The organism is Sphingomonas sp. BRN-1R (assembly GCF_057748035.1).
Genome location: NZ_CM173236.1, coordinates 1,907,505 through 1,964,768, shown reverse-complemented (window position 1 = coordinate 1,964,768; position 57,264 = coordinate 1,907,505). Strand labels below are relative to the sequence as shown.

Sequence of the window (57,264 nt, the reverse complement as noted above, 5' to 3'; positions counted from 1 at the left end):
TCTCCGCGCTGGTCGAGGCGCAGGGCACGCTTGCGGTGGATGGCGACTATTACGACGGGCTGCGTGGCGCGGCGACGCGCCCGCTGGTCGCCGATCCGCAGAACGTCGCGCTCTATCTTGCGCGGCTTCAGTATCGCACGCAGCCGTTCACGCTCACCGCCGGCCGTCAGAAGATCACGCTCGATGACGAGCGATTCGTCGGCAACGCCAACTTTCGCGACAATGCCCAGACCTTCGACGCGGTGCGCGCCGAGATCGTGCCGGTGAAGGGGCTCAAGGCCGACATCACCTATGCGTGGAGCGTGCGGACGATCTGGGGGATCGACGGCACCGGCGCGCGCCAGCCGGCGATCGACGGCGACAACCTATTCGCCAACCTCGCCTATGCGACCCCGATCGGCACGCTGGCCGGCTTCGCGTATCTGGTCGATCAAGACGAGGCGGCGGTGCAAGGCTATCGTTTGTCGAGCCAGAGCTATGGCGGCCGTCTGGCGGGCGCACGAGCGCTGGCGAAGGCGGTGAAGCTCTCCTACCAGTTCAGCTACGCGCGCCAGTCCGACTATCACCGCAACCCGAACCGTTATGCCGCCAGCTATTATCTGGTGGACGCGACACTCGATCTGGCGGCGTGGAAACTCGGTGGCGGGTATGAGGTGCTCGGCGCGAGCAACGGTGTCGCGCTCACCAGTTTCCAGACGCCGCTCGCCACCGGCTTCAAGTTCCAGGGGTGGGACGACAAGTTCCTCACCACCCCGCCCAACGGCGTGCGCGACCTGTACGCAAGCGCGGGCTACGGGTGGAAGACGGTCGGCCGGATCGACGCGCTCACGGTGCAGGCGGCCTTTCACCGCTTCAACAGCGACCGGCTGGGCCAGCATTACGGCGACGAGATCGACCTGCTCGCCACCGCCAAGCTGCGCAGATACCTGCTCTCCGCCCGCTTTGCGCATTATCGCGCGGACGCGTTCGCCACCGATACCGACAAGCTGTGGCTCCAGCTCGACTGGACGTATTGAGCGTGATGAAGTGCTTGAACGCTCGGGCACTTCGCGCTAAAAGCTTTCCTGAGGGGCAACGCTGTCCCGATTACATTGTCGCGACGCTCCACGGACGGATCGTCGCGACGCTACCGATGGCAAAGCCGCCATCCAGATCCCGGTCTCGCGACCGGGCTCCGGATGGCGGCTTTTTTCGTTTTGGAGCTTGAAACATGCACTTGGACGAGCATCACGACCCGGCCGCGTTCGAGGCGGATGAGACGTTCGCACCCCCTGCCCCGCCGCACCTCGTCGTGATCGGCAATGGCATGGCGGGGTGCCGCGCGGTCGAGGAACTGATCGCGCGCGATGCGGGACGTTACCGCGTGACGATCTTCGGCGCGGAACGGCATGTGAACTACAATCGCATCATGCTCTCTCCGGTGCTGGCGGGGGAAAAGACCTTCGATGAGATCGTCATCAACGGCCATGACTGGTATGCCGACAACGCGATCGAGCTGATCGCGGGCGATCCGGTCGAGACGATTGACCGTGCGGCGAAGACGGTGACGGCACGCTCTGGCCGCACCGTGTCGTACGACAAGCTTCTGATCGCGACCGGTTCCGATCCGTTCATCATCCCGGTGCCGGGCAAGGATTTGCCCGGGGTGATCGGCTTTCGCGACATGAAGGATGTCGATCACATGCTCGCGGCGGCCTCGGGCGGCGGCGATGCGGTGGTGATCGGCGGTGGTCTGCTCGGGCTCGAGGCGGCGCATGGACTGACGCTGCGCGGCATGAAGGTGACGGTGATCCACCTGATGCCGACGCTGATGGAGCGCCAGTTGGACGAGGCGGCCGGCTGGCTGCTCAAGAGCGAACTCGAACGGCGCGGCCAGACCGTGCTGACCGGCGCCGACACCGCCGAGATCTTCGGTGACGGCAAGGTGGAGGGCGTGCGGCTGAAGGACGGTCGCGAGATCGCCGCCAGCCTCGTCGTGATGGCGGTCGGTATCCGCCCCTCGGTCGCCCTGGCGCGGGCGGCCGGGCTTGAGGTCGGGCGCGGCATCAAGGTCGACGATCATATGGTCACGAGCGACGCGGACGTGCTCGCGGTCGGCGAATGCGTCGAGCATGACGGCAATGTCTATGGCCTCGTCGCGCCGCTGTGGGAGATGTGCCGCAGCCTCGCCGACGCGCTGGTCGAACGGCACAGCGGCTATCGCGGTTCGGTCACCTCGACCAAGCTCAAGGTATCCGGCATCGACGTGTTTTCGGCGGGCGACTTTTCGGGCGGCGCGGGCTGCGAGGATATCGTGCTGCGCGACGCATCGCGCGGCATCTACAAGCGCGTGGTGGTGAAGGACGACCGCATCGTCGGCGCGGTGCTGTACGGCGACACTGCCGATGGCGGCTGGTATTTCGACCTGCTGAAGAAAGGCGAGGACGTCGCACCGATCCGCGACCTGCTGATCTTCGGCCAGGCGTTCGCCTCGGGAGGGGGGCAGACGGACCCTAAGGCGGCCGTTGCGGCGCTCTCGGACGATGCCGAGATCTGCGGCTGCAACGGCGTCTCCAAGGGTCAGGTGGTGGCGTGCATCGCCGGCGGCGCGAACAGCCTCGACGCGGTGCGCGCCGGCTGCAAGGCGTCGGCAAGCTGCGGATCGTGCACTGGGCTGGTCGAGACTTTGCTGGCGGTGACGCTCGGCGAAGATGCGGTGGCGAGCGGGCCGAAGACACTGTGCAAATGCACCAGCTTCGGCCATGACGACGTACGCCGCGAAATCGTCGCGCAAGCGATGCGCTCGATCCCGGAGGTGATGCAGCGGCTGCACTGGTCGACGCCCGACGGCTGCGCATCGTGCCGCCCCGCGCTCAACTACTATCTGCTGTGCGCGCTGCCGGGCGAGTATCAGGACGATCAGCAAAGCCGCTTCGTCAACGAACGGATGCACGCCAACATCCAGAAGGACGGCACCTATTCGGTGGTGCCGCGCATGTGGGGTGGCCTCACCTCCCCGCGCGAGCTGCGCGCGATTGCCGACGTGGTCGAGAAGTTCAACGCGCCGATGGTCAAGGTGACGGGCGGGCAGCGGCTCGATATCTTCGGTATCAAGAAGGATGATCTGCCCGCGGTGTGGGCGGATCTCAACGCGGCCGGCATGGTCTCGGGCCATGCCTACGGCAAGTCGCTCCGCACGGTGAAGACGTGCGTCGGCTCCGAATGGTGCCGGTTCGGCACGCAGGATTCGACCGGGCTGGGCGTGAAGATCGAGCGGATGACGTGGGGTAGTTGGATGCCGCACAAGTTCAAGATCGCCGTGTCGGGCTGCCCGCGCAACTGCGCCGAGGCGACGATCAAGGACTTCGGCATCGTCTGCGTCGATTCGGGGTACGAGCTTCACGTCGGCGGCAACGGCGGCATCAAGGTCCGCGCGACCGACCTGCTGTGCAAGGTGGAAACCGAGGCGGAGGCGATGGACTATTGCGCCGCCTTCATCCAGCTCTACCGCGAGGAGGCACGTTACCTCGAACGTACCGCGCCGTGGATCGAGCGGATCGGTCTGGAGCCGATCAAGGCGCGCATCGTCGACGACGATGCCGGTCGCGCGGCGCTGTGTGCGCGCTTCCACCTGTCGCAAAGCTTCAGCCAGGACGATCCGTGGGCGACACGCGTGGCCGGGGCGGAGCGCGAGCAGCACGCGCATCTCGGCGAGTTCCGCCCGCTTGCGCTGGAGATGGCACGATGATCGGCGACTGGCTCGATATCGGCACGCTTGACGCGATCCCGCCGCGCGGCGCGCGCACCGTCGCCGTCACCGGTGGCGAGGAGATCGCGGTGTTCCGCACCGGCGACGACCGGGTCTATGCGCTGGTCAACCGCTGCCCGCACAAGCACGGCCCGCTCAGCCAGGGGATCGTCCACGGCGACGCGGTGACGTGCCCGCTGCACAATTGGCGCATCTCGCTCGCCACCGGTGAGGCGCTCGGCGAGGATCGCGGCTGCGTGCCGACCATCCCGGTGAAGGTCGATGCCGGCCGTATCCTGATCTCGCGGATCGCACTGGTCGGCGCGGCGCTCGCGGCGTGAGCGGCGTCCGCACCACCTGCGCCTATTGCGGTGTCGGCTGCGGCATCGTCGCCACGCCCGACGGCGCGGGCGGCGCGACCATCGCGGGCGACCGCGACCACCCCGCCAACGCGGGCCGGCTGTGTTCGAAAGGCACCCACCTCGGCGAGACGCTGGGGCTCGACGGGCGACTGCTCCACCCGATGATCGGCCAGCGTCGGGCAAGCTGGGACAAGGCGCTCGATCTCGTCGCGCGCCGCTTCCGCGACACGATCGCGCAGCACGGGCCGGACAGCGTCGCCTTCTACGTCTCCGGCCAGTTGCTGACCGAAGACTATTACGTTGCCAACAAGCTGATGAAGGGCTTCATCGGCTCGGCCAACATCGACACCAATTCGCGGCTGTGCATGTCGAGCGCGGTGGCCGGGCACAGCCGTGCGTTCGGCGAGGATGTCGTGCCGGCGAGCTATTCAGATCTCGACGCCGCCGATCTCGTCGTGCTGGTCGGATCGAACACCGCATGGTGCCACCCGGTCGTCTATCAGCGCATCATGGCGGCGCGCGCGACCCGCGGCACCAAGGTGGTCGTGATCGACCCGCGCCGCACCGAGACGTGCGAGGATGCCGACCTCCACCTCGCGATCCGCCCCGGCAGTGACGTGGCACTGATGAACGGCCTGCTTGCGCATTGCCGTGACGCCGGGCTGATCGACGCGGAGTATCTCGCCGCCCATGTCGCGACGCCCGACGGGTTCTGGGACGCACTCGGCGAGGGATGCGACCTGTGGTCGACGGCCCGCATCTGCGAGGTCGCACCCGCCGACCTCAAGCGCTTTTACGATCTGTTCGCTGCGCACCCGCGCACCGTCACGTTGTTCAGCCAGGGCATCAACCAGTCGGTGCGCGGCACCGATCAGGTCAACGCGATCGTCAACCTTCACCTCGCCACCGGCCGCATCGGCAAGCCCGGCGCGGCGCCCTTCTCGATCACCGGCCAGCCCAATGCGATGGGCGGGCGCGAGGTCGGCGGGCTCGCCTCCACGCTCGCCGCGCATATGGATTTCGCGCCTGAGAACGTCGCGCGCGTCGGCCGCTTCTGGGCGGCGGCGCGGATGGCGACGAAGCCGGGGCTGAAGGCGGTCGACCTGTTCCGCGCGGTCGGCGACGGGCGGATCAAAGCTGTGTGGGTGATGGCGACCAACCCCGCCGTGTCGATGCCCGATGCCGCACGTGTGCGCGAGGCGCTCGCCGCCTGCCCGTTCGTCGTCGTCTCCGACGTGATTGCGACCACCGACACCAGCGTTCACGCCCACGTCCGCCTGCCCGCCGCCGCATGGGGCGAGAAGGACGGAACCGTCACCAACTCGGACCGCACGATCAGCCGTCAGCGCGCCTTCCTGCCGCTGCCGGGCGAGGCGAAGCCCGATTGGTGGATCGTCTCGCAGGTCGCGCGGCGGATGGGCTGGCGCACCGCGTTCGGCTATGATCGCCCGGCGGATATCTGGCGCGAACATGCCCGCCTTACCGCCTATCAGAATGACGGCGCGCGCGTGCTCAACCTGCGCGCGCACGCGGCGATCGGCAATGCCGCCTATGATGCGATGGCGCCATTCGCCTGGGGCGACACTCCGTTCGCTGACGGTCGCTTCTCCACGCCCGACGGCAAGGCGCGGCTCGTCGCGGTCGCGCAGCAGACGCTCCAGCCGCCGATCGCGGCATGGCCGATGACGCTCAACACCGGCCGCTACCGCGACCAGTGGCATACGATGACGCGGACCGGCCGTTCGCCACGCCTGTCGCGCCACCGCGAGGAGCCGCTGGTCGAGGTGCATCCCGCCGACGCCGAGGCGCTCGGGCTTGCCGATGGCGGGCTCGCGCGCGTCGCGACGCCGCAGGGCGACAGCCTGTTCCGGGTGAGCGTGAGCGAAGGCCAGCGGCGCGGCGAGCTGTTCACCCCGATCCACTGGACCGACCAGCAATCGACCGGGGGCCGCAGCGGCACGCTGACGCGCGACAAGGTCGACACCGTGTCGGGCCAGCCGGGCTTCAAGCTCGCACCTGCGCGGATCACGCCCCAGCCGGTCGCGTGGCGCGGTTTCCTCCTTACGCAGGGCGAAACGCCCGAGCCGCCGTGCTGCCTGTGGGCGACACGCGTGACGGTGCCGGGGGGCGCGCTGTGGGAGGTTGCGGGCAACGGCGATCCGCTGCGGCTCGACCGCGCGCTCCCGGCGGGCGAGCGGATCGAGGCGAGCGATCCCGCCCGGGGCAGCCGCCGCATCGCGGTGCTGCAAGGCGGGCGGCTCGTCGGGGCACTGTTCATCACCCGCGACGGTGAACTTCCCTCGCGCGACTGGCTGATCGCGCAACTGGGCGCGGAACACGGCCCGGCCGTACTCGCCGGGCGCGCGCCGGGCGCGCAGGTCGATCGTGGCGCGATCGTCTGCGTGTGCTTCGACATCGGCATCAGGACGATCGTCGCCGCGATCGCCGAGCAGCGGCTGGTCGATGTCGCGGCGATCGGCGCGGCGATCGGCGCGGGCACCGGCTGCGGATCGTGCCGCCCAGCGCTCGCCCGCATCCTCTCCACCGAAACACAGGCGTTGGGAGTCGCACAGTGACGCAGACCTTGGATTTCGCACCCGGCAGCGTGTGGCTGGTCGGCGCAGGGCCGGGTGATCCCGACCTGCTCACCCGCAAGGCCGAGCGGCTGATCGCGCGCGCCGAGGTGATCTTCTTCGATGCGCTGGTCGGCCCCGACATTCGCGCGCTTGGGCCGCGGGCGGAGTGGATCGGCGTCGGCAAGCGTTCGGGCCGCCACTCCAAGGATCAGCGCACGATCAACGATCTTCTGGTCGAGGCAGCGCTTGCCGGGCGGCGGGTGGTGCGGCTGAAGGGCGGCGATCCCGCGATGTTCGCGCGCGCGGCCGAGGAGCTGGAGGCGCTGCGTGCCGCCGGCATCACGGTGCGGATCTGCCCCGGCGTCACCGCCGCCAGCGCCGCCGCGGCCTCCGCCGGAGTGTCGCTGTCGCTGCGCGGATTTGCACGCGGCGTGCAGTTCGTCACCGCGCATACCCGCGCCGGTGAGCCGCTCGATCTCGACTGGCAGTCGCTCGCGAGCGGCGGCGCGACGCTCGCTTTCTACATGGGGCGCGGTGCCGCCGCCGAGATCAGCCAGCGCCTCATCGCAGCAGGCTTGCCGCGCACGACGCCGGTGTTGATCGCCTGCAACGTCAGTCTGCCCGAGGAACGGCTGCTGCACACGCGGCTCGATCTGCTGCCGCTCGCCACCGCCGCCTTCGCCGAGGATGCACCGACGCTGATCCTCGTCGGCGCGGCGGTGGCCGACACCGGCGCTACGCTGCGCGCCGCCTGCCATACCGGCGCGGCGATGGCCTGACGCTCAGCCCCGCAACTCGGCGAGCAGATCGTCCAGCGCGACATCGGCGAAGGCGGTGAAACTGTCGGCCACGCCGTACGGCAGCAGCAAACGGCGATCATGGACGATTCCGCCGCAACTATAGACGACGTTGGGGACATAGCCGTCACGCTCCTTGGGGCTGGGATGGACCAGCGGCAGCTTCATCCGGCCGAGCACCTTCGCGGGATTGTCGCGGTCGAGCAGCGCCGCGCCGATGCAGTAATTGCGCACCGATCCGACGCCGTGGGTCAGAACCAGCCACCCTTCGTCGATCTCGATCGGCGAGCCGCAGTTGCCGATCTGCACATATTCCCAGAAATATTCCGGCGTCAGAATGCGCTCCCCGCCCTCCCAATGTGTGAGATCGTCAGAGCGCAGCAACCACAGGTTTTCGTTATCCTGCCGCCCCAGCATCGCATATTGTCCGTCGATGCGGCGCGGAAACAGCGCCATACCCTTGCGCGAGGCCGCCTCGCCGGTCATCGCCTGCATCGTGCAGTTGCGCCAGTCGAACGCCTCCATCAGTTCGCAGCGCGCCTCCGATCCGCTGAACGCGGTGTAGGTGCCGAGATGCCGGATGCTGCCGTCGTCCTCGACGAACTGGACGAGCCGCATGTCCTCGATGCCGCGCTGCTGCGCCTTTGTAACGGGAAACAGCACCGTCTCGGACGGGTTCTGGCTGTCCTCGCACAGGATGCGCACCATGCCGTCGCTGTCGTCGTCGCCTTCCTCGATCTGCGGCGTCACGCCGAACTCGCTCGGCGGGTCGACGTGAAAGCCGCGCTTCGGGCACCAGTCACCGACGCGGAAGGTGACGGAGGACAGATGCCCCTCGCCGATACCGCGCAGCGACATGACGAAGCGGACACCGCCCTCGGGCGCTTCGCTCTGGTCCTCTGCCTTGATCATGCTCGGGTTGAACAGTGCCGCCGCCTCGAATGCATATTCCTCCAGGAAATATGCGCCGATCAGCCGTGCGCGGTCGGGGTCGACGCCCGCGCATCCTGCGGCAGCCTTGACGTCCTCGAACCGGCGGAGGACCGTTTTCTCGGGATCGCGGTGGCGCTCGGCGAGGCTGACCATCACACGCTCCAGCTCGGACTGAAGCCGCTCCGCATCCATGCCCAGCACACGCGCGGCGATCCGCTCCGGCCGGGTCCGGGTCTGATGGTCGAAGCCGGCGGGATCGCCCACGTCGAACGGCCGCAGCACCGTGCGCGCCGGGTCCGGCCGCAGGATCAGGTCGGAGTGATTCATGATGTCGGTGCCGTGCTTCAAGGCCGTTCTCCGTGATGGCAGAACCCGCGTAACGCGCGACCACGACGAAAGCGCCGCGGCTTTGTTGGCACGGACGACGGAACCGAATGCCGCCCCGCCGGGTCTTATCCCGCGACGACGGCAGGAGACGGACGATGGCGATTCATCTGAAGAAGGGCGACAAGGTTTCGTGGAAGAGCCACGGCGGCACCGCGCACGGGACAGTGGTGAAGAAGCAGACCTCCGAGACGCACATCAAGGGCCACAAGGTCGCCGCGAGCAAGGATGATCCGCAGTATATCGTCAAGACCGATGCGGGCAAAGAGGCCGCGCACAAGGAAGGCGCGCTGAAACGCGACTAGGCGGCGCGCTCGTACAGCGCCGTGGCGACCGCCTGTTCGACGATCCGGGCGGCGGTGCGGACCGCATTGGCGGCGAGCAACGGCCGCGCGGCCCGGGCATTCGCCGTCACTGTGGCAGGATCGAGGTCGCGAAAGCCCGCGCTGGTGAGACCGGGCTGGCGCGCGATCTCGGCGCACATGCTGCGGAAGCGCTGCATCACCATGCGGTTGGCGCGTTGCCGGTCGCGCGAGAGCATCTCGAAGCTGTGCGTGACGATCACGAACGGGTCCACGCCTCCCGCCGCATGGCGGAGCGCGGCGCGCATCTCCCACGCCGACAGCGCACAGATCTGCGCGGGGCGGAAGTGGCCCGGACGGTCGAACAGACCGGAGACCGGCACCTCCACCACATCGCCGAACGCGACCGGCATGTGCGTCTTGCGCGTGACCCGGCAGCTATCGTCGGGACAGCCGATGTTGACGCTGCTGTCCCAAGCAATCCCGACTCCCGCGAGCGCGACGATGGTGCGATCGTCCGCACCGTAATTGCCGGCGCGGAACGCGGTCGGGCGCGGCGCACCGGCGGCGACGAGCAGATCGCTGGCGAGCGACAGCAGTACCGCCTGATCCTCGGCTGCGAAATCGCCGATGTTGCGCCCGGTACGCCCGCCGACCGGCGAGTGCGTTACCCATTCGAGCCACTCGGTGTGGATGTGCAACTGCACCTCATGCCCGCGTGCGAGCAGCGGTGCGACCATAGGCTCCAGGAAATCCGGTCCGTGGACGAGCGCCGGCATCGGATCGACGAAGAACACGCCCTTCAGCCCGCAGCGTTCGAGTTCGTCCATCTGCCAGTCGACGCCGAATGCGCCATCCGCCGTCCGCCCCTCGATCGAGCAGCGCAGATTGTCGGCGAGGCTCATGCCCTGCCGGTGCCGCCCTGACGACAATTCGGTATCGACCGTGACGAGAACCTGAGCCATCCGCCTGCGCCTTTCGCGTTCGTGGCCGGCGTGCCAGCGGCGGGTTAACATCCGGTATGGTATCGCGTCCTTAACCCCTCGCCTGTACCGCTCGTCAGACCATGCAGATGATCGACCACCGCTACGGCACCTTCCGCGGCCTCGTCCGACTCGCGCTGACCCATGCAGAACTGGCGGCGAGCGATGGCGGCGTGCTGCTGCCCGACCCAAGCGCGATCCGGCGGCTGGTGTTCGTCTGCCACGGCAACATCTGCCGCAGCGCCTTCGCCGACGTGCTGGCGCGCAAGCATGGCCTCAACAGCGCCTCGTTCGGTCTGTCGACCGCCAACGGCAAGCCCGCGCATGGCCCGGTCGCGGATGCGGCGGCGGCGATGGGACATGACCTCGCCGATCATCGCTCGCTGCGGGTGCAGGATTACAAGCCCATCACCGGCGATCTGCTGCTGGCGATGGAGACACGCCACCTGCGCAAGCTCGCCGCCGATCCGATGCTGGCAGCGATACCGCGCACATTGCTCGGGCTCTACACACAGCCGAAGACGCCGCATCTGCACGACCCCTATCAGCTCAGCGCCGCCTATACCGAAGTCTGCCTCGCGCGGATCGCCACCGCGATCCCCGCGCTCGCCGCCGCTTTCTCTAACGCTTCAGCTTGCTGAAGATGCCCGCCACGTCGCGCAGCAGCGGCTTGGGATCGGACCACGACCACACATAATAGCCGGTGCGCGGATCGAGGAACTCGCCGACGTAAGCGGCAGCCTCCCGCGCGCGGCTGAACGGCGGTCTGCCTGCGCCGGCAATATCGGGATCGCGCAGGATCTGGACGAGCCGCTTGCTGTCCGGGATGGCATAGCGTGCCCGGCGCGCGCGGTAGCGCGGGTTCGGGTCGGCCGGCTCGCGCAACACGGCGTGGCGATACTGCTCCCAGGCGAAACACGCTCCTGCCTGGCTGGCGAGCGGCAGGCTGCCCCAGAAACGGCCGTTGATCTCCATCAGCCAGTAGCGCCCGGTCGCCGGATCGTGGCGATATTCGACCATCGCCAGTCCTTCCCAGCCGATCGCGGCGAGCAGCGCCTCGGATTTCGCCATCTGCTCGCGATGCAGATCGGCAGGCACGGTCGCGCAGAGTGTCGAGACGCCGCCGCTCGCCGGGAACTCGCGGACGCGGCGGTGCTGGAAACGCAGCCGCGCCTTGCCGTCCGCCATCATCAGCATCTGGCCGAAGCCGTAGCCGCTCACCCAAGTCTGCACGATCGGATAATCGCCGAGCGCTTGGTAGCGCGCCAGCCGCCGCAGCAACTCCTCCGGCCCCTGTGCATATTCCGCCTTTTCGAACGCGATCCCCGACGCATCGAGCCGCGCGAACATCGCGGGCGGATCGCTCCATTTCAGCACCACCGGATAGGCGAGTGTCGCCGCCCGCTCGGCGAGCGGTTCGCCGACGCGCGGCTGCCAGCTTTCAGGCGTGAGGATGCCGACCGCGCGCGCCGCCGCCAGCGTCTTGAGCTTGTCGAGCACCACGTCGAGCTTCTCGCGGCGCGGTGTAAGCAGGCGGCACGCACCGATCGTGTCGGGCAGCGCCGAGAGTTCGAGCAGATCGCCCTCGCTGATCGAGAACAGCGCGGCCGCCCCGGTCTCGGCGATCAGATCGGGCAGCCAGTCGGCGAGCGGCCGGTCCTTCGGCCGCAGCACGAAGCGCGTGCAGTAGCGCGACGCACCCCCGACCGAATAGGCCGAGCGCCCGATCGCGATCACCGGGACACCGTGGCGACCAAGCTCGCGCACGACGGTAAGCCCGATCGCGGTATCCACCCCCAGAACGATCGCGGGCGGGAGGGGATGCGGGCGGCTCATGTCCCCGAGCCTTGCCGCCGCCGCCCGCGCTTGGCAAGCGCGGGCGGCGGCGTAAACCACGTCTTCGCTTACCAGCTCACGCCGACGCGGCCATAGACGTAGCGGCCGTTGAACCCGAACGGCGAATAATACGGGAAGCCGACCAGCCCGGTGCTGTTGAGCACGGTGCCGCGCGACGAGGCGAGCTTCACGTAATCGGGATATTCGTCGAGCAAGTTGTTCGCGCCCACCGCTAGATTGACCTGCTTGAGAAGCTGGTAACGGAACTCGAGATCTAGCAACGTGTGGCGACCGGTGTGGATATCGTCTTCCGCGAAGCCGGTGCTGCTCGGCTGCGTGACGTCGCCATAATAGGATGCGCGCGCCGTCACCCCAAGCTTGTCGAGCGACCAGTCGATCGTGCCGATCACCTTTTGGCGCGGCGTGCCTTCCTCGAACGAGACGATGCGCTGGCGACTGAACACCGCAAGCGTCGTGCTGCCCGTCGACGAGGTGATCGTAACCGGCGACGGTGCCCTCGTCACGTCGACCTTGTTGAAGTTGGCGGCGGCAGTCAGGTCGAACGTGCCGAGATTGTCGGTCGGTGCGCGGTAATGCGCGACGATATCGACGCCCTTGGCGGTCGAGCGGATGCCGTTGAGGAAATAGCGTGCGGCAGTGACGCTGGTGATCCCCTCGTCGCGCAGCCGCTGGATCACGACCGCGCCGCTCAGGTTCTCGGACAGCGCGATCTGGTCGCGGATCTTGATGTAATAGCCATCGACCGACAGGTCGAACCCGCCCTTGCGGATGACGACGCCCGCCGAATAGTTGATCGCCTTTTCAGGCTCCAGCGCCTTGCCGCCAAGCGCCCGGCCGACCGCGCTGGTCGAGGGGAACAGCCCGGTCTCGACGATCGTGCCGACACCGTTGACCGTCGTCAGCACCGATGCGGTCGAGGTGTAATATTGCTGCTGGAGCGATGGCGCGCGGAACCCCGTCGAGACCGTGCCGCGCAGGGCGAACCACGGCGCGAAATCATAGCGGGCGGAGAGCTTGCCGTTCACCGTCGTCCCGAAATCCGAATAATGTTCGAGGCGGCCCGCCGCGCCGAGCGTCAACCCCTCGACCGGCTTGGCTTCGAGATCGAGATAGCCCGACACGTTGTCGCGGTGCTTGTTGACTTCGTTCGACGGCAGGAACCCGGGGAAGCCCTGCGCGCCCGACCCGAGGTTCGATGCCGCGCCGGGTGCGCGATCGTAGGAATCGTGGTCGCCCGCCTGAATCTGGAAGCCCTCGCGCCGGTATTCGCCACCGAACGCGACGTTGATCGTGCCGCTACCGAGCGGCAGCTCGCGCGCCACATCGAGACCGCTGACGAGCTGGTCGTAGGTGATCTCGCCATCGAAGAAGCTGGTGCGCGAGTTCGCGCCGTAGGTGGCGTTGCCCGAATCGCGCGTTTCGAAATTCAGCTTGTTCTGCCCGTAGGAGACGCTGAGATCGACCTTCCAGTCGGAGATGTCGCCGCGCAGACCGGCGGTGGCGGTGAGATCCTCCGAGCCGACCGCGATCAGCGGGGTGAAGCCGTCCGGGTACAAGCTGGCGAGCGCATCGGCGCTGGCATTGGCGTTCGCGCCGGTGCCGCCGACGATCCGGGGCGTCGCGGCGCTGATGCTGTCGCGGTGCTGGTAGCCGCCGAAGCCGTACAGGGTGAAGCCGCTGTCGCCGAGCGGTTTGCCGGCGTTGGCGTAGAAGCTGTACTGCTGCACGTCCGGATCGCCGAAGCGCGAGCGCACGCGGATCGGCGTCTTGCGCGGATCGTAATCACCGCGGCTGGTCGGGTTGCGATCGAGATATTCGCCCGACAGCGTCAGGAACCCGTCCGAACCCAGCCCGAAGCCCTGCCAGCCAGCAACAGTGACGGTCTCGCCATCATTCTCGTGGCGGTCGCCGCGCGCGGTCTTCACGTCGGTGATGTACTGGCCGTAGGTCGCGGTCGCGCCGCCGCCGCTGCGCGCCTCGCGCAGCCGCAGATTGACGACGCCCGCGATCGCGTCCGAGCCGTACTGCGCCGCCGCGCCGTCGCGCAGCACCTCCACCCGATCGAGCGCGACGCTCGGGATCGTGTTGAGATCGACCGCCGCCGAGCCGCGCCCGACCGAGCCGTTGGTGTTGAGCAGCGCGGAGGTATGCGCGCGCACGCCGTTGATGAGGACGAGGGTCTGGTCAGGCGAAAGGCCGCGCAGCGTGGCCGGGCGGATCGAGTCGGTGCCGTCCACCGCCGCCGAGCGCGGGAAGTCGATCGAGGGCACCACCGCCGACAGCGACGCGCCCAGTTCGGTCGTGCCCTGCCGTTGCAACGCTGCCGCGCTCAGCACGTCGACCGGCGAGACACTATCGAGCCGCGAGCGTCCCGTGGTGCGGCTGCCGGTGACGACGATATCGGTCTGTTCGGGCGCTGCCGCATCGGGTGCGGCCGGTTCGTTGGCGGGGGTGGTCTGCGCGCCCGCGCTGGCGGCATGGGCCAACGCCAGAGTCGACGCCGCAACGGCGAGCAACGGCCGGAAAGTCTTCATTAGAGGTCCCTTTTTGTGTCGTTAGTCTTATTTTGTTCTGTCGTATTACACCAAGCGCGGGCGCGTCGCAGCCAAGAAAAATTACCCGGCGGCAAAGCCACCGGGTTCGAGGTTACGCTTGGGAGCTTATACCAGGCGTGGCGTGACGGCACCATATCCCATCGCTTGAATAGGATATAATAGAATTGCTTCGCACCCGCCAAGAGCGTCTTGCGTGGCGCCGCTTCCCGGTCGGCGATCGCCCCCTTGAAGCGTGGCTGAGCGGCACCCACATCCCTGCTATCGTCAACAACGGAAAGGAGGTGGTCCAATGTCTCATTGTCATATGCCGGCCACGGCAGAATTCATGAGCTCGACCTCCGCCATGGGGGTCCGGCTCGTCTGAGCTGACCGTGTTCGGTGGACAATGGAAAGGCCGTTCCGAAAGGGGCGGCCTTTCGCTTTTCCATCCCGTTCCGCCGCGCGGCGGGATGGACCCGTTTTTCGAAGGACTCGCGCATGAAGTACCGCACATTGGGCCACGGCCTCAAAGTTTCGGCGATCGGCGTCGGCTGCATGCCGATGATCCGCGACGGCAATATCACCTACGGCAAGGCCGACGACGCGGTATCGACCCGCACCATCCATGAGGCGATCGACCTCGGCATCACCTTCTTCGACACCGCCGAAATGTACGGCCCGTTCCGCAACGAGGAACTGGTCGGCGCGGCGATCAAGGGCAAGCGCGACGGTCTCGTCATCGCCACCAAGTTCGCGATGCGCTGGGATGACGACACGCCGACCGGCGTGGACGGCAGCCCGGCAAATGCCCGGCGTGCGTGCGAAGGATCGCTGAAGCGGCTGGGCGTGGACACGATCGACCTGTTCTACCAGCACCGCGTCGACCCCAACGTACCGATTGAGGAAACGATCGGCGGCATGGCCGAACTGGTGACGGAGGGGAAGGTCCGCTTCCTGGGCCTGTCCGAAGCGGCCGCCGCAACCGTTCGCCGCGCAGCAAAGGTCCACCCGATCGCGGCGCTGCAAAGCGAATATTCGGTATGGGAGCGCGACGTCGAGGGCGACATCCTCGCCGCCTGCCGCGAAAACGGCATCGGCTTCGTGCCGTACAGCCCGCTGGGTCGCGGCTTCCTTGCCGGCGGCATCCGCAGCATCGACGATCTTCCCGCAGACGACTGGCGCCGCAACGACCCCCGCTATTCGCCGCAGAACATGCCTGCCAATCTCGCGATCGTCGATGCGATCGCGGCGGTTGCCGCGCGCCACGGTGCATCGAGCGCGCAGATCGCGCTCGCCTGGCTGCTCGCACAGGGTGAGGACATCGTGCCGATCCCGGGCTTCAAACGCAGCGAGACGCTGCGCGACAGCGCGGGCGCACCCGACGTGACGCTGACCACGGACGATCTCGCCGAGATCGACGCCGCCGCGCCCAACGGTGGCACCGCCGGGCCGCGCTATGCCGAGGCGGGCATGGCGCGCGTGAAGCTGTAACCGTTCGAGGTCGGCCTGGGTCCGGCGCCGCGTGACGACGAACCGGCACAGGTTTTTCTGGTTTACACGCCATAAACCTCGTCTGGATACCCATTCCGGGCGTGGCGTCGTTACGGTCCCGGCAGCGCTGATGCGGAGGGCATCGGCGCAAGAATGGGGCACCGATGTTCGATCTTCGCAACGACAAGGCGCTGACCGTCATTTCACTGTCGGAGGACATGCCGCAGGCGCCCGAGCGCCGTGAGCACGCGCGCAACCTCTCGATCCTGAAAAGCGCGATCCTGCGCACCGCGTTCGGCGAGGAGCTTTGCCTCGTCCGCAACATCTCGCGTTCGGGCCTGATGGCGCATGTCTTCTCCGATCTCGAGGTGGGGCACGCGGTGAAGATCGCCTTCCGCTCCTCGACGGTCGTGCGCGGCCGCGTCGTCTGGCGGCAGCCGGAGCTGATGGGCGTCAAGTTCAGCCGCCTGATCGACGTCGGCGATGTGCTGGCGGAGCCGGTGGCACAGGCGGATCATGTCGTCCGCCCCATTCGCATCAACGTCAGCGCACCCGCGCAGGTGCGCTCGGGCGCGCGCACGCAGACCGCCGCCTTGTGCAACATCTCGCAAGGTGGCGCCCGCATCCGCCTCCACGAACCCGACCGGCTCGGCGAGGAGGCAATCCTTTCGATCAACGGCCTGCCCAAGCTGGCCGGCACGGTGCGCTGGCGCGTCGACGATTTCGCCGGCATCGCCTTTCACGATCTGGTCGGTTTCGAGGACGTCGGCCGCTGGGTGGCCGGCCACACGGCCGGTGCCCGTCTCGGCATCAGGTGACGGCCTGCTCCCGATAGCGGGTTAAGAAGGTGAAGCGCATCTTCACGACGCGCCGCCACTATATCTTGATGGCCGAAGCATAGGCCGATGTTGATGCCATGCGTTGGAGGGTCCGCTGCTACAACTGCAAAACATCATCCTCGAGATGATCGCCAAAGGTGAGACGCTGAGCCGTACGGCGGAGCGGCTCTGCCGCGAGGTGGAGCGGCTGATGCCGGAGGTGATCTGCTCGGTCCTGACCGTCGATGCCGCCGGGGAGATCCACCCGCTGGCAGGACCCCGGCTGCCCGACGCCTATTCGCATGCGCTGGAAGGCATGGCGATCGGCCCCAGGGCAGGATCGTGCGGCACCGCCGCCTATCTTCGCGAGCCGGTGGCCGCGACTGACATCGCGAGCGATCCGCGCTGGGCCGAATACAGGCATCTTGCCCTGCCGCTTGGCTTGCGGGCGTGCTGGTCGACGCCGGTGTTCGCCGCGAATGGCAGCCTCGTCGGCACCTTCGCGCTGTACTACAAGCAGCCGCGCGGCCCCTCCCCGTCCGAGCGCGAGATGGTGGGGCATTGCGTCAACCTCTGCGCCATCGCGCTCGACCGGCATCACCGGATGATCGAGCAGGAACGGCGCGCCTTCTCGGACGAGTTGACCGGGCTGCCCAACCGCGCCGCGTTCAACGCCGCGCTCGCCAAGCTCGACTGCGCGACGCCGGGCGCGTGGGCGCTGTTCGTGGTCGATCTCGACAACCTGAAGGTCACCAACGACACGTTCGGCCACCATGCCGGCGATTGCCTGCTTCAGATCGCCAGCCGCCGCATCGCCGCCGAGGCAGCACCGGAGCGCGTGTTCCGCGTCGGCGGCGACGAGTTCGCGATCCTCCTCCAGTCCGCCGGGTCGCTGCACGACCTGGAGGGCGCGGCGGAACGGATGCTGAGCGCGCTGGATGAGCCGGTCGATTGCGGCGGCCATATCGTCGCCCCGCGTGCGACGATCGGCGGCGCGATCGTCGCGGCGGGCGACACGAACGCCGAGCGCGTCCGCCAGAATGCCGATTTCGCGCTGTACCACGCCAAGGAGACCGGGCGCGGCGGCTTCGTCCGCTACTGGCCGGGCATCGGCACCAACATCACCCGCCGACTCGGCGTGATCCGCGACGTCGACGCCGCACTTCGCGAGGACCGGATCGACGCCTTCTACCAGCCGGTGGTGGACCTCGACACGCGCGCGATCGTCGGGTTCGAGGCGTTGTGCCGGATGCGGGTCGGCAATGCCTATGTCTCGGCCGGGCAGTTCCACGAGGCGACCAAGGACGTGCATGTCGCCACAGCGCTCACCGCGCGGATGGTGTCGCTGGTCGCCGCCGACGTGCGCGCGTGGCTCGATCGCGGCATCGCCTTCCAGCACGTCGGCATCAACGTCTCCTCCGCCGACATCCACAGCGGCACCGTCGACCGGGTGCTGACCACCGCGTTCGAGCAGCAGGACGTTCCGCTCACCCATGTCATCCTCGAAGTGACCGAGGCGGTGTATATGGGCGATGGCGACCGCGCGGTGCAGAAAGCGGTCGAGGCGCTGCGCACCAAGGGGATGCGCGTCGCGCTCGACGATTTCGGCACGGGCTTCGCCTCGCTCACCCATCTGCTCACCGTACCGGTCGATATCATCAAGATCGACAAGAGCTTCATTGACCGGCTCGCGCCCGGCGACGCCGGGCTGGTGATCGTCGAAGGGCTGCTCCAGATCGCCCGCAAGCTCGACATCCGCGTGATCGCGGAGGGGATCGAGACGGAGGAACAGGCGCAACAGCTCCGCGCGATCGGCTGCACGTTCGCGCAGGGCTATCTGTTCTCGCCGGCGGTTCATCGTGACGCGGCGACCGCGCTGCTGATGAAGACCGCGCCATCCTCAACCTCCAGCGGCGTGGCCGCCTGAACCCCGCACGGCGCGGTTGTGATCCTGGCCCGAACCCGCCATCACCGCGCACTGAGGGAGTTTGGCAAACGTGGTGGCAGAAACATCGGGCGACTGGAACGGCGCGAGCGTCCGCACATGGCTGGAACGCCGCATCGCAGCCGCGCGCGCCGATCAGGTGGTCGCCGAGCAGGGCGGTTACCAGTTGCAGGACGATTGCGACAAGGCGGCGGCGGAGGAGATGGTCTGCGCGCTGCTGAAGGGCAAGAAAGCGATCGACGATCAGGCCGGCTTCGCGGGCGAAATCCGCGCGCTGCTCGACCGCGACGAGTATATCTGGCGCGGCGTGTATAACGACACCAAATTCGACCGGCATGCCCGAACCTATCTGCGCAAGCTGGCCAAGATGACCAAGCTCAACAGCGGGTTCGGCAACACCACGCACTATCAGTAAGTCGGGCTACCCGCCCAGCCGGACCGTCTCGAAGAACCCCTCGCCACCCATCTGCCCGCCCTTGAGCACCAGTTCGAGTCCGTCGATCGCAGGATCGGCGGCGTGCGCCCGGACCAAAGGCGCGCCGCGCTCGATCGGTGCGGCCCAGGTCAGCGCGTCGATGCCGAGTTGCGCGACACCGTGGCTGGATGTGTCTCCGCCCGCGAACAGCACGCGGCGCAAGCCCGTGCGCAGCACCGCCGCGCGCGTGACCCGGCCGAGCGCGGCGCCGAGCCGGTCGCCCGCAGCCGGCGCGGTCTCGCCGAGCGGGCCCTCGGCGGAGTGAATGACGCTTCGGCCACCCGCCCCTAGCGTCGCGACCGCGGCCGCGACGAGGCGCTCCTCCTCCGCGCTCTCACCCCGCAGCAGCGCGCCCACGTCCGCGCGCACGGGCGCATAGCCGTCCGCCACGCCGCGCGCGATCTGGCGCGCGGTGACCGGCGAGCAACTACCGCTGACGACGAGCAAACGGTCGTGCGCTGCGGCGCGGATCGCTGGCGGGGCTGCGTCGATCAACCCGGCGGCCGTCCATGCCAGCACCAGCGCGCGCGTCACGCCCGAACTCCCAACGGCGAAGCGCACCTCGCGCGTGAGCAGCACGTCGCCGGTCGCGGCGAGATCGCGCATCGACACGCCGTCGAACAGCACCGCCGGCGCATCGGCAGCGTCAAAGGCCCTGCCCGCCTCACCCGCCTCGATCCGGTCGAGCGGCACCAGCGCCACGGCCGCGTCGGTCTGCGCGGCGAGGTGGCGGATCAGATCGGCCTCGTGCATCGGCGTGACCGGGTGGCGCGCCATCGTCGGGTGACGGTCGATCCGGTACACCTCGGCCCCGGCGGCGGCGAACAGATTGCCGAACGCGACGTAGCGGCGAAGGTGCGGCGCGCCGACGACGATCGCCGCTGGGCCACCGAACGCGGCCAGCCCGATCTCCAGCGCGCGGCCGATCGAGCCGGTATGCGGGCTGCTGTCGAAGGTCGAGCAGGTTTTATAATGCACGACCGGTGCGTCGCGGAGCGCACCGTAGATGCCGGGCAGATGCTCCGCCATCCATTCGGGCGAGCGGCTGCGGCTGTCTCCGGCGATGCCGATCGCCTGCACCCCGGCGAAACGCCTGCGCAGGGCCGCGTCGGGTGCGCGCAGGAACAGCACGGCGGGTACGCCACCTTCGGCGAGCTGTTCGAGCACGTCGGTCGATCCGGTGAAATCGTCACCGTAGAAGGCGTAGCGCAGCGTCATCGTCTTACAAGCCGTTCCCCGGCGCAGGCTTGGGTCCAGTTACGGAACGACCGTGAACTGGCGGCGCGCTCCGTAACAGCAACCTTCCCAGCTGGACCCCGGCCTTCGCCGGGGAACGGGATTCCGCCCAACGCAAGCTCACCCGCCGAACGCCCCCAGCGCCGCTGCGAGTTCGGGCGCGTTTTTCGCCGCCTGCTCCACCGGCACGCCCGCCACCGCCGCCTCCCAAGCGAGCATTAGCGCGCGCACGCCCGCCGCCGGGCCGCCCGGATGCGCCATGATGCCACCGCCCGCCGCGAACATGCAGTCGACCGAGCCGAGCGCGGCGAACGTCGGCGCCGCCTGCCGCGCGGACTGGCCCGAGGAGAACACCGGCATGATCTCGCACCCCGGAGCGGGCGCATCGAACATCGGCGTCAGGCACTCGCGCGCCGAGGCGATGACGCTGTCGTTGGTCTCGCAAAACTTGTTGTCGATGCCGTTGACGTGGGTGTGGTCGATCCCCGCCAGCCGCCACAGCTTCTGGTACGCGATGAAGCTCATGCCGATCGCGGGCGAGCGGCCGAGCATTCCCCAGCCGTTGCGGTGGCCGTGGATCGGCAGTTGCGAGTGCGCGCGCAGCACCTTCATCGCGGGCAGGCCGATCGAGTTCATGCTCGCCATGATGCAGGTGCCACCCTGCGCCAAAACATGATCGTGCCGGGCGAGCATCTCGTCGATCTCGCCGGTCAGGTTGGCGGCGAACATCACCTTCTTGCCGGTCTTGTCGGCATGGTCGTTGATGACGCGCATCACCGCCGAGATGCGCGCGTCGAACGGGCAATGCGGCCCGTCCGACTGCAACTCGTCGTCCTTGATGAAGTCCACTCCGGCCTCGACCAGCACGCGGACCTGCTCCGCCGTCGCTTGCGGAGAGAGGCCGACGCTCGGCTTGATGATCGTGCCGATGATCGGGCGATCGTACACGCCGGCCAGCCGCCGCGTGCCGGCGACGCCGAACTGCGGGCCCTGATAGCGCTCCAGGAACACCGGGGGCAGCTTGAGGTCGGTCAGCTTGAGGCCCGAAAACGCCTTCAGCTCGGACAGGTTGCCCGCCACCGCCGCGAGCAGATTGGGCAGCGACGGCCCGAAGTTCGCGATCGGCCACGACAGCACCACCCGCGCTGCGCGCCGCGTCGCGTCGCCCGACTTCGGCAGCCCCGAGCCCGGGAGCGACGGCGCCGCGACCTCGCCGAGATCGGTCAGTTCCTCCACTCGCGCGGCGTGCGCCTCGCGCAGTTCGTCGGTTTCGCCGGGCACGCGCACGAAGGTGCCGGTCGATTGCTCGCCCGCCATCGTGGCGGCGGCCTGTTCGAGCGGGAATGCGGTTTCGATCCAATAGGTGGCGTAGATGCGTTGGTCGGTCATCATGCGATCTTGAAATAGGTGGTCGAGGTCTCGGTATCGACGGTGTAATAGGGCACGAACACGAGGTTCCGCCCGCCGACGTCGGTGCGATATGCCTGATTGGCATCGGGCACCGGCTCCAGCGCCTGCGGCAGCGCGATCGGCTGCGTCTCGATGCCCGCCCACGGATTGATGCCGACGTACATCACCGGCCCGCGCATCACGGCGGCGAGGTTCGGGTGCTTGTCGTCGATCGGCAGCGTGCGCAGCGGCTGCGGTATGGTGAGATCGACCGTGTCGCCCGCCTTCCACGCCCGCGTCACCGCCGCCAGCGTACCCGGCGTCACCGCCTGCGCCTTGCCGTTGACCTTGAGCGTCGCACCTTCCGTCCATGCCGGGATGCGCAGCTTCATGCCGAACCGGCCGTCGCCGGCCTTGCGCACGGTCAGCCGCACCGTGTCGGCGGAAGGGTATGCGGTCTCCTGCACCAGCTCGACCGTGCCGCCGGGCCGTTCCCAGCGCAGTTCGGACGGCGTGTAGAGGTTGACCAGCACGTTGGCGTCGTCATGGAAATAGGCGTTGAGCACATAGTCCGAAACGCCCTGCACCAGCGTGCCCGAGCAGCACGGCCATTTCTGCTGGTAATAGCGCTTCTGCCCGGCCGGCCCGTGATCCGAATAATACGGATAGCCGCCGTCGCTGTCGGGCATCCGCGCCGCCAGCATCGTGTTGTAGAGCGTCCGCTCCAGCCCATCGCCGTAGCGCGCCTCGCCGGTGAAGCGGATCAGGTAGCGCGCGAGTTTCAGGTCGGCGAAGCTGCCGCATGGCGTCTCGAAATGCGCCTTGGAGCTGGTCAGGCTGGCGGCGAGCTTGCCCTGATGGAGCGGGACGAACTGCTCCTCGGGCCCCCAACCGCCGCTGGCGAAGCGCTGCGGCTCCATGAAGGCATAAGCGTTGACGAGCGCCTTGCGATATTTGTCGTCGCCGAGGTGGAGATACGCCTGCGCGCCCGAGGCGAGCGCGATCGTGTGGCTATAGGCGTGTTTGCCCGGCAGCACGTCCTGCCCCGCCGCGAGCGGATCGAACCACTCCTTGTCGAGCATGTAATGCCTGGCGAGCTGGCGGTATGTGTCGTCGCCGGTGATGTCGGCGACGAGGAACAGGTTTTCCGACAGGACGTAGGTTTCGTCATAGGGCGGATCGAGCTTGCCGATGCGGTCGCGCGAGACCGGCGAGATATACGGCAAGCACTTCTTGATGACGATCGGCAGCAGCGTCTTGGCCTGCTCGACGCCGCTGAGCCGGTAAGCGTCGATCAGGCCGACCACATATTTGTCCATCACATAAGCGGCCCACTGTGCCTGCGCCTTGGGGCCGACATAGGGGTTCCTGGCGGTGACGAACGCCTTGCCGAAGCCGTCGACCAGCGCCGCCACCTTGGCATGGCACGCCTTGTCGCCGGTCGCCGCGCCGATCCGCGCGAGGCCGGAGATATATTGGCCCAGCGTCAGCCCCGGCACGAAGCCGTCGCGATCGTACCAGCCGCCCATGTCGGGGCCGGGCGCGGGCATGCCGGCATTCTCGCGAAACGCCTTGAGCAGCCGGTCGTTGTCGAGCGCGAGGTAATGCGCGTGGATGCGGTCGTATTGCGCCTTGAGCGGCCCGCCGGTCAGCGTCACCGCGCCATAGGGAAACTCGTGCATCGCCTCCTTGCCCACCGCCGGCGCGGGCACCGCCGCCCAGGCCGCAGGGGTCGCGGCGAGCGCGGTGCCTGCGGTCGCACAGATGCTGCACTCCATCATCGCGCGGCGCGACAGCGCCAGATCGAGCATTCCCCTCACCATGTCATCCTCTTTGCGTACCCGCTTGTGTCGGCTTCGCATGGGAATAGCGATCCGACGATATGAAAGCAATCGAAAGCCAATCGAAATCAAAGCCAAATCGCAAGGCGGACCGGCAAAGGCGATCATATCGTCCCACCCTGCTCTGGATCATCGTGATTTCGGGTGACGTGGGCGGGCCACGGCCGTACCGCTAGGCCATGACCGGCCTGCGCCTCGCCTTGCACGACCGCCGCACGTTCGCCCTGGCGATCGTGCTGCTGGCGCTGCTCGCGCGCATGCTGATCCCGACCGGCTATATGCCCGTCGTGCAAGGTGGCGGGCTGGTGATGGCGCTCTGCCCGGATCAGGGACCGATGCCAACGGGAATGGATCACGGGATGTTCGGGATGGATCACGCGCATGCCGCGCCGACCCACGGCGACCACGATCCGTCCGGCCACATGAAAGACGGGCCGTGCGCCTTCGCCGGCGTCGCGCTCGCCGCGACCGCGACGGCCGATCCGGCGCTGCTCGCGCTCGCCATCCTGTTCATCGTCACCACGACGTTCCGCCGCCCGCAGCGCGCCCGCGCCGCCGAGCCGCGCTTCCGCTGGCCGCCGCGAACCGGTCCGCCCCTGCACGCCTGACACCGCGACGGCCGACGCAGCGCCGCCGGTCGACTTTTGGCGTCCGTCGGCGAAAGCGCCGGCGCTTACGAACAGGGTTTCCATGTCCAGATATCTGCTTGCCGCGAGCGCCTCGCTCGCGGTCCTTGCCACGCCGTCTTTCGCGGCCGATGCTCCACCCGTACCCCGTGACATCGTCGTCACGGGCAAGCTCGACACGCCCGATCTCGACCAGCCGACCGATACCGCCAGTCGGCTCGGCCTGACCATGCGTGAGACCTCCGCTTCAATCGAGGTGCTCACCCAGCAGGATCTGCAAATCCGCGGCCTGCGCACCTCGAAGGAGGCGTTCAACGATGTGGTCGGCGCGATCGCGGGCAACGTGCCGGGCAATCCGGCGGTGGTCAGCCTGCGCGGCTTTTCGGGGGCGGCGGTGTCGATCCTCCAGGACGGCGTGCGCATCTCCACCTCGACCGTGGTCACTCGTGATATCAACACGTGGCATTACGACCGGATCGAGGTGCTGAAAGGCCCCGCCTCGGTGCTGTACGGCGAGGGAGCGCTCGCCGGCGTCATCAACAAGGTGACGCGCAAGCCGGTGTTCGACGGCAACCACATGGACGGCCTGCTCAGCTTTGGCAGCTTCAACACGCTGGAGGCGGCGGCCGGCGTGAACTACAAACTCTTCGAAACGCTCGCGGTGCGCGCCGATGCAAGCTACCAGCGCAGCGACAGCCTGTATGACGTAAAGGACAATGACACCCGCTCCTCGGGCCTGACCGCCTCGGCGCTGTGGAAGCCGAGCTCCGATCTGTCGGTGCTGGTCGGCGTCGACCACTTCGAGGATCGCTACGATTCGAGCTATCAGGGTGCGCCGCTGGTCGCGCTGGCGACGGCGCGCGACCCGAGCGACGCGGTCCGCACCGCCAACGGCCTCGTGCTCGACCGGACGATGCGGCGCGAGAATTACAACCCGCTCGGCGCTTATTCGGGCGCGAACGAGACGACATTGCGCGCACGGATCGACTGGAAGCTGGGCGGCGGCTGGTCACTCGCCAACGATGCGCAATATTACTGGGCGAAGCGCGATTTCGTGCTGAGCGGCGACCAGAACTACACCGCCCCCACCGCCGCGTTTCCGAACGGCAGCCTCGCGAGATCGGTGCAGCGCATCTTCCACGACCAGCGGTTCTGGACCGACCGGCTCGCGCTCGCCAACGACAGCGTGATCGGAGCCTTACGCAATCGTTTCACTCTGGGCGGCGAGTATGACCACACCTGGTTCGTCAACCCCCGCCAGCAGAGCCCGGTCGGCGCGAGCGCCCCGGTCGATCCCTATGCGCCGGTGGTCGGCAGCTTTCCGATGTCCGCCGTCTATACCACCACCAACGTCGTCTATCGCTCGCGGCTCGATCAGGCATCGGTGTTCGCGGAGGATGCGCTCAACCTCACCCCGCGCTGGCTGATCGTCGGCGGGGCGCGTTACGATCATATCGATCTCGATCGCACCATCACCGATCTCAACGCAGGCGGCAGGCTGACGCAGGCGCATCCGTCATACGATCCGTTCTCGTGGCGGGTCGGCACGACATGGGATGCGACCAAGGCCATTACGTTCTACGGGGAATATACCACGGCGGTAGTGCCGGTCTCGTCGATCCTGCTCCAGTCGATCGTCAACACCAGCTACAAGCTCACCACCGGGCGCAGCGCCGAGGGCGGCGTCAAGGCGTCGCTGTGGGGCGACCGGGTGACGGTGACTGGGGCGGGCTATTGGATCGAGCAGACCAACATCCTCACCCGTGACCCCAACAACTCAGCGCAGACCGTGCAAGGCGGCAAGCAGTCCTCGCGCGGCGGCGAAGTGACCGTCAACGCCAACCTCACCCCGCAATTCCAGCTCTCGGGCGGCGCGTCCTACGTGAAGGCGAAGTACGACGAACTGATCGAACTGGTCGGCACCACCCGCTTCGATCGCGCGGGCAAACGGCCGATCAACATTCCGTCGACCACGTTCAACGCTACAACGCTCTACACGCCCAAGGGCACGCCGGTCACGCTCGGCGCGTTCGTTCGGCATGCGTCGGGCTTCTACACCGACACTGCCAACACGATCCTCGTGCGCGGGCACACCACGTTCGACGCGTCGATCGCCTATCGGCTCGCACAGGAAATATCGCTGACGGTGCGGGGCCGAAACCTGACGAACGCGTTCTACGGGGAATATTCGGGCTATCCCGCCACCAACATCTATGTCGCCGCACCGCGCAGCGTCGACGTGACGCTCTCGACGCACTTCTGAGGAGGACGACGGACATGACCACGCCCCCCTCACCACTCTATCGGGCGATCTGGCGCTGGCATTTCTACGCCGGGCTGATCGTCGCGCCGTTTCTACTGATCCTCGCGGTTACCGGTTCGATCTACCTGTTCAACGACGAGATCAACGACGCGCTCTACCCGACGCAGCGTTTCGTCGCGCCGCATGCGACCAGCGTGCCGGTGTCGACGATGCTCCACGCCGCGCTGGCCGCACATCCGGGCGGCGCATCGCGGATCGACATGCCGACCGCGCCCAACCGGCCGGCGGTGGTGTTCGTCACCCCAACGCACGGCGCGCCGCTGCGGGTGTCGGTCGATCCGGGCAGCGGGCGCGTGCTCGGCAGCCTCGTGTACGAACGCACGCTCGTCGGCTTCGCGGACACGATGCACGGGTCGCTCACCATCGGCACGCTCGGCGACCGGATCGTCGAGCTGGCGGCGTGCTGGGCGCTGCTGCTGATCGCCTCGGGCGCCTATCTGTGGTGGCCGCGTGGGCGCACTGCGGGCGTGTTCAAACCGCGTTTGCAGGCGCGGGGACGCATGTTCTGGCGCGATCTCCACGCCGTGACGGGCGCGTGGACGGTGGCGTTCATCGCCTTCATGGTGCTGACCGGACTGCCCTGGGCGGGAATCGAGGGCGACCTGATCCAGCGCGTCAGCGCGGCGGCGGGCGTCGGTTATCCGCCCACGCACTTCACGCACAATCCGCCGCAAAGCCAGCCGATGAAGCAGGCGCTCGGCGCCGCACCATGGACGCTCGAAGCCATGCCAATGCCGATGTCGAGCACCGAACATGCCGGCCATGCCGGACACGACATGGGCATGGCCGCCTCGGACGCGACCACGATCGATGGTGCGGACCGCGCCGCCGCCGTGCTGCGCGCGCGCGGGCTGTCGGGCTACCGGCTGTTCCTGCCGTCCGGCCCGACCGGGGTCTATACGGCCTACACCTATCCCGATCAGCCGCAGGGCCAGCGCACGCTCTATGTCGATCGCTGGAGCGGCAAACTGATCCGCGAGGTCGATTTCGCGGACTATGGCATCGTCGGCAAGGCAGTGGAGATGGGCGTGCAGCTTCACATGGGCAATTACTTCGGGCTCGCCAACCAGATCGCGATGCTGATCCCTTGCCTCGCGATCATCACGCTCGTCGTCAGCGGCCTCGCGATGTGGTGGAAGCGGCGTCCGGCCGGCCGCCTCGCCGCGCCGCCGCGTGTCGAAGGTGCGCCGATCGGCGGGCTGATCGCGATCGTCGTGGCGGCGGGGGTGGTGATGCCGCTGCTGGGTGCGTCGCTGATCGCGGTGGTGCTGATCGACCGCGCGGTCGTCTGGACTGCCGGGCGCCGCGCGTTGACCGGCGGCGCGGTTCGGCTAGGTAGGTGACGATGCCGCCGCTCCTGCGTGTCAGCCATGTCGCCAAGTCCGTGCCGGGTGGCCGACGCCTGTTCGCCGAGCTCGATCTGGAAGTCGGGCGTGGCGAACTGGTTGCGATCCTCGGCGATTCGGGGGTGGGCAAGTCGACGTTGCTCAACATGCTCGCCGGGCTCGACAGCGTCGATAGTGGCGAGATCGCGGTCGAGGGCACAGTGCTCGGCGGGCTCGACGAGGCGGCGCTGACCCGGCTGCGGCGCGAGCGGATCGGCTTCGTGTTCCAAGCCTTCCACATCCTGCCCTATCTCAGCCTGCGCCAGAACGTCGCGCTGCCGCTGGCCCTCGTCTCGGCCGATCGTGCGGCGGTGACGGAGCGCGCGCAGGCGATGCTCGAACGCGTGGGGCTGGGTGCGCGCGGCGACGGCTATGCGCGCGATCTGTCGGGCGGCGAGTTGCAGCGCGTGGCGATCGCGCGCGCGCTCGTCCACCGCCCGGCGATGATCCTCGCCGACGAGCCGACCGGCAACCTCGATCCCGAGACGGCCGAGCGCATCCTCGCGCTGTTCGCGGATGCGGTGCGCGAAGGCGGCGCGGCCGCGATCCTCGTCACCCATTCGCACGCCGCCGCCGCGATCGCCGACCGAACGCTGACCCTCACCGCCGGCGGACTGATCGCGCGCGATGCCGGCTGACACCGGCTTTCTGCGCGCCCGGCTCGCGCTCGGCTGGTTGATCCTTGGCGAGTGGCGCACGCATCCGGCGCGCTGGGCGCTGACGGCGGTGGCGATCGCGATCGGGGTGGCGCTGGGCTTCGCGGTGCATCTCGTCAACGGCTCCGCGCTCGCCTCGTTCCAGGGCGCGCTCAACAGCGTCAACGGCGCTGCGGATCTGTCGGTGAACGCGCGCACGCCGCTCGGTTTCGACGAAACGCTGTACCCGCGCCTGCTTGGGACGGCCGGGGTGGCGGATGCAAGCCCGGTCGTGAAGCTCGACGCGCATGTCGGCGCGGTGCGGCTGACGTTGCTCGGGCTCGACGCAATCCGCGCGGCGCAGGTGACGCCATCGCTGATCGGCATCGGCGCGGAGCCCGGCGCTGCGTTCGCGGAGGATGCGCTGTTCCTCTCCGATGCGGCACGGCGCGCGCTGAAGGTGCGGACCGGCGACCGCATTTCGGTTGCCGCCAATGGTCGCTCGGTGCCGCTGCGTGTCGCCGGTACGCTGCCGGGCGTGGCGGACGGACAGGCGATCGGCGTGATCGATATCGCCGCCGCGCAGTGGCGGTTCGGGCGGTTGGGGCGGCTCGACCGCATCGATCTCAAGCGTGCCAGCGGTGCCGAACTCGCGCCCGCTTTGCCCGCCGACGCGGTGCTCGGCAGCGCCAACAGCGACGCCAGCCGCACTGATGCCTTGTCGCGCGCCTATCGCGTAAACCTCGATATGCTGGCGCTGGTCGCGCTGCTGACGGGCGGGTTCCTGGTGTTCTCCGCGCAGTCGCTGTCGGTGGCGCGGCGGCTGCGCGCGTTTGCCTTGGTGCGCACGCTCGGACTGCCGGGCGGCGGGATCGTCGCCACGGTCGCGGCCGAGGGTCTGGCGATCGGGCTGGTCGGCGCGGGTGCGGGGCTGGCGATCGGCTATGCACTGGCTTGGGGCGCGCTGTCGCTGCTCGGCGGGGATCTCGGCGCGGGCTATTTCAGCGGCGGTGGGGCGCATCTCGTGTTCGCGCCGTGGGCGGCGGCGGGGTTCTTCGCGCTCGGACTGGTCGCGGCGGTCGGCGGCAGCGTGATGCCCGCGCGCCTTGCTGCGCGCGCCGCCCCTGCCGCTGCGTTGCGCAACACCGGCGACATGATCGACCCCCGTGCGGGCGTCCCTTGGGTGCCGGCCCTGGTGCTGATCGTCGTCGGCGGCGGCGCGGCGTTGCTGCCGGCGGTGGGCGGGTTGCCGCTGTTCGGCTTCGTGGCGATGGCGCTGATCCTCGCCGGCGGCATCGCGGGCATGCCGTGGCTCGCCCGCGCGCTGCTGACGCCGCTTGCGCGTGGTAGCGGGCGCAACGTGCCGCTCGGCCTTGCGCTACGCCATCTCCACGGCGCACCGGGCCAGGCGGCGACCGCGCTGTGCGGCATCGTCGCCAGTACCGCGCTGATGATCGCGATGGCGATGATGGTGTTCAGCTTTCGCGGCGCGGTCGACACCTGGCTCGGGCAAGTGCTGTCGGCCGATCTGTATCTGCGCACCGAGGGCGGCACGCCGCTCGACCCGGCGGCGCAGGCGCGGCTGGCGCATATTCCGGGCATCGCCCGCGTCGCGTTCAGCCGGCAGATCCCGCTCTCGCTCGCCGCCGATCGCCCGCCGGTGGTGCTGATCGCACGGCCGGTGGCGGCCGGGGCCGCCGACCCGAGCCTCGTACTGATCGCCGGCACGACCGATGCCACGCCCGGCGCGGTGTCGGTGTGGGTGTCGGAACCGGCGGCGCGGCTGTACCGCTGGCACGTCGGCGACATGGTGGCGTTGCCGTTCCGCGCCCGCTTCCGCATCGCGGGCGTGTGGCGCGACTATGCACGGCAGCAGGGTGCGATCGTGATGCGCGATGGCGACTATGCGCGGCTGACCGGCGACACCGTGCGCGACGAGGCCGCGATCATGCTGCGCCCCGGCGCGCGCGCGGATGGCGTCAGCGCCGCCTTGCGCGCCGCCGCGCCGGGCGTGTCGATTACCCAGCCCGCCGTGCTGCGCCGCTTCGCGTTGCAACTGTTCGATCGCAGCTTCGCCGTCACCTATCTGCTCGAGGCGATCGCGATCCTCGTCGGGCTCGCGGGGGTCGCCGCCACCATGTCGGCACAGACGATCGCGCGCACCCGCGAATTCGGGATGCTGCGCCATATCGGCGTCTCGCGCGCGCAGATCACCGCAATGCTGGCGAGCGAGGGTGCGTTGCTTGGGCTTATCGGCGGCATCGCCGGCATCGGGCTCGGCGCGGTGCTCGCGCAGGTGCTCATTCAGGTCATCAACCCGCAGTCGTTCAACTGGACGATGGCGACATTGGTGCCGTGGGGCACGATTTTGTCGGTCGCGCTGGCGCTGGTCGTGGCGGCATCGGTGACGGCGATCCTCGCCGGGCGGCGCGCCACCGCGATCGACGCGGTGCGCGCGGTGCGGGAGGATTGGTGATGCGCCTCGCCGCCCTCGCACTCGCCGCCGCCGCGACCGTGGCGACACCGGCCGCCGCACCCTATCCAGTCGTGCGGCCCGGACGCACGTTCGCCTTCCCCGCCGACCACGGCGCGCACCCGCAGTTCCGCACCGAATGGTGGTACGTCACCGGCTGGCTGCACACAAAGGCAGGCAAGGATCTCGGCTTTCAGGTCACGTTCTTCCGCACCCGCCCCGGCGTGGGCGAGAGCAACCCGAGCCGGTTCGCGCCGCGCCAGATCCTGTTCGCGCACGCCGCCTTGTCCGATCCGGCGACTGGCCATCTGCTCCACGGCGAACGCGCCGCGCGTGCCGGCTTCGGCGTGGCGCAGGCGCGTATCGGCGATACCGACGTGGCCTTGCGCGACTGGCTGATCGTGCGGCGACCCAACGGCCATTTCGCCACCACCGTCACGACGCCCGACTTTACCCTGACGCTCGATCTCGCACCGCGCGAGCCGGTGATGCTGCAAGGCGACCGGGGCTATAGCCAGAAGGGGCCTAAGCCCGGGCAGGCGAGCTATTACTACTCGCTCCCCCACCTCGCCGCCTCCGGGCAGCTCACCAGCGGCGGCGCGGCCGAGGCGGTGACTGGCGAAGCGTGGCTCGATCGTGAATGGTCGTCGGACTATCTCGGCGGCAGCGCGACCGGCTGGGACTGGACCGGGCTCAACCTCGACGACGGCGCTGCGCTGATGGCGTTCCGCATCCGCCGTGCCGATGGCGGAACATTGTGGGCGGGCGGTTCGCTGCGGCGGCGCGACGGCACCCTTACCCGCTTCGCGCCCGGCGACGTGCGGCTCACGCCCGTCGCCCGCTGGCGCTCGCCACGGACGGGCGCGGTCTATCCGGTCGCGCAGCGACTGACCGTGCGGCTGCCCGAAGGCGCGCGCAGCTTCACGCTGCGGCCGCTGTTCGCCGATCAGGAACTCGACGCGCGGCGCAGCGGCATGCCGGTCTATTGGGAGGGCGCGGTCCGCACGGACGGCGGGCGAGGATATCTCGAACTGACCGGCTATGCGGATCGGTTACGAATGTGAGCGATCAGCGCGTCATCAGATCGGCGAAGGTCAGCACGTAGAGGAAACTTGCCCACGTCAGCCCGCAGATCGCCGCGATCCGCACGATCCCGCTCGCCCCCTTCAACTGCATGAACAGCAGCGCGATCAACAGCGCCTTGGCGAGTGCGATACCGAGCCCCGCCTCGGTCTTGAACGGCAAGCCGGGCACGAACGCATACAGGATCGTCAGCACCAGCAGCGCCATCAGCGCCGCCCAGATGCACAGCGGCTTGACGAGGACGTGGTGGCGCTCTTGCCCTGTCATCGCCCGGCCAGGTACAGGAGCGGATAGAGGAACACCCACACCACGTCGACGAGGTGCCAGTACAGTGCCGTCCCCTCCGCCGTCGTCCAGCGCGCGGCGAGCGTCGCGCGCGGGATGAGCAGCATGCGCGTGATAAGGCCGAGGCCGATCGTGAGGTGGATCGCATGGACGACCGTGACCGTCCAGTAGAACGCCCAGAACGCGCTCGCCCCGGTCTGCGCGACCGGGAAGTCGCGGCCGGGGAGCAGATGCTCGCTCACGTCCTTCCAGTATTCGAACCCTTTCACCACGACGAAGCACAGCCCCAGCGCGATCGTAGCGAGGTACATCGCACGCGCCAGCGGCACCGCGCCGACCCGCACCGCACGCTCGGCGATCGCCATTGTCAGGCTGCTGGTGAGCAATACGACCGTATTGATGCTGCCGAACCATACGTCGGTGTGCCGCGCCCCGGCAAGGAAGCCGGCGGGATGCTCCCACCGCGACACGGTGTAGAACAGGAAGATCGCGCCGAAGAACAACGTCTCGGTGGCGAGGAACGCCCACACGCCGAACTGCGTCGCGACACGCTGGCGCTCGGCGTCCTTCCACGGCTGGCGAAGCGCGGTGTCGGTCACGGCGTCTGCGCCTGTTCGGTCGGCGCGGTCGAATGCGGCGCGAAGCCCGGCGCGTGATAGCCGTAGGGGGCCTCGGTCACGACCGGCGAGACGGCGAAGTTTTCGGTCGGCGGCGGCGATGCGGTCTGCCATTCGAGACCGGTCGCGTCATAGGGATTGTCGCTCGCGCGCGGGCCTTTGAACAGGCTCCACGTCAGATAGAACAGCGGCCAGACATAGGCGAAGGCGAGCACCACAGCGCCGGTCGAGCTCATCACCTGCCACGGCTGAAACTCGGGCGGATATTCGTGGTAGCGGCGCGGCATGCCCATGTAGCCGAGGATGAACTGCGGGAAGAAGGTGAAGTTGAACCCGAAGAACATGCTCACCGCCGCGAACCGCCCCAGCGTTTCGGAATACATCCGCCCGGTGATCTTCGGCCACCAGAAGTGCAGCCCGGCGAAGAACGCCGACACCGACCCGCCGACCATGATGTAGTGAAAGTGCGCGGTGACGAAGTACGTGTCGGTCAGCTCGACGTCGACCGGCAGGCTGGCGAGGAACAGACCTGTAAGCCCGCCAAGCGTGAACAATCCGACGAAGCCCAGCGCATACAGCATCGGCGTAGAGAAGCGGATCTGCCCGCGGTACAGAGTGCCGGTCCAGTTGAACACCTTGATCGCGCTCGGCACCGCGACGACGAACGACAGCGCGGAGAAGACGAGGCTCGCGAACGGCGATTGCCCGCTGACGAACATGTGATGGCCCCACACCATGAAGCCGATTAGCGCGATCATCAGCATCGCATAGACCATGAACTCATAGCCGAACACGCGCCGCCGCGCCTCGCAGGCGATCACCTCGCTCACCACGCCCATCGCCGGCAGGACCATGATATAAACCGCCGGGTGGCTGTAGAACCAGAACAGATGCTGGAACAGGATCGGGTCGCCGCCGGAGCGCGGATCGAAGATCGGCATGCCGAACGCGCGTTCGGCAAAGACGAGCAGCAACGCCATCGCCAGTACCGGCGTCGCCAGCACCATGACGATGCTGGTGGTGTACATCGACCAGGCGAACAGCGGCAGCCGCATCCACGTCATGCCCTTGGCGCGGAGCAGGTGGATGGTGGCGAGGAAGTTGATGCCGGTTACGATCGACGAGAAGCCCGCGACGAACACCCCCGCCGCCGCCAGCAGTACATGGCTGTTCGAATAGAGCGTCGAGAATGGCGTGTAGAAGGTCCAGCCGGTATCGACCCCGCCGGCGAGCAAGGCGAACAGCGTCAGCAGCCCGCCGGCCAGCCACAGATACCAGCTGAACAGGTTGAGCTTCGGATACGCGACCTCGTCCGCGCCGATCATCAGCGGCAGCAGGAAGTTGCCGAGCGTAGTGGGGATCGACGGCACCAGGAAGAACCACACCATGATGACGCCGTGGAGCGTGAAGGTGCGGTTATACATGTCCGCGCTAAGCAGATCGCCCTTGGGCGTGACGAGTTCCGCGCGGATCAACGTCGCCGCCGCCCCGCCGAGGAAGAAGAAGAAGGTGATGCCCGCCGCATAGAGCAAGGCGATGCGCTTGTGATCGGTGGTGAGCAGCCACGAGCGCACGGTGGTGCCGTTGGTCAGGTAATTGCGCTCGCCCGGTTCGCGCGCGAGCAGGCCAGCTTCGGGAATGTCGGTCATGCGGGCACCCGGACGCACCGCTCGTCCCGCGCGAAGTCGAGCGATCGGCCGGAAGCGCGGGCGTCTCGACTGCGCGCGATGTGAAGGGTTCCGGTCATCACTTCATTTTCCCGGATTTGAGGTACGCCACCAGCTTCACCACATCGTCCTCGCTTGCCGTACCCTCGTACGCCGGCATCACTGGCGCATACCCCGCCACCACCTGTTTCTGCGGCAACAGGATGGAATCGCGCAGATACCCCTCGTCCGCAATCACGAAACCGCCGCCTTCGATCGGGACCGGCCGTCCGTACAGCCCGACAAGCGAGGGCGCCCGCACCACCGCCGATCCGCCGTGGCAGCCGGAGCAGCCCATCTGCACGAACAGCTTGGCACCCTGATCGGCAAGGCTGTCGCCTTGTGGCTGCGCGCTCGACCAGCGCGCGTAATCCGCCCGCGACTGCACGATGATGCCGCCGATCATGCGGCTGTGATCGGTCCCGCAATATTCGGTGCAGAACAGATGATAGGTGCCGACCTTCGACGCTTCGAACCACGCTTCGACATAGCGGCCGGGCAGCACGTCCTGCTTGATGCGGAAGGCGGGTACGAAGAAGCTGTGGATCACGTCCTGGCTCGTCATCACCAGCCGCACCGGCACGCCGACCGGTACGTGCAACGCGTTGATCTCGCGTGCGCCGTTGGGATGTTCCAGCTTCCACATCCACTGCTTGGCGACGACGTGGATCTCCATCGCGTTCTTGGGAATGTGGAACTGGCGGGTGTCGAGCGCGGCTGTGAACCAGAACAGGAAGACGAACACGAACAACGTCGCCGCCGTCCAGCCGATCTCGATCTCGCCCGACAGTTTCTCGGGCACCGGGCCGCGGGGCACGTTGGTGCCGCGCCGGTAGCGGAAGCTGAACAGCAGCACCAGCGCGCCGACCAGCGCCATGATCGCGACCGAGATGCCGGTCAGCATCCAGAAGATGCGATCGACCTGCGGCGCGAGCGTGGAGGCCTGTTCCATCATGCCCGCGCCCTCCGCCGGAACAGGAACACGCCGAGCGCGGCGAGCAGCAGCACCGACAGCGCCTGCATCGTCACGACGATGGCACGCGCATACGGGCCATGCGCGGCGGCGAGGCCGTAGCAGAGATGTGCGACCCGTTCGGCGAAGCTCGGCGCGCCCGTGCCCTGCAAGGCGGCTCGCATCGCGTCGGGGGTGAGCGCCATCTCGGGCAACAGTGCGCGCAACCGGCCATCCGCGCCGAACACATAGACGGAGGCATCGTGCGCGAACTGATCGCCGTCGGCATCATAGACATAGCCGTAGCCGAGCGCGCGTGCGGCGGCGGGTGTCGCACGCGCATCGCCGAGCAGCAACGTGGTCGCGCGGGTGACGCGCGGATCGATCGCCATCTTCTCGCCCATCGCGCGCGCTTGCGGAGCGCCGTCCTTCGGATCGAGCCCGACCACCGCGACGCGGTAGTCGCTGCCCGCCTCCAGACCGGTCTGCGCCAACGCATTCTGGGTGAGCCGCAGCCCCGGCGCGCAGATGTGCGTGCAGGTATAATCCGCGAAGATCAGCACGAGCGGCCGTCCGCCCGCGACTGTACCGAGCGTCACGCGCCGGCCGTCCGGATCGGCGAAGCGTAGCGCAGCAGGCAGCGCCACGCCCGCCGCAGGCTTCGCCACCGCGCGGGCAAGCTGATCGGGCGTCAACGCTGCCGATGCCGGAGCGGCGGCGAGCAGCAGCAGCCAGAGCCAGCGCACGATCATCGCGGCCACCCCTGCGCGACGACCGCGCGCTTTGCCGCCTCGATCGACGCGTCACGCTGCGGCTTGGGCGCGGGCCGCACCGGATCGTGCCCGCCGTCATGCACATAGCTCTCGACCCCCGGTGCGGGCAGCGGCACGATCGGGCGCCGATCGGGCGCAAGATCGCGCTGGTAGAACCAGCCTGCGCTGGCCACCACGAGCAGCAACGTCAGCGGCGCGGCAGCTGCGAAGATCATCGCCGGGCGCTGCGGCACGCGCCAGCCTTCGGGCGTATCGTCAGCCATGCGCGCGGCTCCGCCAGCCCACCACCGCGACGATCCCGGCGAGCCCGGCCGCCGCCGCGAGCCAAGCTGCCACGCCGCCACCGACCCACCAGCCGTTCGCCACGAACAGCGCGAGCAAGGCCGAGGCGCCAGCGACCCGCTCGCCGCCGCGTCCCGGTCGCAGCGTCAGCGCCGCGATCGGTGCCGCCAGCCCCGCCACCAGCGCGCTCCACACCGCCACCGCGCCCGCAGGCGTGCTGCGCGCCACATAGAAGCCGACGCGAGACGGCAGATTGCCGAACCAGAGGATCACGTAATCCATGAACATCAGATAGCCTAAGGCCAACGCGGCGGCGACCATCAGCTTCGCCATGTCCGCGCGGAACCGCGCGTCACCGCGCCCGAGCAGCAGCACGATCGCGCAGGCGCCGGCGATCTCCTCGACGAACAGCATCATCCCCGCCGACGATACGCTGTGCCCCGGCACCTGTCCGAGCAGCCAGTCCATCGCTACCGGCGTGACCAGCGCCGCATACAGCGCGAGCGCGATGCCCGCGAAGGTCAGCGACGCGCCCGCCACCAGCCGAGCACCGACAAAGGCGAGCAGCCCGACCGCAAGCACCGCACGCACGCCGACCAGCAGCGGGCTCATCCACACCGCCAAATGCGGCGGGGCTGGCGTCGCCAGTTGCGCCACGCCGATCAGCGCCGCCGCCGAAATCGCCAGCCGCATCGCCAGCGGCGGCAGCAGCGCCGCCTCCCAGCGCGCGCCCGTCACTCGCCCGATCGCGGCGAGCAGCACCCCGCCGATCACCGGCGCGCTCGCGGTGAGGAACAGCAGCCGCCATGCATCGGCGAGGATCGCCGCCACGTTCATCGCGCGTCCACGCGTTGCAGCGCCTTCACATAGGCCGCGATGGCCCAGCGGTCGCGGGGCTCCACCCGGTCGGCGTAGGAGTACATGACGCCGTGGCCCTTGGTGATGACGCCGACGATATAGGCAGGCGGTGCCGCCACCAGCCGCGCAGCGTGGAAGTCGGGCGGCTGCGGGAAGCCGCGCTTCACCACCATACCGTCGCCGCGCCCACGCGCGCCGTGGCACACCGCACAGAAGATACCGTAGCGCTCCTGCCCGCGATCGAGCAGCGCGGGCGTCAGCGGTGGCGGGGTCGCCAGTGCGGCGTCGCGCGCGGCCTGATCGGTCGCGATCGTCCCCTCGGGCGCCGCGCCGCGCGAGGGACCGCCCGGCCAGAGCGTATCGCTGGATTGCGCCTTGCCCTTCGCCTGATGCTGCATCGACAGATCGCAGCCGCCGACCAGCAGCGGGAGGAGGAACAGCGCCGCCTTCATGACGTCATCAGCCGACTGTGGGTCGCGCCCGCACGCGCCATCACGCCCAGCACCGCATTGGCGTCCGCCGCGTCGCAGGCGATCGCGAGAACGAACGCGCCCTGGCTCGCGCGCAGCATCTCGTCCATGTCGAAGGCATGATGGTGCAGGTGGGTCAGCCGGGCGTTGCGGAACAGCATCACCATGCCGCCGACGGCGCCCGCCAGCGCCCCGAACTCGACAGGCGCGAGGATGAACGCCGGCCAACTGAACAGCGGCCGCCCGCCCGCGTTGAACGGATAGGCCCACACCGCGCTCCACACCGTCAGCGCGAACAAGGCGAACGCGCCGAGCAGCCCGACCACGATCACCGCCCCCCGCACGCCGCGCCGCCCGGGCCCGTCGCCGAGCGACTCGATCGCGTAGGGCAACCACTCGCCGACGATCCGCCGCCCGTCCGCGACCAGCCGCACGCGCGCGCGCAGATACGGCCCCTCATCCTCGAAACAGGCAAGCGCGAGCGCAGTCATCGCCGCTCTTCCGCCACCAGCTTGCGCATCTCGTGCATGGAAACGACCGGCAACACCCGCGCGAACACCAGCAGCAGCATCACGAACGCCGCGATCGTCCCGCCGAGGATCAGGAAGTCGACCAGCGTCGGCGCATAGGTCCGCCAGAAGCTCGGCTCATATCCGATCGACAGCGTGCTGAGGATGATGAGAATGCGTTCCAACCACATCCCCACCAGCACCGCCACCGCGACGCCGACCAGCACCGGCACCGACGTGCGCCAGCGCTTTACCCAAAAAGCTTGCGGCGCGATCACGTTGCCCGCCAGCATGGCCGCATATAGCGGCCAATAATCGCCGGTGAACTCGTAGCGCACCACCCGCAGATCCGCCGCCTCGCCGCCCCACCACGCGCCGAACCACTCGGCGGCATAGCTCGCCCCCATCACGATCCCGGCGGCGAGGATGATGCGCGCCATCGCGTCGAAATGCGCCGGGAGGATCACCGCCTCCAGCCCCATCGCGTGACGGATCACCAATGCGATCAGCACCACCATCGCGAACCCCGAGAACAATGCGCCGACGACGAAGTAAGGCGGGAACACGCTCTCGGTCCAACCGGGCATCAGACTGGCCGCGAAATCGAGCCCGACGATGGAATGAACCGAACACACCAACGGCACTGCCACCGCCGCAAGCGTGCGATGCAGCCGCTCCTGCGCGCGCCACTGGATCGGCGTGCCCTGCCAGCCCATCGCGAGGAACCCGTAGAACCGCTGCCAGCCGCGCCGCCCCGGTCGATCGCGCAGCGTGGCGAGATCGGGCACCAGCCCGACGTAGAAGAACAGCACCGAGAACAGCAGATAACTGACGATCGCCCAGAAATCCCACACCAAGGCTGATCGCCACTGCGGCCAGAGCGCCATCGTGTTGGGGTATGGCGCGAGCCAGTAGAAGTACATCGGCCGGCCGAGGTGGAGGATCGGGAACAGCCCCGCCATCGACACGGCGAACAGCGTCATCGCCTCGGCGAATCGGTTGATCGATCCGCGCCATTTCTGCCGCGTCAGCAGCAGCAGCGACGAGATCAAGGTGCCGGCGTTACCGATGCCGATCCACCACACGTAATTGGCGATCGGAAAGCCCCACACGACCGCCGAATTGTTACCCCACAGCCCTGGCCCGTAGGCGAAGCTGAACCCGACCGCGAGCGCGCCGATACCAGTGCCGATCACGCAGACCAGCATCGCGATCCACCACGCGCGACCCGGCGCGCGGTCCATCAACGGTGCGGCGACAACCTCGGTGACATCCTCCAGCGTGTGGAGCGAGGGCAAGGTCCAGCGACGGCCGCTGGGGAGCGTGTGCGCTTCCATCAGCCGTTCTTCCGCTTGGCAAGATAGGTGGTGCGCGGGCGGGTGCCGAGTTCCTCCAGCAGCGCATAGTGGCGCGGGTCGGCGCGCGCGGTGCGGATGCTGGCGTCGCCAAGCGTGCCGAAGGTGATCGCCTGTGTCGGGCACGCCGCCTGACACGCCGTCACCACCGTGGCCGGCGCGCCGCCGGCATCGGCCTCGTGCGTGGTCACCGCGATGCGCTGCACGCAATACGTGCATTTCTCCATCACCCCACGCGCGCGGACGGTCACGTCGGGGTTGCGCTGCGCCGTCACCGACGCATCCTCGGCATCGCCCCACAAAGACGCACCGGCATAGTCGAGGAAGTTGAAGCGCCGCACCTTGTAGGGGCAATTCGCCTGACAGGTCCGCGTGCCGACGCAACGGTTATACACCTGCACGTTGAGCCCCTGCGCATCATGGACCGACGCTTCGACCGGGCAGACCGGCTCGCAGGGAGCCGCCTCGCACTGCATGCACGGCACCGGCTGGAACCCGCCGCCGTTCGCGGTTTCGTAATGGTCGACGCGCAGCCAGTGCATGTCGCGCCCCACCGCCATCTCGGCCGGGCCGATCGCGGGCACGTTGTTTTCGGCCTGACACGCGACCACGCAGGCGTTGCAGCCGATGCAGGTGTCGGTATCGATCGCCATCGCATATTGCGGCGGCGCATTGTCCTTCGCAGGCGAATTCGGCAGCAGCGAGGCGTGTGGTTGGGGCGCCGGCATCGCCGCGCCGGGGGCGAGCACGGGGAACAGCTTTTCCAACTCGCCCGCCAGTGCGAACTGGTGCTGCGTCGTCACCACCGGCGCGCGGCCTTCGGCCTTGCTGATCCTGAGCGGCGCATCCGCATCGAGCACGAAGGCGTTCGCGCCCATTCCGTCCGCCACCGCGCCGGTGCCGTCGCGGCCATAGCCCGTGAGCAAGGTGGTCACGCCGCGCGCCTGCCCGGGCACCCCGCGCACGGGCAGCGTCACCGTACCTCCCTGCGCGATCCGGACCATGTCGCCATCGGCGAGGCCGAGTGCTGCCATATCGTGCGGGTGCATCCGCGCGCTCGATCCCCACACCTCCTTGGTAAGCGGCTCGGGACATTCCTGCGCCCATGCATTGGCGGAGAGGCGACCGTCGAACAGCGTCGGCGATCGCGCGATGGCAAGGCTCGGCCCGGCCGCCGGTAGTGCTGGCAGCACCAGTCTCGCCGTGCCGACCGCCACCGGCGTGGCGCGCGTATCGGCGACCACGCCCGCTGCCACCGCCTTGCGCCAGCCGTCAGCGCCGAGGCTCGTCCATGTCTCGCCCACCCGTTTGTAGCTTTGCGGGGCGGCGGCGGGATCGAGGATCAGATCGACGATGTCACTCGGCATCCGCGTATCCCACAGCGGGCGGACCAGCGGCTGCGCGATGCTGATGGTGCCATCGGCAGCCCGCGCGTCGTCCCACCCCTCCAGCGGATGCGACAGCGGCAATTGCCACGTCGCACGCGCGCTCGTCTCGTCGGGGATGCGTACCGCCGCGACCGTGAGCGGCACCCTCGCCATCGCCTCGGCAAAACGCAAGGCAGGCGGCGCGGCGTAGCAGGGGTTGGCGTCGATAGTAACGAGCGTGTCGATCCGCCCCGCATGCATGTCGCGCGCGAGCGCGGCCAACCCGGCGCGGTGCGGGGTCAGGTCGGGATCGACCGGGGCGATATAGTCGACCGGCGCGCCGATGCGGGCGTTGAGCCATGCGGCGAAGGCGTGGACCTCGCCCGGCTGACGCGCGCCCGCCAGCACCAGCGGCTTGCCGCCCGCGCGCAGCATCGCGACAGCGGCGATCAGCGTGCGCGCGAGGTCTGCCGGCACTTCGGGACGCGGTGAATCGGTGAGCGCGGCATGAAGATACTGGCACGCCAGCGCGATCTCACGTGGGCCGGCGGCAAAGCGCAGGTCCGCCATGGCCCCGCTCGCGCTCGGCGAGGCTTCGAGCGCGATCATGCGCGGCATCGGCATCCGCCGCCGCCGCTCCGCCCAGCCCCGCGCGAGCGCGATCTGCTCCGGCCCGGGCCCGAGCGGATCGGCGTCGAGCAACAGGATCGCATCCGCCTCGTCCAGCCGCGGACGCGCAGTCAGCCGCCGCCCGAACGCGGCTTGCGTACCGGCCAGCGCCGCATCGTCGTCGAACGGTTCCCACCGGACATGCCGCGTTCCCGGCAGCGCCGCTTTGAGCGCAGCGATCCGCGCGAGCATCGTCGGCGAGGTGACGCGCCCGGTCAGCAGCGCCAGCCCTTCGCCACGCCGATGCGCCATGCGCGCGTAGATCGCCCGCGCCGCCGCCGGCCAGCTCGACGGACCCGGCGGGCCAGTCACCGCCTTCAGCCGCTGCGGATCGTAGAGATCGAGGATCGCGCATTCGGTGAACACGTCGGTCGCGCCAAGGCTGGCGGGGTGCGCCGCCAGCCCCTCGAGCTTGATCGGCCGCTCGTTGACGACCAGCCCGGTCACCCCGCGCGCATAGCCGGCCAGCGTCAGCGCGGTGGCGTAGCGGCGCACCTGCCCCGGCAGTGTGCCGTCCGGCTGATCGACCAGCGGGTGGATCGTCTCGTCGGGCTTGCTGCACGCCGCCACGCTCGCCGCCGCGCCCGCTGCGAGCAGCTTGAGCAGCGCACGCCGCCCGATCGGATCGCGACCTAGCGGTGACATGTCGAGCAATCCGTCAGGTTGCGCCCCGAATGGACGATCCGCAGCATCGTCCGGCGCGCCGCGCTGCGATCGGCGCCGGTGCGCTGGTCATAGGGTGCGGACTGGAAGCGGCGATCCTTGGCGACGATCCGGTCCTCAGGAGCGCGATGGCAGTCCAGGCACCATTCCATCGTCATCGGCGCGGCCTTGCGCGTCAGCGGCATGCGGCGCACGTCGCCGTGACAGGCGGCGCAGGGCACCCCGTTGTTCACATGCGCGTGATGATCGAAATAGACGTAATCGGGCACTTTATTGACACGCTGCCACGCCAGCGGCTTCCCGCTCGCGAGGCTCTCGCGCACGGGGGCAAGCATCTCGGCGTTGGTCCAGAGCTGCGAATGGCAGGTCATGCAGGTGTGCGTCGGCGGCACGCCCGCAACCGCGCCTTTCTCCACGCCGGTATGGCAATAGCGGCAGTCGATGCCGAGTTCGCCGGCGTGATGCTGGTGGCTGAACGGCACAGGCTGTTCGATGAACGCGCCCTCGCTCGTGCCCGCGTCCGTGCGCGCCACTACCGCGCCGATCAGCAGCAACAGCGCCGGCACGACCATGATCGCGGCAAGCGCGATCCGTGCCAGCGTGTTGGCGCCGGGTCGGAACAATTGCGGCATCGGCCCCCTTCTGCATGCCAGCGCATCATGGCGGGACGCGCCAGCGCGAAAGTTGTTCCGCCTCTGGTACTTACTGCGGATGAATGATGCGGAAATGATACGGTGCGGTGGCGAACAGCGTCGCAGCCGTCACCGGCTGATCGAACTGGACCGTGGTATCACCCCACCAGTCTTGCGCGGGCACGGCGTCGCCGCGCTCGATCAGCGCCGCCGCCGCCTTGACCAGCACCGCGCACTCGATCCGCACCTCGCCGGCCACGCGGGTGAAAGCGATGACGTGCCCATTCCTCGCGCCGCTGACGGCAGCCGGGCGATAGTCGCCATCGGCGAACAGCGACGGATTTTCCCGACGTGCGTGGAGCAGCCGCGCGATCAGCGGCAGCTTCGCCAGCGCATCGTCGCTGTCCAGCGCGGCGTCGCATGCGGCGTAATCCACCGGGCGGCGATTGTCGGGATCGACGAGACTGAAGTCCGCCAGCTCGCTGCCCTGGTAGCAATCGGGCACGCCTGGCACCGTGTTGCGCAGCATTGCAAGCGCCAACCGGTTCGCGGTCGTAGCGGGTGCGGTGCGGGCGACGAAGGCGTCCAAATCAGCGCCGAACTCCGCGCTCTCGATCAACGCTTCGGCCAGCGCGTTGCAACGCTCCTCGTAAGATTCGTCAGGCGTTTCCCACGACGATCGCAGTTTCGCCTCGCGCAATGCCTTGGTCTGCCACGCCTTGGCGCGCTCGGCGTCGATCGGCCACGCGCCGTACAGCGTCTGGAACAGCACATAGCGGTCGCCCGGATCGATGCCGGCGCCGAGCATATCGGCAAGCGTGCTCCATACCGTCACCCGCTCGTGCCACAGTTCGGGCACCGCGCTCAGTACCGCGAGGCGGGCGCGGACATCCTCGCCACGCTTGTGATCGTGGGTGGCGGTGGCGAGCATCGCATGCGGGAAGTCGCGCGCACGCGCGGCCATTGCGGCATGGAACGACGCCACGTCGAGCGCGAACTGCTCGGGCGCGAAGCCGACGTCGTTGGTGGAGATCAGCACGCCGTGACGATAGAAAGCGGTATCCTCCACCGCCTTGGCGGCGATCGGCGCGGATAGCTGCTGGAAGCGACGCACCGCCTCGGCCGCGAGCGCGGTATCGCCAGGGCCGCGCCCGGCGAGCCATTCGACGATGTACCGCGCGATCTCGCCCTCGCCCGGCGGACAGAAGGCTGCGCTGTCTTCCAGCACCCGATCGAGCACGACGGCATCGCTGGCCGGCCCATGATTGCCGAGGCCATAGCTGCGATAGACCGGAAGCACCCACAACAGCCGCTCGATCGCGCGGCGCAGCATCGCAGGCGTGACTGCTTCGAACGCCGGATGGCTCACGCTCGCCGATCGCGCGAGCGCCGCAAAGGCCGCGACGCAGGCGTCGGTCTGGCCGGCAAACTGCCACGTGAGCATCTGCTGGCGCGCGAGCAGCGCCTCCTCGTCGAAATCGGCGGGGCGGCCGCTGATCTCCTCCCACAGCGTGCCGAGCGGCTGCGCGCCCTCCGGCGCGTGCAGAACGCCGGTGACTTCGCGCATGAAATCGTAACCGCTGGTGCCGTCGGTCTGCCAGTCGCGTGCGAGCGGCTCATCGGCGGCGAGGATCTTCTCGATCACGATATACGCGCGGCGATCCCCGCCGATCGCATCGAAACGCTCACGCAGCCGGCGGCAATAGCCGGCGGGATCGGCAAGGCCGTCGACATGGTCGACGCGCACGCCGTCGATAAGCCCCTGCTCGAACAGCACGAAATACAGCGCGTGCGTGGCTTCGAACACATCGGGGTCTTCGATCCGCACGCCGGCGAGATCGTTGACGGTGAAGAAGCGCCGCCAGTTGAGTTCGTCGTTCGCCACCCGCCACGACGCAAGTCGGTAGTGCTGCGCCTCGACCAGCGTGCGCAGATCGCCCTCGGCAGGCACGTCGGGGCGCAGCGGCGGGCCATCGGCGCCGTAGAGTTGCAGCTTGCCATCGACCAGCTTGAGATCGCCCGATGCGATCACCTCGCCGAGCGGTGCGCCGAGGATCGGCAGCAGCAGCGGCGCGCGCCAGTCGATGTCGAACCAAGGCGCGTACCGGCTGGTTGCGCCATTCCGCAGCACATCGTTCCAATAGGCGTTCTCACCGCCCGCGACGCCCATGTGATTGGGCACGATGTCGATGATGACGCCCATGCCGCGCGCGTGCAGCGCCGCGACGAGGCTGCGGAACCCATCCTCGCCGCCCAGTTCGGGATTGATCCGCGTCGGATCGGTGACGTCATAGCCATGCGGCGAACCCGACACCGCCGTCGTGATCGGCGAAGCATAGACGTGGCTGATGCCGAGCCGTTCGAGATACGGCACGATCGCCTCGCCCGCAGCAAAGGGGAAATCCCGGTTGAATTGCAGCCGGTAGGTCGCGCGCGGTGGAAAATCGGTCATGCGGCGTCCTCAATCCAGACGGCGACGCTTGCCGGCGCGCCAGGGGTGCCGATCGCGTAGAGCGGTGCATCCCCGCGCACCGCCACCGCCGCATCGCCGAGATTGATCGCGATCGTCAGCGTGCTGCCGTCGCCAAGCGTCCACGCCGCCTCGACCGCACCGTCGCCGAGCACGCACGCGCCGCGCGTCTCGCTGCCGCGCAGCCGCGGCACGATCGCCGATGCGCGCAACGCCAGCAGTTCGCGGTAAAGCGCGCGCCATTGTTCGGCATCCTCACCCGGCTGCGCGCGAGACGCCTCGAAGGTTTGCAGCGCGTTCGGATCGGGGATCTGCTCGCGCGCGCCTTCCGAGGAAAAAGCGGCGAAATGCGCGAACTCCTTGCGACGACCCTCACGCACCACGTCGGCGAGTTCGTCGTGGAAATCGGTGAAGAAGTAGAATGGCGTGGTCGAGCCGACCTCATCACCCATGAACAACAGCGGGATCTGCGGGCACAGCAGCAGCAGCCCGGTCGCCGCCATCAGCCGATTGCGCGCGACCAGCGTCGTCAGCCGCTCGCCGAGCGCACGGTTGCCGATCTGGTCGTGGTTCTGGAGGAACGAGACGAACGCGGTCGGCGACAGATGGCCGCTCGGCTTACCGCGCGGCTTGCCATCGTGGGTGGGCATCGCCTCGCCCTGATAGATGAACCCCTCGCCCAGACAGCGCGCGAGCTTCTCCGTCGGGGCATCGGCAAAGGCCGCGTAATAGCCTTCGGTCTCTCCGGTCAGCAGGACGTGGAGGACGTTGTGGAAATCGTCGTTCCACTGAGCATCGAACTTCTCGTCGCCTTCGAGGCGCGGCGCATCGTTCTCCTCGTTTTCGAGGACGAGGTGAACCGGCCGGTCCGTCACTGCCGCGCGAATGTCCGCCGCGAGTCCGTCGAGGAACTCGGGGTTTCCGATCGCATGCACGGCATCGAAGCGCAGCCCGTCGAAGCCGTAATCGGCGATCCACATCAGCGCATTCTCGCGGTAATATGCCGCGACCTCGTCCCGGTCGACCGCCACCGCGCCGCCCCACGGCGTATCCCGCTCGTGGAAGAAGTCACCCGCGAACGCGCCAAGATAATTCCCGTCCGGCCCGAAGTGGTTGTACACTACGTCGAGCAGGATCATCATGCCGAAATCATGCGCCCGATCGACCAGTGCGCGCAGCTCGTGCGGCGAGCCATAGGCCTCGGCGGGCGCGAACGGCAGCACGCCGTCATAGCCCCAGTTGCGGGTGCCCGCGAACGCCCCGATCGGCATCAGTTCGATCGCGGTGATGCCGAGGTCCGCGAGCGCCGGCAGCGCGTCCGCCACGCCGGCGAACCCGCCGAGCGCACCGACATGCACCTCCTGGATGATCGCCTCTTCCCACGGTCGCCCGCGCCAGCCGGTGCGCGGCTCGGTGGCGGGCGCCACCACCACGCTCCAGCCATGCACTCCGCCCGACTGAAGCCGCGAGGCGGGATCGGGAACCGCGAGGTCGTCGTCGAGCCGGAAGCGATAGCGGGTGCCGGCCGAAGCCTCCGCCCGCACCTCGAACCAGTCGCCGTCGCGCGCCATCGCGACCGGCTCCCGATCGGCGATCTCCAGCGTCACCGCGTCGCGGTCAGGTGCCCATAACCGGAAGCGCGTTTGCCCGTCCGCCTCGACCTGCGGGCCCCACAACGTCATTCGCCGTCCTTCTGCGCATGCCAGCGGATCAGCACGGCGGCATGCGGCTGCACCTCGTAGGTGTCGCCGATCGCGACCGGTTCGAGATCGGGCTGAGCGCTGTCGATCAGCACCTCGCGTTCCGCCGAAGGTGCGGGCAACGTGAAGGTGATCGCGTCGTCGCTGGCGTTCATCAACATGGTGATCGCCTCGATCTCGCCGTTCTCCAGCGCGATCGCCCGCCGCATCGCGAGCGCGCGGCCATCGGGGTTGTTCCAATCCTCCGACGAGATCTCCTCGCCGCGCTCGTCGCGCCATTCGATGTCGTTGACGCCGTTGCCGGGCGAGTTCTCCCCGTAGAGGAAGTTTGCCGAGCGCAACACCTCATGCTGCTTGCGCAGCGCGATCAGCCGCGAGGTGAAGCTGTAGAGCGACTGGCCCTCCGGGCTCTCGGCTTGCGCCCAGTCGATCCAGCTGATCTCGTTGTCCTGGCAATAGGCGTTGTTGTTGCCGCCCTGCGTGCGCCCGAACTCGTCACCCGCGACGATCATCGGCGTGCCGAGTGCTGCGAACAACGTCACCAGCATCGAACGCGCGACGGTCGCACGCGTGTTGCGAATGCCCTCGTCGTCGGTCGGCCCCTCCACGCCCCAATTGCGCGAGATGTTGTTGTCGTGGCCGTCGTTGTTGTTCTCGCCATTGGCCTCGTTGTGGCGCTCCTCATAGGCAACCAGATCGGCGAGCGTGAAGCCGTCGTGGCTGGTGAGGAAGTTGACGCTCGCCCACGGCCGCCGCGCGCGGCGATCGAACAGGTCGCCCGACCCTGAGAGACGCGCCGCAAGGTCGGCACGCTTGCTGGGGTCGCCGCGCCAGTATCCGCGCACGGTATCGCGATACTTGTCGTTCCATTCGGCAAAACCCGGCGGGAAGTTGCCGAGCTGATAGCCGCCCATGCCGACGTCCCACGGCTCGGTGATGAGCTTCAATCGGCCGAGGATCGGGTCCTGCCGCAGCACGTCGAAGAAGCCGGCATCGGGGTTGAAGCCCGTATCGGTCCGCCCCAACGTCAGCCCGAGATCGAAACGGAAGCCGTCAATCCCGAACGAGGTCGCCCAGTAGCGGAGCGAATCCGCGACCATCTGGATGACGCGGGCGTGCGTCAGCTTGAAGGTGTTGCCGGTGCCGGTATCGTTGACGCAGTAACGCGGCTGATCGGGCACGAGCCGGTAGTAGGTCGCATTGTCGAGGCCCCGCCACGACAGCGTCGGCCCAAGCTCGCTGCCCTCGCAACTGTGGTTATAGACCACGTCGAGGATCACTTCGATCCCGGCATTGTGCAAGCGCCGCACCGCCACGCGCAGTTCATCATGCGTGTCGCTGGAGAAATAGCTCTGCTCGGGCGCGAAGAAGCCGAGCGTGTTGTAGCCCCAATAGTTGCGCAAGCCACGCTCTTGCAGGAAGCGATCCTGCGTGAAGGCATGGATCGGCAACAGTTCGAGCGCGGTGACGCCGAGCCGCTTGAGATGGTCGATCACGCGCGGATGCGCGAGTGCCGCGAACGTGCCGCGTTCGCGCGGAGGCACGAGTTCCAGCAGCTTGGTGAGGCCCTTCGCATGCGCCTCGTAGATCACGGTCTCGGACCATGGCGTGTTGGGTCGCCGGTCCTGCGACCAGTCGAAGACGTCGTGCGTCACGACCGCCTTGGGCATCGCCGGCGCGCTGTCGCGCTTGTCGAAGGCCAGATCGGCACGTCGCCCACGTACCGGATAACCGTGCAGCACATCGCTCCACTTGATGTTGCCCGACAGCCGCCGTGCGTAAGGGTCGAGCAACAGCTTGTTGGGGTTGAAGCGATGCCCCTCCTCCGGCGCATAGCGGCCGTACGCGCGGTAGCCGTAGAGAAGGCCCGGGCGCGCGTCCGGCAGATAGCCGTGCCACACCTCGTCGGTCCATTCGGGCAAAGTGTACCGCGCGATCTCGCGCTTGCCGGTAGGTTCAAACACGCAAAGCTCGATCTTCTCCGCATGAGCCGAGAAGATCGCGAAATTGACGCCAAGCCCGTCGAAGCTGGCGCCAAGCGGATAGGGCGAACCGCCTTCGAGGCGGTCGGGGTATGGGCGCAAAGGAGGCTCCCTCATTCAGTGGGATAGGCAGGCGATCAGAGCCCCCGCCAGCGCAGGGGCGACGCTTGGGTAAGGCGTTAGGGCTTTGTCTTGCGCCGCGCCGGCTTGCGGGCAGCCGGCGCCTTCACCGGTTCCACAATCGCCGCGACGACGGGCGGCTCAGGCGCGGGATCCGCATTTTCGAATTCCGGAGCCGCATTGAACGCTGGCGTCGTTTCGGGCGCGCCGGCGGCGTGATCGCTTGTGGACGCGGCATCGCCGCCAGTCGCCGAGGGGCTCGGCGCGGAAGCCCCGTCTTCGGGGAACTCGGTCTCGGCGCGGCTCCAGTGCTGTTCGGCCTGCCCTTCGGGCATGCCTTCTTCCAACCAGATCGCATGCGCGCGCTGGCGGACCTGCGATTCGCGATCCTGTGCCATGTGCCTTCCCCCTTCTTCAGCCAATACGGTTCGACGGTAGCAATGCGCAAAGCATCAGAAGGATGCGTGTCTTAACCTGTGCAATGCTGATTTTTCTGCTGTTGCCATCGCCGGGGCAGGTATCGATAGACGCGGTGACGATGAAGGACGGGTGCGGCGATGGAGTATGACGTAGCGATCGTCGGTGCCGGTGCGGCGGCGATCGCGGCGGCCCGCACCCTCGTCGCGCACCATCGCTCGGTGATCCTGCTCGAAGCCAGCACGCGGGTCGGCGGGCGCGGCTGGACGGTCGGGCTTGCGGGCATGCCGCTCGATTTCGGCTGTGGCTGGCTGCACTCGGCGGGGCGCAATCCGCTCGTTGCGGTCGGCGAGGCGGCAGGTTTCACCATCGTGCGCGGCGCGTCCGCCTGGACGCAGCAATGGCGTGGGCTCGGCTTCAGCGACAGCGAGAAAGCCGCGGCGGGAGCGGCGTGGGAGGCGCTGGAGGAGCGTCTCCACCGCGATCCGCCGGCGAGCGACCGTGCCTCCGACGCGCTTGAACCGGGCGGCGAGTGGAACGCCTACGCGCGCGCGCTCAGCGGTTACATGAACGGCGCGGATCTCGACCGGCTCTCGGTCGCGGATTTCCTCGCCTATGACGATGCCGCGACCGAGGATAACTGGCGCGTGCGCGAAGGGTATGGAACATTGCTTGCCGCGAGCCTGCCCCGCGTCGACCTGCGGCTGGCGACCCCGGTGCACGGCATCGCGCTGGACGGGAGCGGTGTGCGGCTCGACACCGCGCGCGGTACGGTTACCGCCGGCGCGGCGATCGTCACCGCCTCGACCAACCTGCTGGCGAGTGGCGCGATCGCGTTCGGTGCGGAGGCGGCCGATCACCTCCACGCCGCCGCGCACCTGCCGCTCGGGCTGGCCGACAAGCTGTTCCTCGAGCTGGTCGGCGAGCACGACTTCGAGCCCGAAACGCACCTGATCGGCAACCCGCGCGACGTCAACACCGGCAGCTACTACATTCGCCCGTTCGGCCGGCCGATCATCGAAGCGTTCTTCGGCGGCACTGGCGCGGACCTGCTCGAACAGGCCGGGCTCGCCGAGGCCGCGCGGTTCGCGATCGACGAACTGGCGGCGCTGGTCGGCGGCGAAGTTCGCGGCAAGCTGCGGCCGCTGGCGGGATCGGAATGGTGCCGCACCGACTGGGTGCTGGGGTCATACAGCCACGCTTTGCCGGGCCATGCCGGCGCGCGCGCTGTCCTCGCTCGCCCGGTCGGCGAACGACTGTTCTTCGCTGGCGAAGCAACGCACGCGACCGATTTCTCGACCGCGCATGGCGCGTGGGAGAGCGGCATCCGTGCGGCGGAGGCGGTGCTGGCGCTCAGGGGCTAGGCCGCGCCTCGTCCCGCCGCGTAGATCGCGTCGAGCACACGGGCACTCGCCGCGAACGACTCTGCCGCCGGGTCGAACGCCTTCGAGAAGGCAAGCGCCTCGACCCATGCGGTCGCTGCGCGCCCGCCCCATGCATCACCGGGCGCGGAGAGCGGCGTGCGCGCGGTGCCGTCGAACCGCTCGGCGGTGAAGTCGTAGAACGATCCCCCGACGTTGCGCAACGCCGCGCCGCCGCCGGTGCCGTAGAACGCAGCTTCGATCACCGCGTCGCGCCCGACATGGAGCCGCCACGAACAGGCGAGCCGCACCGAAACGCCGCCGGCGGTGAACGCCGCGACCGCATAATCCTCGACCAGCCCCGCCCTGAGCGGCGCCGCCGCCGACAGCAGGCTTGCGCTCACGTCGGCGACTTCGGGGAAGCCGAGCGTTGACAAGGCGAGATCGACCAGATGCACGCCGAGATCGACGACGCATCCGCCGCCCGACTGCGCCGGATCGTAGAACCACGGCTTGTCAGGCCCGTAGGCGTTGTGGAAGGTCAGGTCGATCGCGAACACCCGGCCGAGCGCTCCGCCCTGCACGAGCGGCGCGATCGCACGCATCGCGTCGGTGTGGCGATACGACAGATCGACGCCGAGCAGCCGGTCGGCGGCGCGCGCTGCGTCGATCACACCTTGCGTCTCGGCGAGATCGCGGCCGAGCGGCTTCTGGCAGAACACCGCCACACCCGCCTCCAGCGCCTGGATCGCCTGCGCCGCGTGCAGCGCGCTCGGCGTGGCGATCACCACCCCGTCGAGGCCGAGCGCAAGCATCTCGTCCAGCGACTCCACCCGCGCCGCGTCGGGCGCGAGTTTGGCGGCTTCGGCGAGCCCCTCCGGCGTGGGATCGCAGATCGCCGCCGCCGTCACCAGCCCGGTGTCGAGCATCGCCGCCATGCGGTGCCGGCCGATCCAGCCGGTGCCGAGAAAGCCGACGCGCTTCATAGCAGCACCAGCGCCTTGACGAACCCTTCGGGCTTGTCGCGCGTGGCGTCGAGCGCTTCGCCGAGCCGTTCGAGCGGATAGCGGTGCGAATAGAGGCGGGTCGGGTCGAGCCGGCCGCTCGCGATCGCGTCGACCGCTTCCTCCACGCCGCGCCGCTGCACCGCCGGATCGCGCTCGTGCGCGTTGACCACATCGATGCCCTTCCAGTTCCACATCTGCATGCTGACCTGACGCGGGCCGTCCTGATGATAGCCCGCGATCACCAGCCGACCGCCGAAACCGACCAGCTCGCCGGAGAGGTCGAGCGGCCATTGCTTGCCGACGCACTCGATCACCCGCTCGCAGCCCTTGCCGTCGGTGAGCGCCTGCACCTGTTCGATGATGCGATAGTGATCGTCCATCGCGATCGTCTCGGCCGCGCCGTAATGCCGCGCGAGATCAAGCGACTCCGCCCGCCGCGAGATGGCGATGACGCGCGCGCCGGCTTCGCTGGCCAACCGCGTCAGCACCGCACCGAGGAAGCCGATGCCGACGATCGCCACCGTGTCGCCCGCGCGGATGTCGCTGCGGCGGAAGATGTTGAATGCGCAGCCGAGCGGCTCACCGGGGAACGGCTGGTCGGCGAGCGCGTCGGGCAGCTTGACCACCATTTCGGCCTTGGCCACGTCGCTTTCCGCGAAGCTGCGGCAGGACAGCGCCGCTACCCGATCGCCAGCGACTAGACCGTCGACACCCTCGCCGACCGCCTCGATCACGCCCCAGCCCTCATGACCGAGCCCGCCCGGCGCGCCGGGATATTCGGTCCAAGGATTGCCGGCCCACGGCTCGAGGTTGGACGCACAGACGCCGCAGCCTTCGATCCGTACCCTTACCTCGCCCGCGCCGGGCTCGGGCACTACCACATGTTCGACCCGGATCTCGCCCGGAGCCGCCAACACCGCTGCGCGCATCAGTTCGTCGTCTCGTCTTGGAATCGCGTCACGCGTCGTGGCCCTTCGCTCGGGGGTGCAGATAAGGAAGATGCTCCGCCCACACGCGGGCGAGCGGCAGCAGGGCGTACAGCGTCGTCATGGTCGATCCTCTCGTCAGGCAGGATCGGCGAGGAACGCCTCAAGCGCCGCATGGGCTGCATCGTCGGGCATCTGTTCGGGTGGATGCTTGCAGAAATACGCCGCGGCGGGCAGCACCGGCCCCGCGATCCCGCGATCACGCGCGAGCTTGGCGCAGCGGATCATGTCGATCGCGACGCCTGCCGAGTTCGGGCTGTCCTCCACCGACAGGCGCAGTTCGAGGTTCATCGGCACGCCGCCGAACAACTGCCCCTCCATGCGCAGGAAACACACCTTGTTGTCGTTCTGCCACGCGACATAATCGCTCGGGCCGACATGGATGTTCTCATCCTCTAACCGCGCGGCGGCGACCGACTGAACGGCTTCCGTCTTCGATTCCTTCTTCGACTTCAGGCGCGAGCGTTCGAGCATGTTGAGGAAGTCGGTGTTGCCGCCCGTGTTGAGCTGGTAGGTGCGATCGAGCTGCACGCCGCGCTTCTTGAACAGATCGGTCAGCACGCGGTGGACGATCGTCGCGCCGAGCTGCGCCTTGATGTCGTCACCGATGATCGGCACGCCGGCGATGCGGAAACGCTCGGCCCAGACGGGGTTCGAGGCGATGAAGACCGGGATGTTGTTGACGAAGGCCACGCCCGCCTCGAGCGCGCATTCCGCGTAGAACTCGCTCGCCGCCTGCGAGCCGACCGGCAGATAGTTCATCAGCACGTCGGCCTTGGATGCCCGCAGCGCCTCGACCACCGCAGCCTGATCGGCCTGGGTCGCCTCGGCGACACGGAACGAGCGCTCCTCCGGGTAATCGCCCATGTGGTCGGCGACACCGTCCAGTACGCGGCCCATCTGCACGATCGTACCGGTCGGCGCGACCTCGGGCGCGAACACCGCCGTGCAATTTGGCTTGGCGAAGATCGCCTCGGCGACGTCCTTGCCGACCTTGCGTGTGTCGACGTCCCACGCCGCGACGACGCGGATGTCGCTCGGTTCGTAGCCGCCCAGCTCGCGGTGCATCAGCCCGATCGTGTCGTTCGAACCGGCGCGGTAATGTTCGAGCCCCTGGACGAGCGAACTCGCGCAATTGCCGATGCCGACGATCGCGACGTTGATGCCGCGCTGGTGGGGAGAAAGCATCACGCGGCGCTCCGTTCGGCGGCGAGGCGTTCGTCGCGGTTGAAGTTCAGGGGGCAGAGTTCAGGCAGGTCGATCGCCTGTTCGGCCACCGGTTGCGGCGCGGCTACGGGTGTCGAGGTGGCGACGCCGGGCGCATAGCGGTCGATCATCCACGCGCAGAAATCGGCGAACGCCTGCGGATCCTGCGCGGGGCTGGTGTGGTGCGGCGCGAGGCCGAGGTGCTGGGGCGTGAAGCAGAAGGTGACGGTCACGTCGAAGTCGGCGAGCGCCTCCATCTGCCGGTCGAACCAGCCGATCGCATCGGGGCGGAAGCTGTCCGCCCACGACAGGCCGGTGCGGATGCGCCTAGTGCCGAGCCGCTTCATCCACGCAACCGCCTCGTCGAGCCGGGGGTCATTGTAATGGAACCACTGCATCAGCCCGATTTCGGCGGCGTGCTTGGCATAGACGTCGAGCGCGGGCTTGGGCGTGCCGTCCTCGCGGATCAGCCCGAGATAGAAATGCCGGTAGTAGGACGAACCCTCCGCCTCGCGGTGGCGGGTCTCCGCGCCCCAGCTGCGCGGCAGGTCGAACAGCGAATACCAGAACACGCGCGGCGCACGGCCCTCCAGCAACTGTACAGTGCGCTCCAGGCCGAACGCCTGCACCTCCTCCGCACCGAACGAGCTGACGCCGACCTCCGTCACCCAGACGGGCTTGTCGGTCACGGCTTTGATCTCGTCGATTTTCTCGGGCCAGGCGCTGAGCGGCCACAGGTTCCAGTCGAGCGGAAAGCCATGCACCGCCACCGCATCGACGGCATCAAGCGCGCCATAGCCCGCCATCCGCCCGAGCCAGTGCGGGTCGATCGGCGACATGCCGCCGAGCACGCGGGTCACGTCCGGATTGATGGCGTGGATCGCATTGCCGGCGCGCACGACATGCTCGGCAAAGCGCGACCAATCCGGGTCGAGCGTCGGGTCCCAGTGCGATTTGTTGTTGGGCTCGTTCCAGAGCATCGCGGCTTCGATCATGCGGGGTTCCTCGACGGATAGGCCGCCATCGGACCGTCCTGCCATTCCCCGAACGGCACGGGCGCGACGCGGCAGATATAGACTTCGGCTTCGGGCTGCGCCTCGATCGTGAAGCCGGCGGCGCGCAGCATCGCCTGGCTGCACGCGGCGTTCGGCGCCCACCAGTTGGTCCAGTCACCGGCGTACTGACGCTCGATGAAGTGCATCTTGGGATAGCCGGGATCGGTAAAATAGGCGGGCGCATCGAACGTGCCGGGAACGTGGAAGGGATGATCCTCCGGCACATCGTACACCGCATCGCCGCCCTGCTGCATCGTCTGAAACAGCAGCAGATCGCCCGCGACATGTTCGCGGATCAGGTCGAGCGCGAGCAGCGGGTGCCGCAGATGGTACAGCACGCCCATGAAGATTACGAGATCGAAGCGCTCGCCCAGTTCCGCGACACGGTACACGTCGAGCTGGCGGAACTCGACACCGGACGCGCCCAGCGCCTCCGCCGCGAGCCGCGCCTGTGCGAGATAGCGCGCATCGCTGTCGATGCCGACCACCCGCGCAGCCCCGCGCCGCGCCATCTCGATCGCGTAGAACCCGGCGTTGCAGCCGATGTCGAGCACGGTCTTGCCGGTGAGATCAGCGGGCAGCGCGGGCGCGAACCGTTCGAACTTGAACCGAGGATAATCGCCGAGGAAATGATCGGGCGCGGTCCATACGCCCTCACCCAGATCCATGTTGTGGAACCACGGCGCGAGCGCGTCGACGCGCTCCTGCAAGCTCGGATCCTCGCGCGCGCTCATGCCAGCGCCTCGTTGATCGACAGCACGCGCGCTCCCCAATCGCCGATCGCGACGCGGCTGACCGAGGCGGGATCGACATCGAAGTTGAGCGCGTTGCCGAGCGGCAGGCCAAGCCAGCCGGCCAGCGCAGCGCGGATCACGTCGCAGTGGCTGACAAGCGCGATCGCCTCACCGGCGTGCGCCAGTGCGCATGTTTGCGCAAAGCCGGTGACGCGTGCCTGCACCTCCACCATGCTTTCCCCCGCGGGCGGCCGCGCCTCGCCACGCGCGTCGTTCCAGCGACTCCATTCGGCGTCGCCGGCGAGCGCCTCGAACGCCTTGCCGGTCCACGCGCCGAAGTCGATCTCGTCGAGCGCATTGTCGACCCGTATGTCGAGCGCACGGCCGGCGGCGATCTCCTCCGCCGTCTCGCGCGCACGCTGCACCGGGCTTGACCATATTGCCGCGAACCGCCGCGCGGAAAGCGCAGACGCCAGCCGTCGCGCCTGTCCGCGCCCGTCATCACTCAAGGGTATGCCCGGGGTGCGTCCCGAGAGGATCCGGCCAAGATGATCGTGCGGCGCATGCCGGATGAGATAAAGGGTCGCAGTCACGCAGGCTCCCGCAGGCACCCGCAAACGCGGGCAGGATCGTTACGAGGGCGGAACCCATCGCCAGCTTCTAAGTTCCTCCTCCATGTCATTTTTATGTCCGGCATCGGGAACTTAGAAGAAGAAGAAGCATTATCGTTGCCGTACCGAAACACCTGCTTCGATCGGGGGACTGCGCATGACCGGCAATTTGCTTCGAGACAATAAACCAATATCATTGATCTCGATCAATTTTGCTGAAGCTGATCTTGACTGTTCCTTTGCTAACGAGGCCGTAGCATGAGCGAGACCGTTCTCGTAACCGGCGGCGCCGGTTTCATCGG

48 protein-coding genes (2 of these 48 running past the window's edge) are annotated in these 57,264 nt (G+C 68.3%); 19 read left to right on the top strand and 29 right to left on the bottom strand.

The features are described from left to right. The 5 genes from AC3ANX_RS09035 to cobA form a co-directional block, all read left to right on the top strand. Positions 1–1,016, top strand: partial view of an alginate export family protein gene (locus tag AC3ANX_RS09035; RefSeq protein WP_488336662.1) — the 3' portion only. Its footprint begins 193 nt before the window's first position; only the last 1,016 of its 1,209 coding nucleotides appear in the window; the start codon falls outside the window, past its left edge; it ends in the stop codon at positions 1,014–1,016. A 194-nt stretch (positions 1,017–1,210) separates the two neighbouring features. After that, positions 1,211–3,727: a nitrite reductase large subunit NirB gene (gene nirB / locus AC3ANX_RS09030; RefSeq protein ID WP_488336661.1), complete on the top strand. Its 2,517-nt coding sequence runs from the start codon at positions 1,211–1,213 to the stop codon at positions 3,725–3,727. Then, on the top strand, positions 3,724–4,068 hold the full coding sequence (gene nirD, locus AC3ANX_RS09025; RefSeq protein ID WP_488336660.1) for a nitrite reductase small subunit NirD: 345 nt from the start codon (positions 3,724–3,726) through the stop codon (positions 4,066–4,068). The genes nirB and nirD overlap by 4 nt, the downstream gene beginning before the upstream one ends. Then, a complete protein-coding gene (locus tag AC3ANX_RS09020; protein ID WP_488336659.1) occupies positions 4,065–6,665 on the top strand; it encodes a molybdopterin-dependent oxidoreductase in 2,601 nt (866 codons plus the stop codon). Before nirD ends, AC3ANX_RS09020 begins: the two co-directional genes overlap by 4 nt. Then, a complete protein-coding gene (gene cobA, locus AC3ANX_RS09015; protein ID WP_488336658.1) occupies positions 6,662–7,444 on the top strand; it encodes a uroporphyrinogen-III C-methyltransferase in 783 nt (260 codons plus the stop codon). The genes AC3ANX_RS09020 and cobA overlap by 4 nt, the downstream gene beginning before the upstream one ends. 3 nt (positions 7,445–7,447) lie before the next feature. On the opposite strand, the gene AC3ANX_RS09010 is transcribed toward cobA, so the two are convergent. After that, entirely contained in the window at positions 7,448–8,722 is a 1,275-nt protein-coding gene (locus AC3ANX_RS09010) for a glycoside hydrolase family 130 protein (protein WP_488336657.1), read from the bottom strand. 155 nt (positions 8,723–8,877) lie between these two features. On the opposite strand from AC3ANX_RS09010, the gene AC3ANX_RS09005 reads away from it, so the two are divergent. Continuing rightward, the gene (locus AC3ANX_RS09005; protein ID WP_488336656.1) at positions 8,878–9,084 is read left to right on the top strand and encodes a hypervirulence associated TUDOR domain-containing protein; all 207 of its coding nucleotides are present in this window, start codon (positions 8,878–8,880) and stop codon (positions 9,082–9,084) included. Here the strand turns inward: AC3ANX_RS09005 and AC3ANX_RS09000 are convergent. Further along, positions 9,081–10,046 carry a polysaccharide deacetylase family protein gene (locus AC3ANX_RS09000; protein WP_488336655.1) on the bottom strand — a complete coding sequence of 322 codons (966 nt, stop codon included), beginning with the start codon at positions 10,044–10,046 and terminating at the stop codon, positions 9,081–9,083. The genes AC3ANX_RS09005 and AC3ANX_RS09000 overlap by 4 nt on opposite strands. Before the next feature lie 101 nt (positions 10,047–10,147). On the opposite strand from AC3ANX_RS09000, the gene AC3ANX_RS08995 reads away from it, so the two are divergent. After that, on the top strand, positions 10,148–10,705 hold the full coding sequence (locus tag AC3ANX_RS08995) for an arsenate reductase/protein-tyrosine-phosphatase family protein (RefSeq protein ID WP_488336654.1): 558 nt from the start codon (positions 10,148–10,150) through the stop codon (positions 10,703–10,705). On the opposite strand, the gene AC3ANX_RS08990 is transcribed toward AC3ANX_RS08995, so the two are convergent. Together AC3ANX_RS08990 and AC3ANX_RS08985 are read right to left on the bottom strand one after the other, a co-directional pair. Further along, on the bottom strand, positions 10,686–11,900 hold the full coding sequence (locus AC3ANX_RS08990) for a carboxylate--amine ligase (protein WP_488336653.1): 1,215 nt from the start codon (positions 11,898–11,900) through the stop codon (positions 10,686–10,688). The genes AC3ANX_RS08995 and AC3ANX_RS08990 overlap by 20 nt on opposite strands. Before the next feature lie 68 nt (positions 11,901–11,968). Continuing rightward, positions 11,969–14,455, bottom strand: coding sequence for a TonB-dependent receptor plug domain-containing protein (locus tag AC3ANX_RS08985; RefSeq protein WP_488336652.1), 2,487 nt, complete (start codon positions 14,453–14,455; stop codon positions 11,969–11,971). A 498-nt stretch (positions 14,456–14,953) separates the two neighbouring features. Between AC3ANX_RS08985 and AC3ANX_RS08980 the strand changes: the two genes are divergently transcribed. From AC3ANX_RS08980 to AC3ANX_RS08965, 4 genes are all read left to right on the top strand, one after another. Then, positions 14,954–15,946, top strand: a complete 993-nt coding sequence (locus AC3ANX_RS08980; RefSeq protein WP_488336651.1) for an aldo/keto reductase — start codon at positions 14,954–14,956, stop codon at positions 15,944–15,946. Positions 15,947–16,110: 164 nt separating this feature from the next. Then, positions 16,111–16,764: a PilZ domain-containing protein gene (locus AC3ANX_RS08975; protein WP_488336650.1), complete on the top strand. Its 654-nt coding sequence runs from the start codon at positions 16,111–16,113 to the stop codon at positions 16,762–16,764. Positions 16,765–16,909: 145 nt separating this feature from the next. Continuing rightward, positions 16,910–18,691 carry a putative bifunctional diguanylate cyclase/phosphodiesterase gene (locus AC3ANX_RS08970; RefSeq protein WP_488336649.1) on the top strand — a complete coding sequence of 594 codons (1,782 nt, stop codon included), beginning with the start codon at positions 16,910–16,912 and terminating at the stop codon, positions 18,689–18,691. A gap of 70 nt (positions 18,692–18,761) precedes the next feature. Beyond that, a complete protein-coding gene (locus AC3ANX_RS08965; RefSeq protein ID WP_488336648.1) occupies positions 18,762–19,124 on the top strand; it encodes a hypothetical protein in 363 nt (120 codons plus the stop codon). Positions 19,125–19,130: 6 nt separating this feature from the next. On the opposite strand, the gene AC3ANX_RS08960 is transcribed toward AC3ANX_RS08965, so the two are convergent. From AC3ANX_RS08960 to AC3ANX_RS08950, 3 genes are all read right to left on the bottom strand, one after another. After that, on the bottom strand, positions 19,131–20,402 hold the full coding sequence (locus AC3ANX_RS08960) for a four-carbon acid sugar kinase family protein (protein WP_488336647.1): 1,272 nt from the start codon (positions 20,400–20,402) through the stop codon (positions 19,131–19,133). A gap of 138 nt (positions 20,403–20,540) precedes the next feature. Then, positions 20,541–21,809, bottom strand: a complete 1,269-nt coding sequence (locus tag AC3ANX_RS08955) for a ribulose-bisphosphate carboxylase large subunit family protein (protein ID WP_488336646.1) — start codon at positions 21,807–21,809, stop codon at positions 20,541–20,543. Next, positions 21,809–23,632, bottom strand: a complete 1,824-nt coding sequence (locus tag AC3ANX_RS08950; RefSeq protein WP_488336645.1) for a beta-L-arabinofuranosidase domain-containing protein — start codon at positions 23,630–23,632, stop codon at positions 21,809–21,811. The genes AC3ANX_RS08955 and AC3ANX_RS08950 overlap by 1 nt, the downstream gene beginning before the upstream one ends. 197 nt (positions 23,633–23,829) lie before the next feature. Here AC3ANX_RS08950 and AC3ANX_RS08945 point away from each other — a divergent pair, with 197 nt between their 5' ends. The 6 genes from AC3ANX_RS08945 to AC3ANX_RS08920 all read left to right on the top strand — a co-directional run bounded on the left by AC3ANX_RS08945 (position 23,830) and on the right by AC3ANX_RS08920 (position 32,156). Next, positions 23,830–24,258: a DUF2946 family protein gene (locus AC3ANX_RS08945; protein WP_488336644.1), complete on the top strand. Its 429-nt coding sequence runs from the start codon at positions 23,830–23,832 to the stop codon at positions 24,256–24,258. An 82-nt stretch (positions 24,259–24,340) separates the two neighbouring features. Beyond that, positions 24,341–26,539, top strand: coding sequence for a TonB-dependent receptor (locus tag AC3ANX_RS08940; RefSeq protein ID WP_488336643.1), 2,199 nt, complete (start codon positions 24,341–24,343; stop codon positions 26,537–26,539). 14 nt (positions 26,540–26,553) lie between these two features. Further along, positions 26,554–27,942 carry a PepSY-associated TM helix domain-containing protein gene (locus AC3ANX_RS08935; RefSeq protein ID WP_488336642.1) on the top strand — a complete coding sequence of 463 codons (1,389 nt, stop codon included), beginning with the start codon at positions 26,554–26,556 and terminating at the stop codon, positions 27,940–27,942. A gap of 2 nt (positions 27,943–27,944) precedes the next feature. Next, complete coding sequence (locus tag AC3ANX_RS08930) at positions 27,945–28,622, top strand: ABC transporter ATP-binding protein (RefSeq protein WP_488336641.1); 678 nt, start codon at positions 27,945–27,947, stop codon at positions 28,620–28,622. Next, complete coding sequence (locus tag AC3ANX_RS08925; RefSeq protein WP_488336640.1) at positions 28,612–31,095, top strand: FtsX-like permease family protein; 2,484 nt, start codon at positions 28,612–28,614, stop codon at positions 31,093–31,095. Before AC3ANX_RS08930 ends, AC3ANX_RS08925 begins: the two co-directional genes overlap by 11 nt. Then, a complete protein-coding gene (locus AC3ANX_RS08920; RefSeq protein ID WP_488336639.1) occupies positions 31,095–32,156 on the top strand; it encodes a lipocalin-like domain-containing protein in 1,062 nt (353 codons plus the stop codon). Before AC3ANX_RS08925 ends, AC3ANX_RS08920 begins: the two co-directional genes overlap by 1 nt. Positions 32,157–32,160: 4 nt before the next feature. Here AC3ANX_RS08920 and AC3ANX_RS08915 read toward each other — a convergent pair whose 3' ends face one another. The 16 genes from AC3ANX_RS08915 to AC3ANX_RS08840 form a co-directional block, all read right to left on the bottom strand. Further along, positions 32,161–32,442: a cytochrome C oxidase subunit IV family protein gene (locus tag AC3ANX_RS08915; protein WP_488336638.1), complete on the bottom strand. Its 282-nt coding sequence runs from the start codon at positions 32,440–32,442 to the stop codon at positions 32,161–32,163. Next, positions 32,439–33,059: a cytochrome c oxidase subunit 3 gene (locus AC3ANX_RS08910; protein ID WP_488336637.1), complete on the bottom strand. Its 621-nt coding sequence runs from the start codon at positions 33,057–33,059 to the stop codon at positions 32,439–32,441. The genes AC3ANX_RS08915 and AC3ANX_RS08910 overlap by 4 nt, the downstream gene beginning before the upstream one ends. Continuing rightward, positions 33,056–34,726, bottom strand: a complete 1,671-nt coding sequence (ctaD, locus tag AC3ANX_RS08905) for a cytochrome c oxidase subunit I (RefSeq protein ID WP_488336636.1) — start codon at positions 34,724–34,726, stop codon at positions 33,056–33,058. Before ctaD ends, AC3ANX_RS08910 begins: the two co-directional genes overlap by 4 nt. Positions 34,727–34,823: 97 nt before the next feature. After that, the gene (gene coxB, locus AC3ANX_RS08900; RefSeq protein ID WP_488336635.1) at positions 34,824–35,738 is read right to left on the bottom strand and encodes a cytochrome c oxidase subunit II; all 915 of its coding nucleotides are present in this window, start codon (positions 35,736–35,738) and stop codon (positions 34,824–34,826) included. Beyond that, complete coding sequence (locus AC3ANX_RS08895) at positions 35,735–36,487, bottom strand: SCO family protein (RefSeq protein ID WP_488336634.1); 753 nt, start codon at positions 36,485–36,487, stop codon at positions 35,735–35,737. Before AC3ANX_RS08895 ends, coxB begins: the two co-directional genes overlap by 4 nt. Further along, on the bottom strand, positions 36,484–36,771 hold the full coding sequence (locus AC3ANX_RS08890) for a hypothetical protein (protein WP_488336633.1): 288 nt from the start codon (positions 36,769–36,771) through the stop codon (positions 36,484–36,486). Before AC3ANX_RS08890 ends, AC3ANX_RS08895 begins: the two co-directional genes overlap by 4 nt. Then, entirely contained in the window at positions 36,764–37,627 is an 864-nt protein-coding gene (locus tag AC3ANX_RS08885) for a hypothetical protein (RefSeq protein WP_488336632.1), read from the bottom strand. Before AC3ANX_RS08885 ends, AC3ANX_RS08890 begins: the two co-directional genes overlap by 8 nt. After that, a complete protein-coding gene (locus tag AC3ANX_RS08880) occupies positions 37,624–38,100 on the bottom strand; it encodes a c-type cytochrome (RefSeq protein WP_488336631.1) in 477 nt (158 codons plus the stop codon). The genes AC3ANX_RS08885 and AC3ANX_RS08880 overlap by 4 nt, the downstream gene beginning before the upstream one ends. After that, positions 38,097–38,609 (bottom strand): quinol:electron acceptor oxidoreductase subunit ActD, encoded by a 513-nt coding sequence (locus tag AC3ANX_RS08875; RefSeq protein ID WP_488336630.1) that lies wholly within the window; start codon positions 38,607–38,609, stop codon positions 38,097–38,099. The genes AC3ANX_RS08880 and AC3ANX_RS08875 overlap by 4 nt, the downstream gene beginning before the upstream one ends. Continuing rightward, complete coding sequence (gene nrfD, locus AC3ANX_RS08870; protein ID WP_488336629.1) at positions 38,606–39,964, bottom strand: NrfD/PsrC family molybdoenzyme membrane anchor subunit; 1,359 nt, start codon at positions 39,962–39,964, stop codon at positions 38,606–38,608. The genes AC3ANX_RS08875 and nrfD overlap by 4 nt, the downstream gene beginning before the upstream one ends. Further along, on the bottom strand, positions 39,964–42,663 hold the full coding sequence (locus AC3ANX_RS08865) for a molybdopterin dinucleotide binding domain-containing protein (protein WP_488336628.1): 2,700 nt from the start codon (positions 42,661–42,663) through the stop codon (positions 39,964–39,966). The genes nrfD and AC3ANX_RS08865 overlap by 1 nt, the downstream gene beginning before the upstream one ends. Further along, entirely contained in the window at positions 42,651–43,313 is a 663-nt protein-coding gene (locus tag AC3ANX_RS08860; protein WP_488336627.1) for a cytochrome c3 family protein, read from the bottom strand. Before AC3ANX_RS08860 ends, AC3ANX_RS08865 begins: the two co-directional genes overlap by 13 nt. Before the next feature lie 70 nt (positions 43,314–43,383). Then, complete coding sequence (gene treY / locus AC3ANX_RS08855; protein ID WP_488336626.1) at positions 43,384–45,765, bottom strand: malto-oligosyltrehalose synthase; 2,382 nt, start codon at positions 45,763–45,765, stop codon at positions 43,384–43,386. Continuing rightward, positions 45,762–47,465 carry a malto-oligosyltrehalose trehalohydrolase gene (treZ, locus tag AC3ANX_RS08850; RefSeq protein WP_488336625.1) on the bottom strand — a complete coding sequence of 568 codons (1,704 nt, stop codon included), beginning with the start codon at positions 47,463–47,465 and terminating at the stop codon, positions 45,762–45,764. Before treZ ends, treY begins: the two co-directional genes overlap by 4 nt. After that, positions 47,462–49,567: a glycogen debranching protein GlgX gene (gene glgX, locus AC3ANX_RS08845; protein WP_488336624.1), complete on the bottom strand. Its 2,106-nt coding sequence runs from the start codon at positions 49,565–49,567 to the stop codon at positions 47,462–47,464. The genes treZ and glgX overlap by 4 nt, the downstream gene beginning before the upstream one ends. A 77-nt stretch (positions 49,568–49,644) precedes the next feature. Then, positions 49,645–49,983, bottom strand: a complete 339-nt coding sequence (locus AC3ANX_RS08840; protein ID WP_488336623.1) for a DUF2934 domain-containing protein — start codon at positions 49,981–49,983, stop codon at positions 49,645–49,647. 159 nt (positions 49,984–50,142) lie between these two features. Here AC3ANX_RS08840 and AC3ANX_RS08835 point away from each other — a divergent pair, with 159 nt between their 5' ends. Continuing rightward, positions 50,143–51,366, top strand: a complete 1,224-nt coding sequence (locus AC3ANX_RS08835) for a flavin monoamine oxidase family protein (RefSeq protein WP_488336622.1) — start codon at positions 50,143–50,145, stop codon at positions 51,364–51,366. Here AC3ANX_RS08835 and AC3ANX_RS08830 read toward each other — a convergent pair. The 6 genes from AC3ANX_RS08830 to AC3ANX_RS08805 all read right to left on the bottom strand — a co-directional run bounded on the left by AC3ANX_RS08830 (position 51,363) and on the right by AC3ANX_RS08805 (position 56,944). Beyond that, on the bottom strand, positions 51,363–52,349 hold the full coding sequence (locus AC3ANX_RS08830; RefSeq protein WP_488336621.1) for a Gfo/Idh/MocA family protein: 987 nt from the start codon (positions 52,347–52,349) through the stop codon (positions 51,363–51,365). The two genes, AC3ANX_RS08835 and AC3ANX_RS08830, sit on opposite strands and share 4 nt — an antisense overlap. Beyond that, positions 52,346–53,299 (bottom strand): MDR/zinc-dependent alcohol dehydrogenase-like family protein, encoded by a 954-nt coding sequence (locus tag AC3ANX_RS08825; protein ID WP_488336620.1) that lies wholly within the window; start codon positions 53,297–53,299, stop codon positions 52,346–52,348. Before AC3ANX_RS08825 ends, AC3ANX_RS08830 begins: the two co-directional genes overlap by 4 nt. A gap of 135 nt (positions 53,300–53,434) precedes the next feature. Further along, positions 53,435–54,544 (bottom strand): inositol-3-phosphate synthase, encoded by a 1,110-nt coding sequence (locus AC3ANX_RS08820; RefSeq protein ID WP_488336916.1) that lies wholly within the window; start codon positions 54,542–54,544, stop codon positions 53,435–53,437. Continuing rightward, the gene (locus AC3ANX_RS08815) at positions 54,544–55,557 is read right to left on the bottom strand and encodes a glycosyl hydrolase (RefSeq protein ID WP_488336619.1); all 1,014 of its coding nucleotides are present in this window, start codon (positions 55,555–55,557) and stop codon (positions 54,544–54,546) included. The genes AC3ANX_RS08820 and AC3ANX_RS08815 overlap by 1 nt, the downstream gene beginning before the upstream one ends. Next, entirely contained in the window at positions 55,554–56,351 is a 798-nt protein-coding gene (locus AC3ANX_RS08810; RefSeq protein WP_488336618.1) for a TIGR04290 family methyltransferase, read from the bottom strand. The genes AC3ANX_RS08815 and AC3ANX_RS08810 overlap by 4 nt, the downstream gene beginning before the upstream one ends. After that, positions 56,348–56,944 carry a histidine phosphatase family protein gene (locus tag AC3ANX_RS08805; RefSeq protein WP_488336617.1) on the bottom strand — a complete coding sequence of 199 codons (597 nt, stop codon included), beginning with the start codon at positions 56,942–56,944 and terminating at the stop codon, positions 56,348–56,350. The genes AC3ANX_RS08810 and AC3ANX_RS08805 overlap by 4 nt, the downstream gene beginning before the upstream one ends. Before the next feature lie 276 nt (positions 56,945–57,220). Here AC3ANX_RS08805 and AC3ANX_RS08800 point away from each other — a divergent pair, with 276 nt between their 5' ends. Continuing rightward, a protein-coding gene (locus AC3ANX_RS08800; RefSeq protein WP_488336616.1) for an NAD-dependent epimerase/dehydratase family protein crosses the window boundary here: on the top strand, positions 57,221–57,264 show its start. The gene runs 1,072 nt beyond the window's last position; the window shows 44 of its 1,116 coding nt (coding positions 1–44); its start codon is at positions 57,221–57,223; its stop codon lies off the right edge, out of view.

What these genes read in the sequence shown, in the direction of transcription:
- AC3ANX_RS09010 (WP_488336657.1), bottom strand. Translation starts at nt 8,722, where the DNA reads ATGAATCACTCCGACCTGATCCTGCGGCCGGACCCGGCGCGCACGGTG.
- nirD (WP_488336660.1), top strand. Translation starts at nt 3,724, where the DNA reads ATGATCGGCGACTGGCTCGATATCGGCACGCTTGACGCGATCCCGCCG.
- AC3ANX_RS08880 (WP_488336631.1), bottom strand. Translation starts at nt 38,100, where the DNA reads ATGAAGGCGGCGCTGTTCCTCCTCCCGCTGCTGGTCGGCGGCTGCGAT.
- AC3ANX_RS09005 (WP_488336656.1), top strand. Translation starts at nt 8,878, where the DNA reads ATGGCGATTCATCTGAAGAAGGGCGACAAGGTTTCGTGGAAGAGCCAC.
- AC3ANX_RS08885 (WP_488336632.1), bottom strand. Translation starts at nt 37,627, where the DNA reads ATGAACGTGGCGGCGATCCTCGCCGATGCATGGCGGCTGCTGTTCCTC.
- AC3ANX_RS08945 (WP_488336644.1), top strand. Translation starts at nt 23,830, where the DNA reads ATGACCGGCCTGCGCCTCGCCTTGCACGACCGCCGCACGTTCGCCCTG.
- AC3ANX_RS08970 (WP_488336649.1), top strand. Translation starts at nt 16,910, where the DNA reads ATGATCGCCAAAGGTGAGACGCTGAGCCGTACGGCGGAGCGGCTCTGC.
- coxB (WP_488336635.1), bottom strand. Translation starts at nt 35,738, where the DNA reads ATGATGGAACAGGCCTCCACGCTCGCGCCGCAGGTCGATCGCATCTTC.
- AC3ANX_RS08995 (WP_488336654.1), top strand. Translation starts at nt 10,148, where the DNA reads ATGCAGATGATCGACCACCGCTACGGCACCTTCCGCGGCCTCGTCCGA.
- AC3ANX_RS08815 (WP_488336619.1), bottom strand. Translation starts at nt 55,557, where the DNA reads ATGATCGAAGCCGCGATGCTCTGGAACGAGCCCAACAACAAATCGCAC.
- AC3ANX_RS08990 (WP_488336653.1), bottom strand. Translation starts at nt 11,900, where the DNA reads ATGAGCCGCCCGCATCCCCTCCCGCCCGCGATCGTTCTGGGGGTGGAT.
- AC3ANX_RS08830 (WP_488336621.1), bottom strand. Translation starts at nt 52,349, where the DNA reads ATGAAGCGCGTCGGCTTTCTCGGCACCGGCTGGATCGGCCGGCACCGC.
- AC3ANX_RS08925 (WP_488336640.1), top strand. Translation starts at nt 28,612, where the DNA reads ATGCCGGCTGACACCGGCTTTCTGCGCGCCCGGCTCGCGCTCGGCTGG.
- AC3ANX_RS08875 (WP_488336630.1), bottom strand. Translation starts at nt 38,609, where the DNA reads ATGACTGCGCTCGCGCTTGCCTGTTTCGAGGATGAGGGGCCGTATCTG.
- AC3ANX_RS08935 (WP_488336642.1), top strand. Translation starts at nt 26,554, where the DNA reads ATGACCACGCCCCCCTCACCACTCTATCGGGCGATCTGGCGCTGGCAT.
- AC3ANX_RS08840 (WP_488336623.1), bottom strand. Translation starts at nt 49,983, where the DNA reads ATGGCACAGGATCGCGAATCGCAGGTCCGCCAGCGCGCGCATGCGATC.
- ctaD (WP_488336636.1), bottom strand. Translation starts at nt 34,726, where the DNA reads ATGACCGACATTCCCGAAGCTGGCCTGCTCGCGCGCGAACCGGGCGAG.
- AC3ANX_RS08860 (WP_488336627.1), bottom strand. Translation starts at nt 43,313, where the DNA reads ATGCCGCAATTGTTCCGACCCGGCGCCAACACGCTGGCACGGATCGCG.
- AC3ANX_RS08810 (WP_488336618.1), bottom strand. Translation starts at nt 56,351, where the DNA reads ATGAGCGCGCGCGAGGATCCGAGCTTGCAGGAGCGCGTCGACGCGCTC.
- AC3ANX_RS08985 (WP_488336652.1), bottom strand. Translation starts at nt 14,455, where the DNA reads ATGAAGACTTTCCGGCCGTTGCTCGCCGTTGCGGCGTCGACTCTGGCG.
- AC3ANX_RS08960 (WP_488336647.1), bottom strand. Translation starts at nt 20,402, where the DNA reads ATGACGCTGCGCTACGCCTTCTACGGTGACGATTTCACCGGATCGACC.
- AC3ANX_RS08940 (WP_488336643.1), top strand. Translation starts at nt 24,341, where the DNA reads ATGTCCAGATATCTGCTTGCCGCGAGCGCCTCGCTCGCGGTCCTTGCC.
- AC3ANX_RS08890 (WP_488336633.1), bottom strand. Translation starts at nt 36,771, where the DNA reads ATGGCTGACGATACGCCCGAAGGCTGGCGCGTGCCGCAGCGCCCGGCG.
- AC3ANX_RS09000 (WP_488336655.1), bottom strand. Translation starts at nt 10,046, where the DNA reads ATGGCTCAGGTTCTCGTCACGGTCGATACCGAATTGTCGTCAGGGCGG.
- AC3ANX_RS08920 (WP_488336639.1), top strand. Translation starts at nt 31,095, where the DNA reads ATGCGCCTCGCCGCCCTCGCACTCGCCGCCGCCGCGACCGTGGCGACA.
- AC3ANX_RS08955 (WP_488336646.1), bottom strand. Translation starts at nt 21,809, where the DNA reads ATGACCGACCAACGCATCTACGCCACCTATTGGATCGAAACCGCATTC.
- AC3ANX_RS08865 (WP_488336628.1), bottom strand. Translation starts at nt 42,663, where the DNA reads ATGTCACCGCTAGGTCGCGATCCGATCGGGCGGCGTGCGCTGCTCAAG.
- AC3ANX_RS08895 (WP_488336634.1), bottom strand. Translation starts at nt 36,487, where the DNA reads ATGATCGTGCGCTGGCTCTGGCTGCTGCTGCTCGCCGCCGCTCCGGCA.
- AC3ANX_RS08975 (WP_488336650.1), top strand. Translation starts at nt 16,111, where the DNA reads ATGTTCGATCTTCGCAACGACAAGGCGCTGACCGTCATTTCACTGTCG.
- treY (WP_488336626.1), bottom strand. Translation starts at nt 45,765, where the DNA reads ATGACCGATTTTCCACCGCGCGCGACCTACCGGCTGCAATTCAACCGG.
- nirB (WP_488336661.1), top strand. Translation starts at nt 1,211, where the DNA reads ATGCACTTGGACGAGCATCACGACCCGGCCGCGTTCGAGGCGGATGAG.
- AC3ANX_RS08980 (WP_488336651.1), top strand. Translation starts at nt 14,954, where the DNA reads ATGAAGTACCGCACATTGGGCCACGGCCTCAAAGTTTCGGCGATCGGC.
- treZ (WP_488336625.1), bottom strand. Translation starts at nt 47,465, where the DNA reads ATGACGTTGTGGGGCCCGCAGGTCGAGGCGGACGGGCAAACGCGCTTC.
- nrfD (WP_488336629.1), bottom strand. Translation starts at nt 39,964, where the DNA reads ATGGAAGCGCACACGCTCCCCAGCGGCCGTCGCTGGACCTTGCCCTCG.
- AC3ANX_RS08820 (WP_488336916.1), bottom strand. Translation starts at nt 54,544, where the DNA reads ATGCTTTCTCCCCACCAGCGCGGCATCAACGTCGCGATCGTCGGCATC.
- AC3ANX_RS08930 (WP_488336641.1), top strand. Translation starts at nt 27,945, where the DNA reads ATGCCGCCGCTCCTGCGTGTCAGCCATGTCGCCAAGTCCGTGCCGGGT.
- AC3ANX_RS08835 (WP_488336622.1), top strand. Translation starts at nt 50,143, where the DNA reads ATGGAGTATGACGTAGCGATCGTCGGTGCCGGTGCGGCGGCGATCGCG.
- AC3ANX_RS08950 (WP_488336645.1), bottom strand. Translation starts at nt 23,632, where the DNA reads ATGGTGAGGGGAATGCTCGATCTGGCGCTGTCGCGCCGCGCGATGATG.
- AC3ANX_RS08915 (WP_488336638.1), bottom strand. Translation starts at nt 32,442, where the DNA reads ATGACAGGGCAAGAGCGCCACCACGTCCTCGTCAAGCCGCTGTGCATC.
- AC3ANX_RS08825 (WP_488336620.1), bottom strand. Translation starts at nt 53,299, where the DNA reads ATGCGCGCAGCGGTGTTGGCGGCTCCGGGCGAGATCCGGGTCGAACAT.